Here is a 55,441-nt window from a genome sequence, read left to right on the forward strand (position 1 = left end):
TCTCGTGCTCCACGTCGAAGTCCGCGGGCGGCCACTGCAGGTCCAACGACGTCAGTGCTCCCGTCAGCAGCTCCGTGACGGCGAGCCGGCTGTACCACTTGTGATCGGACGGCACCACGTACCAGGGCGCCCACTGCGTGTCGGTGCGATCCAGGACCGCCTGGTACGCCTCCTGGTAGGCGACCCACTTCTCGCGCGCCTCGATGTCGCTCGGGTCGTACTTCCAGTACTTGTCCGGCCGGCGCAGTCGACGAGCGAGACGCTTGCCCTGCTGCTCCCACGACAGCGCCATGGCCACCTTGACGATGGTGGTGCCGCTCTCGACCACGCGGCGCTCGAAGTCGTTGATCTCGTCGTAGCGCGTGCGCCACACGCTGGGAGGAGCGAGTTCGTTCACACGGACGATGAGGACGTCCTCGTAGTGGGATCGATCGAAGACCCCGATCTGGCCCGGTCGCGGCAGCTTCTTCTCCACGCGCCACAGGAACGGGTGCGCCCGCTCCTCCTCCGTCGGGGTGCCGAAGGTCGCGTGATCGACACCCTGGGGCTCGACCATGCCGAGCACGTGCCGGACCATGCCGCCCTTGCCCGAGGTGTCCATCCCCTGCAGCACGAGCAGGACCGACCGGTGGTCGCCGCTCTTGCCGCAGGCGTACAGACGCTCCTGAAGTTCCGACAGGATCTTGCCGCGCGCCGACATCAACTCCTTGCCGGCGTCCTTGTCGCGATCGAAACCGGGCGTCGACGCGGCGTCCACCGTCGACCACGACGTGCCCGACGCGGCCAGGGCCGCGGGCAGATTCGTGGTGAAGCCGGGCGACGGTGAGCTGCTCATCCCGCGAGCGTAGGCGTACGCCCCGCTTCTCTAGTGCAGTTCCTCGCGGAGTTGGGCGAGTGTCCGGGCGAGGAGACGCGAGACGTGCATCTGCGAGATCCCCATCTTCTCGGCGATCTGCGTCTGCGTCATGTTTCCGAAGAAGCGCAGCAGCAGCACGTTGCGCTCACGCTCGGGGAGCTTCTCGAGCAGGGGACGGAGAGCCTCGTGGTTCTCGACGTTCTCCATCTCCTTGTCGTAGTCGCCGAGGGTGTCCGCCAACGACAGGCCCTCGGAATCGCTTCCGCTGGAAGCACTGTCGACCGAGAGTGTCTGGTAGGCGTTGCCGGCGGTGAGCCCCATCGCGACCTCGTCGCGATCCAGGTCGAGATACTCGGCCAACTCGGAGACGGTCGGTGACCGCCCCTGCGTCTGCGACAGATCCGCGATGGCACGGGAGAGCTGCAGGTGCAGTTCCTTCATGCGCCGAGGGACGCGGACGGCCCATCCCGCGTCACGGAAGTGCCGGCGTACCTCGCCCATGATCGTGGGTACCGCGAAGGACACGAAATCGGATCCGCGTTCGACGTCGAAGCGATCGACCGCGTTGACCAGCCCGACGCGGGCGACCTGCACCAGATCGTCGTGCGCCTCACCGCGGCCGTCGAATCGGCGGGCGATGTGTTCGGCGAGTGGCAGGCACCGCGTCACCAGCTCGTCGCGCAGCTTGCCTCGCAGGGGATCGCCCTCGGGCAGCGTGCGGATGCGGGTGAAGCGCTCGGCGACGTCGGCGTACTCGTCCGCCGAGCGCCGTGACTTCGGCTTGCGTTCGCTTGTCGTCACTCGTCCCAGCCGTGCTTGCTCTTGGTGAACTCGATGGTGGTCGAGACGACACCGTGCTCGTCCTCGGACTGCGACGTCGACACGGAGTCGGTCAGGGCGTTGAGAACGTGCCAGCCGAAACCGCTGGCGTCCAGATCGGCGCCGGCCTCGGTCGTCGTCGTCACCGACACGTGGAGGGCGTCGTCCGCGGTGAGGAAACGGCACACCATGCGGGCACCCGGGGTGGCACGCACGATGAGGCGGCTGCAGGACTCGTCGATGGCGAGCCGGATGTCGGCGATGCTGTCCAGATCGAAGTCGTCCTGGGCGGCGAGTGTCGCGGCCACGGCGCGAGTGACCGACAGCTGGCTCGCGTCGGCGTGGACACCGAGCTCGATGGTGGCGTCGGCCCCCTCCGTGTTCGGCTCCGTCGTGATGGCCCGTGTCATGAGGTCTCCCACTTCTTCGTGTCGCGTGTCGGTTCAGACGAACCTCGTACGTGTTCGACCGGTCGAGATTACCCGGGGGCCGTCGTCGCAAAACGTGCACCGTACCGGCGGCGTCTCCCGCGGTGTCGCTCGATGTTCACCAGGATCCTCACCGAAGTGGTTGGCAGACCGCTCCGGGTAGCGTAGGTTCAGAGACAGGTTGAGTCAGCAGCCGACGTACGAAGCACCGTCGATGGTCGCTCGGACTCCTTTCCACCAACCGCCACTCATTCTGCAGTCGCGGACGGGTTCTTTCACCTGCAGCACCATTGCTCTGCTTCTCCAGCTAGATCGGCATTTGGAGAATCATGACTGTTTCGACTTCACACGCATCCACCACCACCACTCTCGGCGACGACGTCGTCATGCTCGGCGGACTCATCTCCGTCGTGCGTACCGACTCGGAGACCACGTACCGCGTCACCGGCAGTGTGGACCTGTCCAACTCGTCCACCTTCTCGGACGTCGTGAGCAACGACGTCGAGGCGGGACGAAGCATCGTGCTCGATTTGTCCGGAGTCGACTTCTTCGGCACCGCAGCACTTTCCGTCGTGGCGGGTCTCGACGACCGCAGCGCGGCGAACGGTTCCCACCTGACCCTCGTGGTCGGCGACGCGGTCACCCGCGTCATGGGTGCCGCTCGGTGGGAGCCCACCGCACGCGTGGTCCGCTGACCACGCTGCACCGAAACTCGGCGTGATCCGGTTCGTCCGGGTCGTCGCTCCCCCCTGCCCCTGTCGCCGGTTCCCGGTGGCAGGGGCAGTGTCATGTCCGGGGCCGTAGGCTCTGACGGCATGGAACCTGTTGCCGCACTGCGAGAGGTGGCGTTCTGGCTCGAGCGGTCGCGGGCCGAGACGCGCCGGGTCAAGGCCTACCGCATCGCCGCCGACGTCCTGGCCGCACTGGACGCAGACAGGGTGGCCGAGCTCGCTCGCACCGACGGCTGGACCACCCTGCGCGGCATCGGTCCGAAGACCTCCGCGGTCGCCGCGGCGGCCGCGGCCGGCGAGGTTCCCGAGTACCTCCTGCAACTGCGCGCCGAGGCACAGCCCATCGGTGTCGGCGGCGAGGAACTGCGAACAGCTCTGCGCGGGGATCTGCACACGCACTCCGACTGGTCGGACGGGGGAAGTCCGATCGAGGAGATGGCGGAGACCGCGCGCAGGATCGGGCACGAGTACTGGGTGCTCACCGACCATTCACCGCGTCTTACCGTCGCCCACGGGCTCTCCGCCGACCGACTGCGCGCCCAGCTCGAGGTCATGGACGAGGTGCAGCGACGGTTCGAGACCGACGGCGGGCGGCCGATGCGGGTGCTGACCGGCATCGAGGTCGACATCCTCGACGACGGGTCGCTGGACCAGGAGCCGGAGCTGCTCGACGACCTCGACATCGTCGTCGCGAGCGTCCACTCCCACCTGCGCGCGGACAGCGCCACGATGACGGCGCGCATGATCGCCGCGGTGACGAACCCGCAGGTCGACGTTCTCGGCCACTGCACCGGCCGTCTCGTCGAGGGCGGACGCGGCACCCGCCCCGAGTCGACGTTCGACGCCCGTGCCGTGTTCGAGGCGTGCCGTGACCACGGGACCGCGGTGGAGATCAACGCGCGTCCCGAGCGCCAGGACCCGCCGGAGCGGTTGATGGAGCTCGCTCTGGAGATCGGCTGCCTGTTCAGCATCGACACCGACGCGCACGCCCCCGGCCAACTGGACTGGCTCGGCCACGGTTGTGCACGTGCCACCGCGGTGGGCGTTCCGCCGGACCGTATCGTCACCACCTGGCCGGTCGACCGGTTGCTGGACTGGGCGTCGTCGGACGGAGCGTGACGCGGGCAGGTACCGGTCCCCGAGAGGAAAAGCGGGCAAAGAACGGGCAGAGTGCGTCGAAGGTGGAACAATCGCGAGGTGTTGCTGGGGGCGGAAACGGGTCTGGGGGCGGAGACGTGGTGACGGGAAGCCTGAACTCGGGTGGCCTGAACTCTGGTGGTTCGGACTCGGGCGACGCCGGCGACAGGCGCACCGTTCTGGCAGCGCTGACGGCGATCTCCGAGTCGTCCCAGGACGGTGTCGTGGTCTTCGATCGCAACACCTCCGTGCGGTACGCCAATGCCGCCGCCCGCACCATCCTCGAGTTCCCGGCCCACGAGAACCCGTCCGCGCGAGACCTCGTCGCGGACACGGCCGCCTCGACACTCGACCTCATTCTCGCCGAGCTGAACGCCACGGGAGCCTGGACCGGTCGGATCGCGGTGGGAACTCCGGCCCGACCGATCCTGGTGTCCGCCTGGGTACTCGGGCCCACCGACGGCCACGAGGTCGTGGTCGCGACACTCGTGGACGGCTCCGAGCGGCAGGAGCGCGAGGAGGAGCTCGTCGACGCCCTCACCGCCGTCCGCCGCCGAGCGCGCGAGCAGCGCATCGTCGCCGGGCTCAACCGTGCGGCGCTCACCGGATCCTTCGACGACCTCGTGGCCACCGCTCTGCAGTCCATCGTGGACCTCGTCGGTGCCACGCACGCCGTGGTGTTCCGCCGACGCGGTGCGGACCGCCTGGCCGTCCACGCGGCCACCTTCGAGCCGCCGGACGAGGAGACCCTGCCCTCGGGCACCGCGACGCTGGCCGGCTACGCGCTCGAGCGCGAGGAGGTGATCGTGTGCGCGGACACCCGCGACGAGACCCGCTTCGACGTCACCCTGCTCGAGGACCACGACCTCCGCAGCGGTATCGCGGCTCCCGTCCGCGGGGGCGACGGCACGTGGGGTGTCCTCGTCGTCTATCGCACCGAGCCGCACACGCCGTCGGCCGACACGCTGTCCTTCGTCGTCACGGTAACCGCGGTGCTGGCGTCCGCCGTGCGCCGGTCCGACCTCGAACGCGAGCTGCGATACCGCAGCCTGCACGACCCGCTGACGCAGTTGGCGAATCGCACGCTCGCGTACCAACGCATCGATTCCGCGCTCGGAGTCTCGCGCGAGGACGGCACGCTCACCGCGGTGATCCTGGTGGACCTCCACGACTTCCGCACCATCAACGACAGCTTCGGCCACGGCGCGGGGGACGCGGTGCTCGCGGCGGTGGCGCCGATGCTCACGCGCACCGTCAGGCCCTCCGACACCGTCGCCCGCTTCGGCGGCGACGAGTTCCTGCTCGTGTGCCCGGGCCTGCGCAGCACCTTCGACGCCATCGGCGTCGCCCAGGGTGTGCTGGCCATGTTCCGCCGTCCGCTCACCATCGGGAACCGGACGACGACCGTCACCGCCTGCATGGGCATCTCGGTCGGGTACGGCGAGCACACCGCCGCGGAGATGGTCCGCCAGGCGGACGTCGCCATGGGCGGCGCGAAGAAGGAGGGGCCGGGGAGCTACGAGCTGTACGACAAGGTGCAGGGCGGAGAAGCGTTGCGGCGCTTGACCATCGCCTCGGAGGTCCGGTCTGCGATCGAGAACGACGACCTCGACGTGGCGTACCAACCCGTGTTCGACATCCGATCCGGACGCATGACCGGGGTCGAGGCGCTCGCGCGGTGGACCACGTCGAGTCTCGGCGTCGTCGGGCCCGACGAGTTCGTTCCCGCCGCCGAACGCGCGGGCCTGATCGGGCCGCTCGGCAGCTGGGTGCTGCGCCGGGCGTGCACCGAGGCCGCGCGCTGGCAGACCGGTGATCCGGTGGAACTTCGCGTCAACGTCAGTCCGCTGCAGCTTCGTCAGCGCACGTTCGCGTCGTCCCTCGCCGACACGCTCGAGCGCACCGGTCTCGCCCCGGATCTGCTGGGCATCGAGATCACCGAGACCCTGTGGCTCGAGGACACGTCCGCCGTGAAGAACAACCTCGACGAGCTGCACCGGATGGGCATCAAGATCCTGCTGGACGACTTCGGTGTCGGCCACAGCTCGCTGGACTACCTGACGCGCTTCCCGATCCTCGACGCCATCAAGATCGATCGGTCGTTCGTCGCCGACCTGCCGACCGAGCAGTCGGAGGCGGTCATCCGCGCCGTCGTGTCGGTGGCCGACGCGTTCGGTCTCGACGTGGTGGGCGAGGGCGTGGAGACCACGGCCCAACTCGACAGCCTCGTCCGGTGCGGATGCGGGTACGCCCAGGGCTACCTGATGGCGCGACCACTACCGCCGGGCGACGTGACCGCCCTGGTGGCGTCCGGGGGTCGGATGAATGTCGATGCCGGACCTGCTCGGTGACCGACGCTTCGACACGTACATGTTCTCGTCCGCGAGCGACCACGACGCGGTGATGCTGCCGGCCTCGGTGACCGTGCTCCAGCCGACCGACATCGGCACATCCGCCGCGTGGGCGGAGGACTCCAGGGCCGTGAGCATGCCGTCGACGTCGGTGGCGTCGCGGTCGAACACCAGGACTCCGAACTCGTCGCCGCCGAGACGGGCCACGACGTCCGACTCGTGAGCCCACGCCCGCAGCAGTTCGGCGGCGCGTCGGATCACCCGGTCTCCCGCGGCATGGCCGTGCCGGTCGTTCACCTGCTTCATCCCGTCGAGGTCGACGACCACCACGGCGCCGGGGTCGGCGAAGCGAGTCCAGCGCGCGTCCTCGGGCTCGAGCACCCGGTTCCATCCCCGCCTGTTGAAGAGTCCGGTGAGGGGGTCGGTCTCCGCCTCGCGCCGAGCCAGTTCGGCGGACCGCTCCGCGACCGCGCGGGCGTGGTCGGTCTCGAACACCGTGGTGAGCAGCCCGGACAGGAGATCGAGCAGCGCGGTCATGCCGGCGGGCAGCGGCCCGCTGATCGGCCGCGAGCCGAAACCGCACATCGTGCCGAACAGCGAGCCGTCCGCCCGCCGGATGGGCACACCGATGTACGACCGGACCGGGTCGTGCCCGGGTACGCCGATGCGCGGGATGCCCGCGTCGTCGAGGTCCTCCACGACGGACGGGATCTCGCCCTCGGTCATCGAATGGCACAGCGACTCGTTCCACCCCACGACGAGGCCGGTGTCGATCCCCAGGCCGTTGGTGTTGGTGCGCAGGAAGATCTGCTTGTCGTCGACGACGCGCGAGACGGCCCAGGCCGTCGCGGGAAGGATGCTGTCGAGATACGCGACGACGGCCGCGCCCGCGGCGTCGAAGGTGGAGAGCGCGGAGGGCGGCGGTGCGATCGAGGGGGGACGAGGTGGAACGGTCACGGTCTGTCCTGAGGGCGGAAGGTCGACCGCGGCACCCCCGGAACCGCGTGGCCGGTGAGTCCGGACCGAGTGTCGTCTGTCGGCACCGATTCTAGCCCCCGGCGGGCGAGCACCTACCCTCGAATCATGGCACCGACGTACGCAACAGCCGACCGAGTCGATCTCGATGCCCTGCATCGCTTCGTCGCCGAGCGGCATCACGCCACCCTGGTCACCACGAAGCAGTCCGGTGGACTGCAGATCTCACCCGTGACCTGCGGGCTCGACGCGCAGGGGCGCATCGTCGTCTCGACGTACCCGCAGCGCGCGAAGACCGTGAACATCCGTCGGTCCTCGGCCGTCACGCTCTGCATCCACTCCGACGACTGGAACGGCCCCTACGTGCAGATCGACGGCACCGCGGAGGTCATCGACCTGCCCGACTCCGTCGAGCCGCTCGTGGACTACTACCGGGCGATCGCGGGCGAGCACCCCGACTGGGACGAGTACCGGCAGGCGATGGTGACGCAGGGCAAGTCGATCATCCGGATCGCCATCGACACGTGGGGACCGATCGCGACCGGCGGATTCCCGCCGCCCGCGCAGGATCAGCCGGCCGACGAGTCGAACGGCTGACCCCGGCTCACTCGGCCGCGTCGAGAGCGGTGACGGCCTGGACCACGGCCTCGCAGAACGCGGGGATGTCGTCCGGGTTGCGGCTGGAGATCAGGTTGCCGTCCACGACGACCTCCTCGTCCACCACCGTGCCGCCGGCGTTCCTGATGTCGGTACGCACGCTCGGGTACGAGGTCAGCGTGCGACCGCGTACGACGTCCGCCTCGACGAGCGTCCACGGGCCGTGGCAGATCACCCCCACCGGCTTGCCGGAGTTCATGAAGTCGCGGACGAACGACACCGCGTCGGTGTCGAGGCGCAGCGTGTCGGGGTTGGTCGTTCCACCCGGCAGGACCAGCGCGTCGAAGTCGTCGACAGAGGCCTCGGCGACCAACTGGTCGACGGCGAAGGTGTCGGCAGGTTCGGTGTCGTTCTCGAAGGCCTGGATCTCACCGTGGGTCAGCGAGAGCAGCACCGTGGTCGCTCCGGCCTGATCGAGTGCCTCGCGGGGAGCGGTGAGCTCGATCTGCTCTACACCGTCCGTCGCGAGGAACGCCACGGTGCGGCGGGCCGACCCGGAGTCGGTGTTCGGGGTGTCAGTCATCGTGAACCTCTCTCGTTCTCGCCGTGTCGCGGGACGCGATGCGGCTGTCCCGATCTACCCGGCACCCGGTGGTGGGAAACGGCACACCCTCGGCGGGTTGGATCGGCCCGGGCGCGGGTATCTGCCCTTCGACCGGATGGTGAGCACGTCCGATCGAGGCGCCGCTGCGTTCACCGAGAGGTGACGCGGGAGAGGGGAACACCAGTGAGCACACCGACAGTGGACGCGGCCGGAGCGGTCGTGCCCGACACCGCCGGCGATGCCGCCGAGGCACCCGTGATGACCTGCCTCTTCGAGCACACCACGGCGGGAATCGTCCTGATGGTCGCCCTGTGCGCCGGGATGGCGGCCTTCGTGGCGGCCGCGGTGAACTCCTTCGCCCTGGGAGCTCTGGTCGGTGTCCTCATGATCGGGATGGCCGGTATGGCCGTGGTGTTGGTTCCGGTCGAGCGCCGGTAACCTCGGAACGGCCCACGCAGACTCACCGAGGGAGGGAACGACAGATGCCCGATTTCACGAGCCCGGAACTTCCCGTCGAGGACGCTCTCGAGCAGGAGCAGGACACGGTGCAGGACGACGACACCGACGCGGTCACGCCCACGGTCGCCGTGACGTACGACGCCTCCGACGCGGACCTGCTCGAGCAGAGTCGCGACGTCCCGCTCGACGACGAGCACGACCGCTAGGCGCCTCTATTCGTCGACGAGTGGGTGGTCGACCGCGTTGAAGCGTGAGGGCGAACCGCCCGCTTCCGCGACACCGTGGATGCCGCCCCACACCATCATGGTGAGGTAGTCGATGAGGTCCGCTGCCGACATCGACCGGTTCGAGATCCACCAGTGCGTGGCCAACTGGACGCCGCCCACGATCCCGTACGACCAGGGCAGCGAGCCGCCCGAGTCCATCTCCATCCGGCGCAGGCGCTCACCGAGCACCGTCGCCAGCAGTTCGGCGATCATGCGCTCCGACTCGGCGACCACGTCGCGGTTCGGCCCCGAGCTGTTCGACATCGCGTACAGGTAGACCTCGGGGTCGTCCGCGACGGTCTCCACGTACGCGGCGACCACCTGGCGGGTGAGGTTGTACTCGTCGAGCTCGACGCTGATCGCGTCGTAGATCCGCGGTGCGAGAGTCGTCTCCACATACCGCTCGAGCGTCGCGTTGGTCAGATCGTTCTTGTCGTGGAAGTAGCGGTACAGGACGGTCTTCGAGATACCGATCTCGGTGGCGATCTCGTCCATGCCGATGTTGCGGCCTCGCAGCCGGATAGCGGCGAGAGTGCCGTCCACCAGTTCCTCGCGACGGGCGATCTTGTGCTCGCGCCAGCGTCGCTTGCGGCCGTCCGGCTTGTCCGTGCGGGCGTCGGTCGCGGTGTCGTCGGAATCCGGCTTCACCGTCTCGGCCCTGGCGGAACGGGTTCGCCCGGTCTTCCGGGCCCCGGTCTCGTCGGCGTCCTGGTCGGCGGTGTCCCCGTCGCTCTTCCTCGCTGCCGATCTGCTCGCCACGCGCGTGTACTCCGTCCCGATGTCCGACTGCGCTTCTGGCGCACTCGTGTGCGGCGGCGTATGTCACGTCGCCCACTCCAACAGTAGTGCCCGGCGCCGTCGGACCCGCGTCCGGGCGAGACGTCGTCGCCGGTCGGGGCACGAGTCGCGCGCCGACCCTGCACAATGGAGTCGGTGCAGCTCATGACATTCGACGAGGACGTCAAACGACGCGACCTCCGCAAGATGAAGATCGTCGCCACCGGCTTCCTGGTGTTCGCCTCCATCGTCTATCTCTTCTGCCGGTGGCAGGAGTCCCGCGGCGCCGGCGGCTGGGTCGGTTTCGTCCGGGCGGCGTCGGAGGCGGGCATGGTCGGCGCGCTCGCCGACTGGTTCGCCGTCACCGCTCTCTTCAAGCACCCCATGGGTCTGAAGATCCCGCACACCGCGATCATCAAGCGGAAGAAGGACCAGCTCGGCACCAGCCTCGGATCGTTCGTCGGGCAGAACTTCCTCGCCGTCGACGTCGTGTCGCAGAAGGTCGAGTCCGCGCGCATCCCGCTGCGCCTCGGCACCTGGCTCGCCGACCCGGCCCACGCCGACCGTGTCGCGGAGGAGACGGCGACCGTGCTGCGCGGCTTCCTCGACGTGCTCGACGACGAGGACATCCAGCAGGTCATCGACAACACCATCGTCAAGCGCCTCGGTGATCCGCAGTGGGGGCCGCCGATCGGACGCGTCCTGGGCTCGCTGCTCGAGGACAACCGGCAGAAACCACTGATCGACCTGCTCGCCGAGCGCGCACACGAATGGGCCCAGAACAGCCTGCCGACCATCGACCGGATCGTGTCGAGGGACTCTCCGTCCTGGTCGCCGAAGTTTGTCGATGTGCTTCTCGGAGAACGCATCCACCGCGAACTCGTGGAGTTCACGTGGAAGGTCCGGTCGAACCCGCAGCACGAGTTGCGGCTCGCGGCCGACAAGTTCCTCACCGACTTCGCCGACGACCTGCAGAACGACCCCGACACCATCGCCAAGGCCGAGTCGATCAAGTCGGAGATCATGGGCCGCGACGAGGTCACCGGCCTCGCGGCGGCATCGTGGAAGGTGGCCAAGCGGCTCATCGTCGACTCGGTGGACGACCCGAAGAGCACCCTGCGCGCCAAGATCAGCGAGAACGTGCAGAAGTTCGGGCTCCGCCTGCGCGACGACGACGCGATGCGCGGCAAGGCGGACGGCTGGCTGATGGCCGGCGTGCGCTACATCGTCGAGAACTACACCGACGAGATCACCACCGTCATCACCGACACCGTCGCCCGATGGGACGCCGACGAGGCCAGCCGCAAGATCGAGCTGCAGGTGGGACGGGACCTGCAGTTCATCCGCATCAACGGCACGGTGGTCGGCTCGCTCGCGGGTCTGGCGATCTACTCGATCTCGCACCTGTTGTTCGGGTAGCCGCCGCGGCCGTGCACGGGGTGCGTGAGGTGCCCACCCCTTTCCGCCGACTGGTCGGGGTGCGCAGCGCCGAGCAGGGTGTGTGGCTGGTCGACACCACCACCGCGTGCCCTCGGGTGTGGGTGCTAGCACAGTGCTTGCAATTGCTAGCACCCTTGGTTATCGTCGTTGGCGAGGCGCATTCGACATGAGTCAGGAGTGTTCGAGATGGCATCCGAGGAGAAGGAAGGCGACGACACCACAGTGGTGTCGGCAGCCGGAGATCTCGCCGCCCGCGTCGTCAGCACGGCGACACAGGACATCGGGAGTTTCATTCGGGCACAGCGAGAGTCGGCCCAGGTGTCCCTGCGGCAACTCGCACTCTCCGCCGGCGTCAGCAATCCCTACCTCAGCCAGATCGAGCGGGGCCTGCGCAAGCCGTCGGCAGAGGTTCTGAGTCAGATCGCCAAGGGTCTTCGTGTGTCCTCGGAGGTCCTGTACGTGCAAGCCGGTCTGCTCGAGGAACGGCCGCACAGTCCCATCATCGACGCGGTGCACGGTGACGACTCCATCACGGAGCGTCAGAAGCAGGTGCTCCTCGAGATCTACTACTCGTTCCGCCGCGAGAACGAGACCGGCACCCCCACGCTGCGATCAGAGATCAACCACGAAACGACATCAGGAGATCACACATGACCGACCCGAAGTTCGACACCGTCAAGACCCCGCTGTTCGCCGCCGTCGGCGCCGGTGACGCCGTGGTCCAGGCCGTGGCCGACGTCGTCGCCCAGGTCCGCCACCGCGCCGAGAGCACGCAGGCCGACGTCAACGACCGCGTCGACACCGCCCGCGCCCGCCTCGCCGACCTGCAGGAAGACGTCACCGAGAGCGTCGAGACGCTCCGCGGACGCCTGAACGCGCTGCCGCAGGAGCTGCCGGACGAGATCGCCGATCTCCGCGAGCGTTTCACCCCCGAGGAGCTCCGCAAGGTCGCCGAGGCCTACCTCAAGGTGGCGTCGGACCTCTACACCGCACTCGCCGAGCGCGGCGAGGAGACGGTCGAGCGCATCCGCAAGAACCCGGCGGTCGAGGACGGTCTCGAGCGCGCCAACGCCGTCGCCAACGACGCTGTCGACCTCACCGAGCAGACCCTCGGCACCGTCGCCTCGCAGACCCGCGCCGTCGGTGAGCGCGCCGCAGCCCTCGCGGGCCGCGCGTCCGATCGTGTGCAGGAAGGTGCCGACGAGGCCACCGACGCGATCAAGGAAGGCGCCGAGGACGCCGTCGACAATGTCGACGAGGCTGCCGACGAGCTGAGCGAGAAGATCGACGAGCTCGGCCAGAAGGCGAAGACCGCAGGCCAGAAGGCGTCGGATCGCGCCTCGGGTGCAGCCGGCACGGTCGAGGGCAAGACGCGCAACAACGCGGGCTCGCCCATCAAGAAGACCCCGGCCACGAAGTCGGCTCCCGCCAAGGCCACCCCGGCCAAGGCCTCGACTCCCGCCCCCGCCAAGAAGGCCACCCCGGCCAAGAAGGCTCCGGCCAAGAAGTCGACCAGCTAGTCGATCGCGACAATTCCGACCCCCGCGCTGACGAAGCGCGGGGGTCGGTGTCGTTTAGGATGACCGCATGCCCATGGCGTACAGCGCGACCAGCGCGATCATGAACATCCTGCAACTCATCGCTCTGGTGGGTGTGGCGTTCGCGCTCTTCCACGCCATCCGCCAGCGCCCCGACGCCTTCACCGCCGCGGACAAGCTGAACAAGCCGGGGTGGGTGGCCATTCTCGCGGTCGCGCTGCTGATCCTGCTCGTCTTCCCGGTGGTGGGCTTCGTCGGCATCATCGCCGTCGTCGCCATCGGTGTGTACCTCGTGGACGTGCGGCCCAAGGTCGACGACATCCAGCGCGGACCGCGCTGGTAGCTAACCCTGGCCGGTGACCGTGAGCCAGAGCAGTGCCGCGTTGAGCGCCACGATCAGGCCGGTGGTGACGACGGCGAGGACCACGGTGGTCCGTGAGTTGATGCGGGCGCCCATCACCGCGCTGCTGGAGGTCATGCGCACCAGCGGGATCAGCGCGAACGGAATGCACAGGCTCAGCACCACCTGACTCAGCACCAGCGCCAGCGTCGGATCGACGCCGATACCCAGGACCACCAGCGCGGGAATCAACGTGACGACGCGGCGCACCTGGATCGGGATCCGCTTCTGCAGCAGTCCCTTCATGATCTCGGCACCGGCGGCGCAGCCCACCGAGGTCGACGCGAGACCCGAGGCGAGCAGGCCGACGGCGAAGATCGCGGCGACCGCGGGCCCGAGATTGTTCTCGATGGCCGCGTGCGCGCCGTCGATGGTGTCGGTGCCCTCCTCGCCGCGGAACGCCGATGCGGCGAGCAGCAGCATGCCGATGTTGACGCTGCCGGCGATGATGAGCGCGAACGTGACGTCCCACTTGGTCGCGCGCAGCAGGCGGTCGAGCTTGCCGGAGTCCTTCTCGACGCCGTGACGGTCGCGGGCGAGCGCGGAGTGCAGGTAGATGGCGTGCGGCATGACCGTCGCGCCCAGCATGCTGGCCGCGAGCAGGACCGATCCGGAGCCGTCGAACCCCGGTACGAGACCGCCGGCGACACCGCCCGCGTCGATGTCGGTGAACAGCAGGCCGGTGAGGAAGCCGATCGTGATGATGGCGAGCATGCCGATGACGACGAACTCGAAGGTGCGCTGACCCCGCCGTGACTGGACGGCCAGGATCACCATCGACACGACGCCGGTGATGAGACCGCCGACGAAGAGCGGAACGCCGAACAGGAGGTTGAGCGCGATGGCGCCGCCGATCACCTCGGCGAGGTCCGTCGCGATCGCCACGGCCTCGGCCTGCACCCAGAACGCCCGGCGGGGCCAGGGACGCATGCGGTCGCCGAGCATCTCCGGCAGTGATCGTCCGGAGACCAGGCCCAGCTTGGCCGAGAGGTACTGGATCAGTACCGCCATCGCATTGGCGGCCACGAGTACCCACACGAGGAGGTAGCCGTAGCGCGCGCCCGCGGTGAGATTCGCGGCGACGTTGCCCGGGTCGACGTAGGCGATGGCGGCGACGAACGCGGGGCCGAGCAGCGTGAACAGCCGGACGGGAGTGATGCCGCCGGATGTGGGTGGACGAGTTCCGATGCGGTCGACCATGACGGAAGTGTAGGGCACCCGGCGCGATCGTGTTCGCCGGGCCGTACCGATAAGTTAGGGCACCCGCATCATGTCTCGTCGTCCACCCATTCGAGCAGGTCACCCGGCTGGCACTCCAGCACCCGGCACATGGTCTCCAGGGTGCTGAACCGCACCGCGCGGGCCCGCCCGTTCTTGAGTACGGCGACGTTGGCGGGGGTCAGTCCGACGCGCTCGGCGAACTCGCCGACGCTCATCTTGCGCTTGGCCAGCTCCACGTCGATGCGGACGACGATGGGCATCAGATGACGCCCTCGAGGTCGGCGCGCAGGTCGGTCGCCTTCCGCAGCAGGGCACGCATGACCATCATCAGCAGTGCGGCGACGCCGACGATCATGCAGAGCAGGAACAGCAGGAGCACGGGCCCCGGATCGTCCGCGCGGAACCCGACGACGAGGAACACGACACCGAGCGACACCCCGGCGGCCACGATCGCGCGGACGATCGCGTCGACCCACACGAACGCGGCACCGGAGAAGATGCGATCCCGGCGGACGAGAGTGAGCAGCTTCCAGGTGGCGATGACGACGATCTGCACGCACACCACCCAGAAGATGGTGAGCGCGGTGAGGGGCCATCGGAGGTACGCGGATTCCGGGTTCTCGCGGGCCATGTGCGCGAACTGTCCCGGCAGCGACATGACCTGGAACAGGACGAGCAGGGCGAACAGGCCGGCGAGGAACATCCTGAGTGTCGCGAGGACGCGTCTTTCCGTGATCATGCATCGAGTATCGGTCAGGATCTATCGAAAATCAATAGGTACTGGTGCGGGAGGGCGGCAGGGTTAAGGTCTGAGGGTGCCGGACTCCCCACTCGACGATGCTCGCTCGCGTGATCCCCGGGATCTCCGCCGAGTCGGCCTGACCGAGTACCGGATCGACGACCTCGCCAGGGAAGCCGGCGTGAGCGTCCGCAACGTGCGCGTCTATCAGGACCGCGGTCTGCTGCCGCCCCCGCGCAAGGTGGGTCGGACGGGCTGGTACGACGAGTCGCACCTCGCTCGGCTGCAGATGATCTCGCGCATGCTCGACCGTGGCTACACCTTCGTCACCATCAGCGAACTCCTCACCGCGGCGCAGTACGGACTCCGCGTCGAGGACGTCCTGGGCACCGAGGATCCCGACGGCGCCGCCAACGTCGACCACCCGGCGCGGCTGACCCGCGACGAGATCGACACCATGTTCGACGGACGGATCAGCGACGACGATCTGACGCGTGCGGAAGCGCTCGACGTCTTCTCCCGCGACGGGGACGGCTACCGCATCGAGAACCCCGCCCTGGTCCGCGCGGCCAAGGTGCTGTTCGACGCGGGTCTCGCGCTGCCGGACATCCTGTCCCGCACCGAGCGCGTCCACCAGGACCTGACGAGCGTGTCCCAGCAGTTCGTGCGTCTGGTCGTCGACAGGTTCGTTCCGGGCGGCGCCGATCCGTTCACGCTCGACCCCAGCGAGCTCTCGGCCATGGCGGACCTCATCACCACCCTGCGTCCGCTGGCCAGCCGTGCCGTGCAGGCGCTCTTCTCCGAGACCATGGACGCCGAGATCGTGCACGCGATGGAGAAGGCGCTCAGCGGCGACGCCGCCACGGAGGACAGCGGCGACGCCGCCACGGCGGACACCGACGACAGTGACGGCAACGGCGCGAGCACCAGCTCGAGCAGCAGGACAGGAGACCGATGAACACTCGTGGTGCAGTGGTGACCGCTGCCGTGGCCGCGGTCGCGGTGGCCGGTGCAGCCTCGATCCGGGCGACTCGACGGGCGTCACCGCCCTCGGCGCGGATGGCGGACACCGATGTACTGCTGGCGCGTCCGGAGCTCACCCCACGGGTGCGCACGGTCGTCGCCGAGGACGGTGCCGCGCTGCACGTGCGCGAGTACGGCGACCCGGACGCCGCCCCGATCGTCCTCAGTCACGGATGGACCTGCTCCGCCGACTTCTGGGCGCCGCAGATCAACGACCTCGCCGGACGGTACCGCGTCGTCGTGTACGACCAGCGCGGGCACGGAGCCAGTGAGGTGGGGACCCGGCCGCTCGGTGCCGACGTCCTGGGGGACGACCTCGCCGCGGTGCTCGACGCGACGGTCGACTCGGACACCAAGGCCGTCGTCGCCGGACACAGCATGGGCGGCATGTCCGTGATGAGTTGGGCGGCACAGTATCCCGCGCAGGTGCGCCACTACGTGAAGGCGATATTGCTGGCCAACACGGCCACCGACAGTCTGGTCCGCGAGACCACTGTCATCCCGTTGCCACCCGGTGTCGCTCAGGTGCCGGCGCGGGTGGCGTCGAGCGTGCTCGGATCGGCACTGCCCATCCCGTCGAGTCCGTTCTCCGCTCGTGCTCTGAAGTACGTGACGATGGGCGCCGAGTCCACTCCGGCGCAGGTGGCGTTCTGCGAACGCATCGTGCGCGAGTGCTCCCCTCGAACGCGGGGCATGTGGGGATCGGCGCTGTCCGCGTTGGACATTCACGACGCGCTGGAGAACATCGACGTCCCGACGTCGGTGATCGTCGGTACTCGCGACCGCCTGACGCCGCCGGTGCACGCCCGCAAGCTCGCCGATCGACTCTCCCGCGCCGGAGTGCTGGGCCGGTTCCTCGAACTCGACGGTGTCGGACACATGAGCTCGGTGGAATCGATCGCGGAGTTCGACGCCGAGCTGGTCCGGCTGGCGGAGCTGCCGGCATGAGCGACGACACCAGGGGGGACGCCTACACCGAGCGGCTGCGCGAGCTGCAGGGTGCGCGGTGGAAACGCGTTCTGCGCGTGCAGGCTCCATACCAGTGGAACATCCGACGCCATCTCGCTGGGCGGCGCGTTCTCGACGTCGGCTGCGGGATCGGCCGGAATCTGCGCAACCTTCCCGCGGGCAGCGTCGGTGTCGATCACAACGTCGCGTCCGTCGAGTTCTGCCGCTCGCAGGGCATGACCGCGTACACACCCGAGGAGTTCCACGCCCTCGGCGACACGGGCTTCGACGGCATGCTCATGGCCCACCTGCTCGAGCACCTGCCGCCGGGCGCGGAGGGTGAGGTGCTGACGGAGTACCTGCCGTGTCTGCAGCCGGACTCCGTCGTCATGATCGTGTGCCCACAGGAAGTCGGGTTCGCCAGCGACCCGACGCACACGAGCTGGTTGGACGCCGCCGACCTGCTCGCCCTCTGCGCTGCCGCCGGCATCGAGCGCACGACGTCCGCCTCGTTCCCGTTCCTGCGTCCGGTGGGAAAGCTGTTCGTCTACAACGAGACCGTCGTGGTAGGTCGAACCCCAGCTGCCTGATACGACCAGCTGTCTAGTCGAACACCACGGTCTTGCGGCCGTGCACCAGCACACGGTCCTCGAGGTGCCAGCGCAGTCCGCGCGCGAGCACCATCTTCTCGATGTCGCGGCCCTGACGGACCATGTCGGCGACCGCGTCCGCATGGTCGATGCGGATGACGTCCTGCTCGATGATGGGTCCGGCATCGAGCTCGGCGGTGACGAAGTGGCACGTCGCGCCGATGAGCTTGACCCCTCGTGCGAACGCCTGGTGATACGGCCGGGCGCCGACGAACGACGGCAGGAAGCTGTGGTGGATGTTGATCGCGCGCCCGGACCAGTGCTCGCACAACGACTCCGGCAGCACCTGCATGAAGCGCGCCAGCACCACCGCGTCGGGGGAGTAGCCGTCGACGAGGTCGCGGAGCGCGTCGAAGGAGGTCCCGCGCTCGCTGGGGTGCTTGGGGAACGGAACATGGTGGAACTGCACACCGTGTGCGCGCGTGACGGATTCGAGATCGGGGTGGTTTCCGATGACCGCTTCGATGGTCGCCGGCAGTTCTCCGCCGGCGGCGCGCCCGAGCAGATCGTGGAGGCAGTGTCCCTCCTTGCTCACCAGGAGCACGACCTTCTTGCGCTCTCCGGAATCGTGCAGCGACCACTCGGATTCCGGGCCGATCTCCGCGGCGACCGCCGCGAACCGTGCGCGCAGCTCGTCGACTCCGATGTCGATCGACGAGGCCGCGACGGCCTGACGGGTGAAGAACCAGCCACTGTCCGCGTCGGCGTGATAGGCGGCCTCGACGATCGAGCCCCCGAGATCGGCCAGGAAGGTCGCGATGCGCGCGACGATGCCCGTGCGGTCGGGGCAGCCCAGGGTGAGGACGTAGCGGCGAGAGTCGGAGCGTGGAGATTCGGGCGGCATGGGCGCCATTGTCTCACTGACACCCGTCCCTTCCTGACCGATCCCGACCGGCCTCCGTCTGGAAAGGTGGAGCGCATGACAACCCTCACGCGCACCGACGTCGCCCGCATGGTCGATCACACTCTGCTCAAGCCCGAGGCGACGGTCGCCGACGTCCGGGCGCTCGTCGCGGAGGCGAAGGATCTGGGCGTCCTCGCGGTCTGCGTGTCGCCGTCGATGCTCCCGGTTCGTGACACGGGTGACCTGGTGGTCGCCGCGGTGGCGGGGTTCCCGTCCGGAAAGCACCACTCGTTGATCAAGGGTTCGGAGGCGCGTCTGGCGGTGCAGCACGGGGCGCGCGAGGTCGACATGGTGATCGACGTCGGCGCCGCGGTGGAGGGTGACTTCAACGCCGTCCTGGCGGACATCATCACCGTCCGGGAGGCGATGGGCGAGAACGCCGTCCTGAAGGTGATCATCGAGTCGGCGGCGCTGCTCGCGTCGGCGGACGGGGAGCGCGCGGTGATCGAGTGCTGCCGGGCGGCGGAGCGGGCCGGCGCGAACTTCGTCAAGACGTCCACGGGGTTCCATCCCGCGGGTGGAGCGTCGACGGAGGCCGTGAGTCTGATGGCCCGCACCGTCGGTGGCCGCCTGGGTGTCAAGGCGTCGGGCGGGATCCGCGATGCGGACACCGCCCGAGCGATGATCGAGGCCGGCGCCACCCGACTGGGCCTGTCCGGGACCCGCAGCGTGTTGGACGGCTTCGCCGACTAGCAGGTGACCTGCTGCTGACCGCCCTGCGCGGCGGGGATCGTGTACTGGCCGCCGCTGAGGGTCATGTGGATCCCGGTGTCGGTCACCTCGAGGGCGTCCGGCGTCATGCCGAGCGGGTACGCCTGCAGGCTGTCCGTGAGCACCGAGACGACGCTGTCCGCGAGGTCGGTGGGAATGCCGATGCCGAGGATCGACGCGTCCGTGGTCTGGACCTCGATCGTGTCGCCCTGCACCACGGGCTTCACGGTGAGTTCCGCGAGTCCACCGACGATGGCGAACTTCAGCGTTCCGGCGGCGGGATCGCTGGTCACACCGGACACGACGCTGCCGACGCCCTGCTCCTGCAGGGTCGCGAGGATGCCGCCGGTCGACCACGTGACGTCGGCCGAACTGCTGCCGATCTGACCGGACATGGTGTCCGTGGAGGTGAGGTCGACGTCGTTCACGGTCGCCTGGACCTGCATGTCCTGTGCGGGCCCGAACTTCGTGTCGTCGCTCGAGATGTCGACGGACGAGAACTTCTCGGTCGCGAGGGAGAACAGGACGGGCTGCAGGCCGAGGCCGACGTCGATCTGTGAGCCGAGTTCGCTCTCGAACTGGGTCGTGAGGCAGTTCTCGACGCGGTTGCGGGCATAGAACTCGCCGCCGACGAGTGCCGCGATGACGACGATGACCAGCACTCCGGCGATGAGAGGCACCCGGGAGCGTCGTCTGGGTGCGGTGTCGTGAGTCATGAGAGACAGTGTGGACGACATCTCTGAGGTTCCTCTGTGGACCGGCCGATCGGGTGCACGGCGACAGCGCCATTTCTCTGTGACGCGTGACACAACCACGTAGGCTCTTCGAGCATGGCGGGCGACGATGTGGCGGAACGTCTGGACGGCGTGGTCGCCGAACAGGACGGGTACTTCACCGCAGCTCACGCGCTCGATGCCGGGTATCTGCCGTCCGAGATCGAGGCGCACGTCGCCGACGGATCCTGGACGCGGGTCGAGACCGATCTGCTCCGGTTGTCGGACTGGCCGAACCACGATCTCGAGGAGTACTCGAAGTGGTGCGTGTGGCTGGGCGCCACCGCGGTGATCTCCCACCAGAGTGCGGCCGAGTTGCACGGCATGGGCAGCCTGCACCCGCAGTTCGTCCACGTCCGGGTCAGCGGGACGGCGCGAGCGCACGACCAGCGCCTCGCGATCCATCGGGGACGCCTGACGGGCGCGGACATCGAGCTCTCCGGTGCCTTCCGCATGACGACGCCGGTGCGCACCGTGCTGGATCTCGCGGCGGGCGGCATCTCGCAGTTCACCCTCGACGAAGTGGTCGCCGACGGTCTGGTGCTCGGACGACTGGTCGTCGACGACCTCTTCGAGCAGGCTGTGGAGTGCGGTGACCGGGTGGCCGAGCGGGTGGAGACGGCGCTGCGCTGAGAGGATGTTCCTCTCATGCGCACGCTGCTGATCGACAACTGCGACTCGTTCACCCACAACCTGGCCCAGTACCTGGAGCAGGTGTCCGGCACCGCCCCCATCGTCGTGCACAACGACGTCCCGTGGTCCTCCCTCCCGCTGGACCGGGTGGACGCCGTCGTCGTCTCGCCAGGCCCGGGCCGCCCGAGTCGCCCGGCCGACATGGGCGTCAGCAGCAGGGTGATCCGGGACGGTGGTCTGCCGCTTCTCGGGGTGTGTCTGGGGCATCAGGGCATCGCGGACAGCTGTGGTGGCGTCGTCGATCTGGCACCCGAGCCCATGCACGGCCGGATGTCCGACGTGCGGCACGACGGCACCGATCTCTTCGCCGGCCTGCCGTCGCCCCTGCGCGTGGTGCGGTACCACTCCCTCACCGTCACGGCCCTGCCCGACGAGCTCGAGGCGACGGCGTGGACCGACGACGGGGTGATGATGGCGCTGCGTCATCGGTCACGGCCGCTGTGGGGAGTGCAGTTCCATCCCGAGTCGATCGGCACGGAACGTGGACTGCAGGTGATCGCCAACTTTCTCGACCTCGCGCGGGACGCCCGCCCGAGCACCCACACCTCCGCGCCGACCGTGGCGCCGCGTGACCCGGTCGTGCGCGACCCCCGCTACCGGGTGCTCGTGCGCCGTCTCGACGTTCTACCGGACCCCGAGGAGGTGGCGCGCCCACTCCGCGGACGGTCCACGTTCTGGCTCGACTCGAGCGCCGAGCTCGACGGCAGTGCCCGGTTCTCCTACCTCGGACCCGGTGACGGCCCACTGGCGGAGGACGTGTCGTACGACGTCGCCACCTCGTGCGTGACGACGACGACCGCCGACGGCACGACCGAGGAGACGGTCACGTCGTTCCTCGACCACCTCGGGGAACAGATCGCGGCGCGGGCCGTCGACCGGGTGCCCGCGGTGCCGTTCGACTTCGCCCTCGGGTACGTCGGTCACCTCGGCTACGAGCTCAAGGCCGAGACGGGCGGAGCGGCGGCGCATGCCTCGCCGACGGCCGATGCGCGAATGATGTTCGCGGACAGGCTCATCACGCTCGACCACCGCGATCGGTGCACCTATCTGCTCACCCTCACACTCGTCGGTGGCGACGACACCGCGGCGCTCGGATGGTTGGACGAGACCGCCGCGGCCGTGACCGCGCTGCCCCGTTCGGAGCGCGGTCGCCCGGCCGTGTCCGACACCCCCCTCGGCGCGCTGCCGTCGGTGATCGACACCCGGCACGACGACGGCGCGTATCGCGCGGCGATCGCGGACTGCCTGGAGCAGATCACGATGGGGGAGAGCTACGAGATCTGTCTTACCAACGAGATGAGCGTGCCGTTCGACGGCGACGCCGCCGACCTCTACCTCGCGGTGCGGCGCGCCAGTCCCGCCCCGTACGCGGCGTTCCTGCGATTCCCCGGGCTGGCGATACTCAGCGCGTCACCGGAGCGCTTCCTGCGGATCACGGCGTCGGGCGTCGTGGACTCCAAGCCCATCAAGGGAACTCGGGCTCGCGGGCGCACGCCGGCGGAGGACGCGGCCGCGCGCCTCGACCTGGCGACGAGCGAGAAGGACCGCGCCGAGAACATCATGATCGTCGATCTGGTCCGCAACGACCTGAATCAGGTGTGCGTGCCCGGGTCGGTGCACGTGCCGGTGCTCTTCGACGTGGAGAGCCACACCCATGTGCACCAACTGGTCTCGACGGTCGAGGGGCGGGTGCGCCCGGGGCTCTCGGCCGTCGACTGTGTGCGCGCGGCGTTCCCGGGCGGATCGATGACCGGCGCCCCGAAGCGCCGCACGATGGAGATCATCGACCGCCTCGAGGGCGGGCCGCGCGGCGTGTACTCCGGTGCGCTGGGCTGGTTCTCGCTCACCGGCGCGGCGGACCTGTCCATCGTCATCCGGACCGTGGTGCTCGCGGACGGCCGGGCGTCGGTGGGAACGGGCGGCGCCGTCGTCTCGCTGTCCGACCCGCAGGACGAGGTGGACGAGATGCACCTCAAGGCCGACGCGCTACTGCGTGTCCTCGGCGGGAGCGACGGCCGACCACGGTAACGCGAGCACGTTGTCCCGCAGTCGTCGGCGCGGCACGGTGACCGGAAGTCCCTGCGCCGCCAGGGCTGTCAGCGCCGCACGCCACCGCACGCGGGGTCCGAACGGTGCCAGCGGCGCCGCCACGTCCCACGCCCGATCGGCCGCCCGCAGCACCTCGTGCACGCGCTCGCCCGCGACATTGCGGTGGATCAGGACCTTCGGCAGCCGCTCCGCGATGTCCGACGGCCGCTCCACCGTGAACGGATCCCAGGCGATGGTCAGACTGCGCGGTCCCGACGCGTCCACGGTGACCCACGTGGCCCGACGCCCCAGTTCGTCGCACGTGCCGTCGACGAGGAGGCCGCCGTCCGCGAGAGCGGAGGTGATGCGTGCCCACGCACCCGGTACCGCGTCCTCGGGATACTGACGCAGCACGTTGAACGCGCGCACCAGGTGTGGCCGCAGTCCCGCGAGTTCGAAGCCGCCGCGGCGGAAGGAGACACCGTCCCGATCGGGGACGACGCGGGACGGCTCGATCTCCAGCCCGACGACGGCGACGTCCGCACGGACGGTGCGCAGTCGCGCGGCCAACTCCAGAGTGGTGACCGGACTGGCGCCGTAGCCCAGGTCGACGACCAGGGGACGCGCCGCGCCGCGGAGCAACGCTCGGACGTCGGGATCGTGCACCAGTCGGCGATCACTGCGCCGCAGCCGGTTGATGTTGGTCGTCCCGCGAGTGACCACACCCTCCGGACCGATCCGGGAGATCACAGTGCCCAGCAGTTCGTTCCGCTCATCCCGACCGGCCTCCGGCCTACCCGCCGGTCAGGCGTTCTTCGTGAGCCAGTCGTGCGTGACCTCGCCCTCGCCCCGCCACAGATCGACGAGGTTGACGAGCATCAACTGTTCGAGCTTTCCGCCGATGAAGGGGATGTACACCTTGGCCTCGGACGTGGTGCGCAACGTGGAGCCGGCCTCGGTGGCGAAGAGGGACGTCGTGCCGGTGAGGCTGCCCGGGCCGGCGGGAATCGACGCGTCGTACTTCCCGGCGGTGGTCTCCGAGTACGCGTCGTGATGGATGTTGCGGGTGATGACCATGTCCTTCTTCATCACCGCCTGCGCGACGTCGGGCAGCGTGTCGCGCGGAATGATGTGCCGCATGACCACGTCGACACCGTCCGCCGTGACCTCGAAGCGCGTGAGCTCGTTCTCCGAGTACTTGCGCAGCTCCTCGATCACCGCGTCCCAGTAGTCACGCGTCGTCAGCGCCCCGTACACCTGCTCTGTGGTGAACGGGAGACGAGCCGAGTAGTTCATGCGACGTGCCATGGTCGATGAGGTTACCGGTGAGTCAGAGGTGCTCCGGCGCCCAGGTGTCGGTGAACTCCTGCTCGGCGTCGATCAGCGCGAGAACCTGCTCGATGACCGCCTGCTCGATCTTGCCGCCGAAGATCGGCACCTTGACCTCGGCCTGACCCGTCGCCGTCAGGCTCGATGCGGAGCCCTTCGAGCGCAGTGCCAGGGTGCCCGTGATGGACGCCGGGGCGCCCTCGACCTTGGCCTCGAAGGTGCCCGAGGCGCCCTGCGCGTCGAGGGAACCCCACGACTCGGTCCGGTGGATGATCAGATCGCCCGGGCGGATGCTGGTGATGGCGCCGGGCAGGAACTCCTCCGCGATGGCCTGGGTCATCGACACCGACACCGTGCGGCTGTCCGCGTCGTCGCCTGCGACGGTCACGTCGTTCAGCTGTGCCTTGGGGCCGCCGACGGCCTCGAGCCGATCGGTCCAGTACTGCTCGGTGGTGAGGGCGGCGTGGACGTCGGACGCGGCGAGCGTGGACGGGACCGTGTGATCGAACCTGCGTGGCATGAGCTGAGATTAACTCTGTGCGGCGCGCTCGGACCGCAGCGGGTGGCCCTTCGACGTGAGGCACTTGCCCGTCTCGAGGTTCCAGTCCCAGCCGTGCAGATTGCACGTGAGCGTGGTGCCCTCGATGACACCGAACTTCGACAGATCCGCCTTGAGATGCGGGCAGCGCCGCTGGATCTCCCAGCCGTCCTTGACGATGGTGGCCGTGTCGTCGTGTGCCTCGGCGAACCAGCCGTCCGCGTAGGCGATGCGCTCGTCGGTGAGGCACTTGAAGAACGTGTACAGGAACTCGTTGTAGCCACCGACCCGCTTCGCCCGGAACCGCGTCGACAGGAAGATCGAGTTGACCCAGTCGGACTCCCCGTCCCGCAGCACCGTGCGGACCAGCTCGGCCGGAATCTCGAACGTGTAGCGGAACTTCTCGTCCTGGATCGGTTCGCGGACGATCCGCTTCGGAAAATCGAGCACCACTCTGTCGGCAGCCACCGGAGGTCGACCGGCCTCCGGCCTGCCCGTCAGATTCAGCTCCACCGGGTATCCGATGCCGTCGGAGATCTGGTCGGTCTGCGCCATGATCGGCTCGAACAGTGCGCGCAGCGGTCCCAGCAGCGGCTCGCCGGCTGCGGTCGCCCACGACGCCTTCTCGGCCGCGATGACGTCGGCCTGACGCTGCGCGTACGCCTCGATGTAGTCGGCCTTGCCGGTGGTGAAGATGGCCTCCACCTCGTCGGTGGGCAGCGGGTGCGCCAGCTCGTTCAGGTCGGAACCCGCGAAGTCCGCCGTGGTTCCGGGCATCATCAGCAGGCCCTTGTCGTGGCCGTGGCGGCGCATCTGGTCGAGGAACACCATCTGGTCGGGGAAGATGTTCGCCGGATCGCCGTAGACGTCGTTGAGCGAGCGCAACTCCTCGTCGAGGAAGCACGGGGGACCTGCGGACGGAATGACCCACGTGGCGCCGACCTGCTCGATGTACTGCCGACACCGGTCCATCTGACGCTGCCGCTTCTGCGTCCCGAACGCGTCCTTGGCGCGCTGCGGCATGTCGTAGACCATCGGGTACCAGATGGCGCCGGAGTACTGCAGCATGTGGACGTCGATGTGTCCGAAGGCCTCGGTCATCATGTCCAGGTCGACCGGCCGGGCGTCGTTCATGTTGAACGCGGTGGTCTCACCGTCGCTCACCACCAGACCCGAGTCGCCGATGGGTCCGTCGGCAGGAGCGCGCAGCGCCACGATCATCACGTCGAGGTCGCCCTTGGGGCCGGACACCGTGTGCTTGACCGAGTCGGTCGTCTCGAAGAACCTGGTGAAACCGAGCTTCTCCAGCTCCGTGCGCAGGTCCGGCACCGGGTAGTCGGGGAGCAGCACGACCGCGTCCTTGCTGACGTGCTTCGCCAGGTGCTTCGGATCGAAGTGGTCCTTGTGCAGATGCGAGACGTACAGGTAGTCGCAGTTGCCGAGCTCGTCCCAGTCGAGCTGGGAGTTGTCGGGGAACGGGAACCACGACGCGAAGTACGCGGGGTTGACCCACGGATCGCACAGGATGGACCCCGCAGACGTCTGGATGTGAAATCCCGCGTGTCCGACACTGGTGACCTGCACGTGAATCCTCCCGAAATATGGAACCTGGTTCGGTGACCATGGTAGGCGTGCACACCCGGTGCTCACGACGAGGCGGGGGCAGCGCCGGGTAGCGTTCACCCCCGTGACGAGCAGTCCCCTCCAGTCCGCGACGGCCCCGGAGACCGGCGATCCCGGCTCCGCGACGGCCGCGCACCGCCCCGTGTCCTTCGCCGACCTCACCACGATCCACGTCGGTGGCCCCGTCGGACGTCTCGTCGAGGCGACCACCTCGCAGGAGCTCGTCGACGCCGTACGCAGCGCCGACGCGGCCGGAACTCCGGTGCTCGTCATCGGCGGCGGCTCGAACCTGCTGGTCGGAGACGACGGTTTCGACGGCACCGTCGTCCGCGTCGCGACGTCCGGGCTCCGGGTCGAGGGCACCAGGATGCACGTGGACGCCGGAGTCGAGTGGGATCTGGTCGTCCGCACCGCGCTCGATCACGGGCTCGCCGGCATCGAGGCACTCTCCGGCATCCCGGGCAGCACCGGCGGAACGCCCGTGCAGAACGTCGGCGCGTACGGCGCCTCCACCTCGGACTGGCTCGAGTCGGTGACGGTGCTCGACCGGGAGAGCGGGGAGGTCGAGGTGTGGGACAACGCACGCTGCGGCTTCGGCTCGCACCGGTCGTCGGCGTTCAAGTACACCGATCGCTACGTCGTGGTGGATGTCACGTTCGCGCTCCGACGCAGCGCCGAGTCGGCGCCGGTGCGGTACGCGGCGCTCGCCGAGCGGCTCGGCGTGCGCATCGGAGAGAGCGTCTCGGCGCGCGAGGTGCGCGATGCCGTGATCGCTCTGCGGACCGATCGCGGCATGGTGTGGGACGAGGCGGAGCACGACTCGTGGAGTGTCGGGTCCTTCTTCCTGAACCCGATCGTGTCGTCCGTACCGCCCGAGGCGCTCGGATCGCCGCAGTTCACGGACCCGAAGGGCATCAAGCTCAGTGCTGCCTGGCTCATCGAGCACGCCGGGTTCTCCCGCGGGTACGGCGAGCGCGTCGGCACCGGACGGGCCACCCTCTCCACCCGCCACGTCCTGGCCGTCACCAACCGGGGCGGCGCGAGTGCAGCGGACGTCACCGCCCTCGCGTCACACGTGCGCGCGGGTGTGCAGGAGAAGTACGGCATCACGCTGACCCCCGAGTGTCGCCTGGTGAACTGCACGCTCGACTGATCGGTCTGTTGCCACAGGTAACGTCGTCCCCGTGAAGATGCAGGGGAGAACACCGTACGCAGCCGTCCTGGCCGTGCTGGCACTCGTGATCGCGCTGGTCGCGGGGTGCTCCGGCACACCCGGGTCCTCGGAGAGCGCCGCGCCGACCACCGAGGCCGCGCCCGTGGCGGCGGTGACCTACGCACCGGCGGCCGGTGCGACCGACGTCTCACCCACCGCTCCGATCTCCGTCTCGGTCGCGAACGGCACCTTCGAGGCCGTGTCGCTCACCACCGCCGACGGCCGCGCCGTCGCGGGAACGCTGGACCCGGCGAAGACGACGTTCACCGTCACCGAGCCCCTCGGGTACGACGCGGTCTACACGTGGGCAGGGACGGCAGTCGGCAGCGACGGCAAGCCGGTGCCGGTCGAGGGCACTCTCGGCACGGTGGCGCCGCAGTCGATCACGTCGGTCTCCACCAACATCGGTGACGGCCAGGAGGTCGGTGTCGCGGCGCCGATCATCCTGAAGTTCGACGACGCGATCGTCGACAAGAAAGCGGTCGAGAAGGCGCTGACGGTGACCACGAATCCGCCGACGGCCGGCTCGTGGGCCTGGCTACCCGACGACGGCGGGTCCCGCGTGCACTGGCGTCCGCAGAACTACTGGGCCCCCGGCACCACCGTCGACGTGTCGGCGAAGCTCTACGGCGTGAACTACGGCGGCGGCGCCTACGGCGACTCGGACGTCACGGTGAACTTCACCATCGGTCGGAGCCAGGTCGTCGTCGCCGATGCGACCAGCCACCGCATGCAGGTGGTGCGCGACGGCCAGACCGTCATGGACATCCCGGTGAGTTACGGCGAGGGCAACGAGGATCGCAACGTCACGCGCAGCGGCATCCACGTCGTCACCGAGAAGTACGAGGACTTCCTGATGTCCAACCCGCCGTACTACGAGAACGTGCGGGAACGGTGGGCCACCCGCATCTCGAACAACGGCGAGTTCATCCACGCCAATCCGCTGACCACGGGAGTACAGGGCTCGTCCAACGTGACCAACGGCTGCATCAACCTCTCCACCGAGGATGCGCAGACGTACTTCCAGATGGCCGTCTACGGTGACCCCGTCGAGGTCACCGGCACGCGCATCGATCTCTCGGCGGCGGACGGCGACATCTACGACTGGGCGATCGACTGGCCCACATGGCAGAGCATGAGCGCCCTGACTGCCGCGTGAGAGTCGGACTGCCGCGTGAGAATCAGGTCCGGCGGCTGAAACGGCCGTTCGGGGCCTGATCGCGCGGGCGCACGACGATGGTGTCGAGGTTCACGTGCGAGGGGCGGGACGCCACGAAGCCGATGACCTCGGCGATGTCGGCGGCCACCAACGGGTCGATGCCCTCGTAGACCTTCGCGGCCTTCTCCTCGTCACCGTCGAAGCGGACGAGGGAGAACTCCGTCTCCACCGCGCCCGGAGCGATCTCGGTCAGACGCACGGGCGTGCCCAGCAATTCGCCGCGGAGCGTCCGGTGCAGCACGCCCTGTGCGTGCTTGGCCGTGGTGTACCCGGCGCCGTTGTCGTACGTCTCGAACGCGGCGATGGACGTGATGGTCACGACGAGACCGTTACCGGACTCGATCAGCTTGGGCAGCAGCGCCTTGGTCATGCGCAGCGTGCCGACGACGTTGGTCTCCCACATCCACTGCCAGTCGTCGAGGTCCGCCTCGAGGATCGGGGCGAGGCCCTTCGCGCCGCCCGCGTTGTTCACCAGGACGTCCACACGCGGCAGCACCGAGGTGAAGGCCGCGACGGAGTCCTCGTCGGTCACGTCGAGGGCGAGGGCGGTGCCGTCGATCTCCTCGGCCAGTGCCTCGAGGCGGTCGACGCGGCGGGCGCCCACGACCACGTGATAGCCGCCGGCGGCGAGTGTCCGCGCGGTGGCGGCGCCGATCCCGGAGCTGGCTCCGGTGACGACGGCGGTGGGGCGGTCGGTCTGGGTCGACGGTGTCGTCGGAACGCTGGTCATGGGAACCAGGCTAGATCGCGTCAGCTCGCGATCGCGCTGTAGCCCGACGCGTCGCCGGCGACGACGCGCGAGTACTCGCCCTGCACGCTGACGGGAACGTCGCCCGCGAGGGTGATGCGCTCGAGGCGGCGGTACTGGTCGTCGTAGTCGGAGACGGCGTAGTGCTGGGTCGACCGGTTGTCCCAGATGGCGATGTCGCCGAGCTCCCACGACCACCGGATGGTGTTCTCCAGGCGGGTCACCCGGTCCTGCAGCAGCTCGAAGAGTGCGCGGAACTCCTTGGAGGAGAGGCCCGGGAACGACTTGGCGAAGTGGCCCAGCAGGATCGCGCGCTTCCCCGTCTCGGGATGCACGCGCACCACGGGATGCTCGACCTCGAAGTACTCGCTGCGGAACTCCGCGCGGTAGCGCTCGGCCGTCGACGTGACGGACTTCTCGGCAGCGGTCGCCGCGTAGTCGTAGATGTTGGTGTGCACGGCCCACAGCGACTCCGCGAGGGCCTTCATCGCGGGCGGCAGCTGCTCGTAGCCGGCGGTCGCCGACGCCCACGTGGTGGTGCCGCCGTACGGGGGCAGGTGCACGGCCCGCAGGATCGACGCCTTCGGCACGCGGTCGACGAACGTCACGTCCGTGTGCCAGCTGTCCGCCTTGTCGTACGTGGAATCGATGGCGAGAGTGCGGGTTCCGCGCGACCGGACCGTGGGGTGCGGGGTGGTGGGGATCCCGAGCCGCTCGGCGAACGCGTACTGCACCTTCTCGTCCACGTGATGCTGGCCGCGGAAGAACACGACCTCGTGCTCGAGCAGCGCCTCGTTGATCTCGTGCACGATCTCGTCCGGGAGATCGCCGCCGATCTGCACGTCGTCGATGCGTGCGCCGATGTTCGCGCCCAGTTTCACGGTCTTCATGGGCTCACTGTGATGCCGAAGTCGCAGGTTGTCCACCCTTCGAATCACCTCGAGCGAAACAGGCGATTCTGCAGCGCGGCGACATCGGTGCTACTTTTCGGTCATGGCACCAGCGAGGAAGTCCGCACCGCGGGTCACGTATGTGACCGCCGCGCTCGGTTCCCGTCTGCCTCTCGCTCGCGAACTCTGTTGTCGACGCGGTCTCTCACGAGTCTGATCGCGCGTCGACGGACGACCTCCATGTGAGGTCCGACGATCGGGTGTGACCGGCCTCGTTCCCAGGCTCCCGGCCCATCCGTCTCGCTTTCGAGGGATTCCCATGTCTGCCCCCACCGTTCTCGCCCAGAATTCTGCTCCTCGTACGCCGGGTTCCGCCACGCGGTCCCCGTACGGACGTCCCCACCGGCCGAGGCCGGCGCGCGTCGTCGCGCCCGAACTGCGCGTCAGCGACACTCCGGCCGCCGTCGTCCTGCGCGCCGTGGTGCAGCGCGGCCCCGTGTCGCGCGACGTCATCGTCTCGGCCACCGGCATCAGCACCGCCACCGTCAACCGCCACGTCAGTGCGCTCATCGCCGCAGGGCTGCTGCGTGAGCGTGCCGATCTGTCCACGTCCGGCGCCGTCGGGCGTCCCCGCGTTCCGGTGGAGGTGGACCACGAGGGGCAGTGCACCCTCGGGGTGCACATCGGCGCGACCACCACGCGCATCGTCGCCGTCGACCTGCGCGGCACCGTGCTCGGCGGCGTCGAGATCGCCACACCCTCCGGCCCGCACGCCGGCGCACTGCGCTCCATCGCGGAGAGTGCCGCGTCCTTCGCCGCACGGTGGCACCGGCGCCGCATCCTGTTCGTGGGTGTCGCCATCGGTGGCCGCGTGAACGTGCAGAAGGGCACCGTCGATCACCCTCGCCTCGCCTGGTCCGACGCCCCGGTGGGCGCGGTCCTGGGCGAGCGGCTCGGTGCCGTGGTGGCCGTGGCCCCCCACGTCGAGGCGATGGCGGCGTCGGAGTTGCTGCTCGCGACGGAGTCGGCCCCGGAGGATGCGGGAAGGCCGGAGGCCGGTGGTTCTGTCGGCGGCCGGCCGGGTACGTCGCTGTACTTCTATGCGCGGGAGATGACGGGGTTGGCGCTGACCATCGACGGTCGGGTGCACACCCCCGCGGGCGGCCCGGGGTCGATCGCTCATCTACCGACCGGCTCGGACGCCGTGTGCGACTGCGGGCGTACGGGATGCCTCGAGGCGACCGTGAGCGATCGGGCCGTCGTGGCCGCGGCGCAGCGCGCCGGACTGCTGGAGGAGTCGGAGCGTTCCATCGCTGCGGTGTACCTGGCGGCGCGCACGGGTTCCACTGTGGCACAGGGACTTCTGAACGACCGCGCCGATGCGCTGGGTCGCGCACTGGCGTTGGTGCACGATGTCGTCAACCCCGACAGCGTGCAGGTGGGCGGTCAGGCGTTCACCGCGTATCCGGCGGCGATGGAGCGCGTCGAGGCCGCGTTCGAGTCCTCCAGTTCGGTCGCGACGTCGCGGCGAGTGCGGGTCACCAGCTTCGGCAAGCGCGTGCAGGACCACGCTGCGGCGGCGGTGTCCCTCGGCTCGCTCTACGCCGATCCCGTGGTGACGATGCGGAAGATCGACGCTCAGCGCTGATCGCACGGGGAATACTGCGGACATGACAGCACCCGATCTCCGGTTCTACTTCGACCCGGTGTGCCCGTTCGCCTGGATGACCAGCAGGTGGGTCCGCCTCGTCCAGGCGCAACGGGACTACACCGTCGACTGGAGTTTCATCTCCCTGCGACAACTCAACGCGCACATCGACTACGCGACGCACTTCCCGCCGGAGTACGAGGCGGGACACACTGCGGGACTCCGGCTGCTCCGGGCTGCCGCGAGCGTGCGGGCCGAGCACGGCCGGGAGGCGATGGGCCCGCTGTACGCCGCGCTCGGCGCGCGGATCTTCGATGCGGAACCGGTGCCCGACGAGGCCGGTGCTCACGCGCACCGCGGAACGGCCGAGTTCCTCGCACCGATCCTCGCCGGCCTCGGGCTGCCCGAGCATCACGTCCGGGCACTGGACGACACGTCGTTCGACGAGGAGATCCAGGCGTCGACCGACGAGGCGCTGTCGCTCACGGGCAAGGACGTCGGAACACCGATCATCCACGTCGAGCCGCCCGAGGGCGTTGCATTCTTCGGCCCGGTCATCAGCCGGCTCCCGTCGGACGACGACGCGGTCGAGTTGTGGGACCACGTCGTGGGACTGGCACGGTTCCCGGGATTCGCGGAACTGAAGCGCAGTCTGCGGGAGCTACCCCAGCTGCGGGCTCTCGGTGTGAGCGAGGACGAGGCGGGCGTGCAGCAGGACTGGCACGGCGGTAGTCGGCGCCGGAAGAAGTAGCTACCGCGTCGGCGCGGGGTACTTCGCGAGGTACTTCTCCCGCTTCGCGGGCTGGATGTTGGAGCGCCGGAGGTCGCCGTCGTAGTGCGCGACCACGCGCTTGTCCATCAGCGCCCGCCACAGGAACGGGAAGTACGACACAAGGATCAGGGGCGCGTAACCCGCTGGGAGCTGCGGAGATTCGGGCATGCTCCGCAGCACCTGGTACCGGCGCGTGGGGTTGGCGTGATGGTCGCTGTGTCGTTGCAGGTGGTAGAGGAAGATGTCGGAGACGGCGTAGTCGCTGTTCCAGCTGTGTTCCGGAGTGCAGCGCTCGTAGCGTCCGTTCTCCTTGGTGCGCCGCAGCAGCCCGTAGTGCTCGAGGTAGTTGACGGCCTCGAGCAGCGAGATCCCGTACACCGCCTGCAGAACCAGGAACGGCAGCAGTTCGACACCGAACACGCCGACCAGCGCACCCCACAGGGTGAGGCTCATGAGCCAGGCGGTGAGATTCGCGTTCGAGAAGGAGAAGGTGCGCTTCCCGGTGCGGTGCAGACGATCTCGCTCGAGTGCCCACCCGGAACGGAATCCGCCGAGAACGCTGCGGGGGTAGAACTGCCACAGGGTCTCACCGAGACGCGAGCTCGCCGGATCCTCCGGAGTGGCGACCCGGACGTGATGCCCGCGATTGTGTTCGACGTAGAAGTGCCCGTAGAAGCTCTGCGCGAGCACGATGCGCGAGAGCCACTGTTCGTACTCGACCTTCTTGTGACCGAGCTCGTGCGCCGTGTTGATGCCGATGCCGCCGACGAGTCCGATGGTCAGCGCCACGCCGATCTTCGAGGCGAGTGACAGGCCGTTCTCGAGCCCGAGCCACGAGAGGTCGTCGGCCGTCAGTAGATGGGACGACAGCCCGATGCCGAAGAACTGCATGGGGATGTAGGCGTAGACGCAGCCGCGATACCAGAAGTCGGCCTCGAGAGATTCGACCAGATCCTCGGGCGGATTCTCGTCGAACGGGACGACGATGCGATCCGCGATGGGGACCACGACGTAGAGGAACAGGGGACCCGACCACCACGCGACCTGTGACACTCCCGGTGCCCACCACTGCAGTCCGAAGACGATGCCCACGGAGATGAGCGGAAGCATCGGAGCGATGAGAGCCCACGGCCAGTAGTACCGGTTGAGGTCACGCCATTCGCCCGTCTTCGGCGAGATGGAGCGCTGGTGTGTTTCGGTCACGACGGAACTTTACCGACGAGTCGACGCTGCTCAGGCCGCTGCACGAGCCCTTCTGACATCCCACAACGTGCGCCCAATATGTTGGTGGCATGGCAATACGAGAGGCGCTCGGGCGCGACGGAACATCCCTGGTCTACCGCGTCACGGGAGACGTCTCGGCTCGACCGTTGGTGCTGCTGCACGGCTGGGCCCAGACCGGAGCCTGCTGGGGCGACGACCTCCTCGCCGACCTGTCCGAGCGGTACCGCGTCATCGCGGTGGACCTGCGCGGGCACGGCATGTCCGGTGCCCCCGACGTCGGTTACGACCGGTCCGCGCTGTGGGCCGGGGACGTGCACGCCGTTCTCGAGCAGGAGGGCATCCGCTCGGGTGCGGTCCTGCTGGGCTGGTCCTACGGCGGTCTGGTGCTGTGCGACTACCTGTCGGTGTACGGCACCGGTGCGGTGGCGGGTGTCGTCTTCGTCGCGGCGATCACCGCGATCGGTCCGGACCGACCCGGCGGCGCCGTCGGCACGGCGATGCGTGCGGCGATCCCCGGCGCGATGAGCGAGGACTCGCGCGTGGCCATCAGGGCGCTCGCGAGTTTCGGCAACGCCCTCACCGGACCCGGCGAAGGACACGGCGCCGCAGCTCAGGCACTGTTCGGCGCCAGCCTGGCGACGCGTCCACGCGTGCGGTCCGCGGTGTTCCGGCGCGACGTGGGACACGACGAGACGCTGGCGGCGCTGGACGTCCCCACCCTGGTGATGCACGGCACGGCGGACACGGTGGTGGACGTCGGCGCGGGTCGGCACACCGCCTCCGTCGTGCCCGGTGCGTCGACCTCGTGGTGGGAGGGCGTCGATCACGGCCCGTTCGTCGCCGATCCGCCGCGGTTCCTGGGGGAGGTCACGGACTTCGTCGACGCGCTGGGCCGCCGGACCTGACCGGGTGGGCGCGCACCTGCGACGCAATCGGACAGGGCACACTGGAACGGTGGTCCGCCGTCACAGCCCGCATCGGGTAGCCGTGTTGTCGCTGCACACGTCTCCGCTGGCGCAGCCCGGCACGGGGGACGCGGGCGGCATGAACGTGTACGTCCTGCAGACCGCCGTGCAGATGGCGGCGCGCGGAGTCGAGGTGGAGATCTTCACCCGGGCCACGTCTTCCCGTGACGAACCCGTGGTCGAGGCCGCGCCCGGCGTACTGGTGCGCAGCATCGCGGCCGGCCCGTTCGAGGGTCTCGACAAGCACGACCTGCCCACCCAGCTCTGCGCCTTCGCCGCGGGCGTCCTGCGCGAGGAGGCACGGCACGAGCCGGGCCACTACGACATGATCCACTCGCACTACTGGTTGTCGGGGCAGGTCGGCTGGCTCGCCCGCGACCGGTGGAAGGTCCCCTTGGTGCACACCGCTCACACGCTCGCCGCGGTGAAGAATCTGTCGGTGGCGGCGGGGGACAAGCCGGAACCGGCGGCCCGCCGCATCGGTGAGAAGCAGGTCGTCGAGGAAGCCGATCGGCTCACGGCCAACACTCTCGACGAGGCCCGGGCTCTCGTCGATCTGTACGACGCGGCCGAGGACAAGATCGACGTCGTCGCGCCGGGAGCGGACCTGAGCATGTTCCGGCCGGGCGATCGCGCCGCCGCTCGACGCTCCCTGGGGCTGGACGCCGACGACCCTCTCGTGACGTTCGTGGGACGGATCCAACCTCTCAAGGCGCCGGACGTCCTCGTCGCGGCCGTCGCCGAGATCCACCGGCGGGACCCGTCGTCGCGCGTGCGCGTGCTGGTGGTCGGTGGCCCGTCGGGCACCGGTCTGGAACGGCCCGACTCCCTCATCGAGCTGAGTCGCCGGCTGGGCATCGAGGATCGGGTGACGTTCCTCCCGCCGCAACCCCCGGACAGGCTTGCGGACGTCTACCGCGCGTCGGATCTCGTTGCGGTGCCCAGTTATTCGGAGTCCTTCGGTCTCGTGGCCATCGAAGCCCAGGCGTGCGGTGTCCCGGTGGTCGCCGCGGACGTCGGGGGCCTCGGTGTGGCGGTGCGGGACGGGGAGACCGGCGTGCTGGTGCAGGGCCACGATCCGGCCGACTGGGCCACCGCGGTGCAGTCGTTGCTCGCCGACGACCGTCTGCGCACCGTGATGGCGTCGAATGCCTCACGACATGCGGAGAACTTCTCGTGGGAACACACCTCGGACGCGTTGCTGGACACCTACGCCCGCGCGGCGTGGAGATTCGGCAGTACCGCGGGTGTCGAGAGACCGACGGGTGAGTTCTCGCCTCGCAGACCCCGTGGTTTGTGGCGACTACGACGGACAGGACCGGTGAGAGCGCTGTGACGACGACCGACCAGGTGACGGAACTGATCGACTCGGTGTTGGCCGACCGGGAGTTGGACTACTCCCGGGCCACCGACACGCAGTTCGTCGTGGACCTTCCCGGTGAGAAGAAGCTCAAGACCTCGACGATGCTGACGGTCGGCAACCACGGCGTGCGCATCGAGGCCTTCGTGTGCCGCAAGCCCGACGAGAACTTCGAGGGTGTGTACCGATACCTGTTGCGGCGCAACCGCCGTCTGTACGGAGTGCACTACACGATCGACAAGATCGGCGACATCTACCTCGTCGGCAAGATGTCGACGCACGCGGTCACGGGAGACGAGATCGACCGCATCCTCGGGCAGGTGCTCGAGGCGGCCGACGGCGATTTCAACGTGCTGCTCGAACTGGGCTTCGCCGAGTCCATCCGCCGCGAGTGGGCGTGGCGCGTCTCGCGCGGCGAGTCGCTGAACAACCTGAAGGCGTTCGAGCATCTGGTGAACGGCAGGCCGGACGACGGGCCCACGTCCTGGGTGCAGCCGGCGGACCGAGCGGACGACGACGACCGGGGCTGATTCGGACACCGTGCAGGTAGGCTCCTTCGTGTGATGGCTGTCACCCGGAATGTCCGAAGGATGTTTATGTGACCGCCCGACACATTAAGGTTGCCTTTCTGTCGTCCCTGCTGTGCCGATGAGGAGTTCCATGAGTTTCCGCAGCCCGTACCCCGACGTCGAGATTCCCGAGCAGAGCGTCTACGAGTTCCTCTTCGGTGACCTCACCGAGGACGACCTCGCGCGCCCCGCCCTGATCGACGGCCCCAGCGGCGCCGTCACCGACTACCGCACTCTCGTCGGTCAGATCAACGGTGTCGCAGGCGCACTCGCCTCGCGCGGAGTGAAGGTCGGCGACGTGGTCGCGGTGCACTCGCCCAACGTGCCGGCGTTCGCGTCGGTGTTCCACGGCATCCTGCGCGCCGGTGCGATCGCCACGACGATCAATGCTCTGTACAACGCCGAGGACATCGCGAAGCAGCTCACGGACTCGTCCGCGACCATGATCTTCACGGTCTCGCCGCTGCTCCCGCAGGCGAAGGCCGCTGCGGAGCAGGTCGGTCTGTCGGCCGATCGCATCGTCGTGCTCGACGGCGCGGAGGGCCACGAGTCGCTGCGTGACCTCCTCACCGAGGGTGCACAGGCGCCCGACGTCAACTTCGACCCGTCGACCCACCTCGCGGTGCTGCCCTACTCCTCGGGCACCACGGGACGGCCGAAGGGCGTCATGCTCACGCACCGCAACCTGGTGGCCAACGTGTCGCAGATCGAGCCGCGCATGGGCGCGAACCGGGACGACGTCCTGCTCGCCGTGCTGCCGTTCTTCCACATCTACGGCATGACCGTGCTGCTCAACCTCGGCCTCAAGGTGCGCGCGTCGCTGGTCACGATGCCGCGCTTCGATCTCGAACAGTTCCTGAGCCTCACCACCGAGAAGAAGATCACCTACCTCTTCATCGCGCCGCCCGTCGCCGTCGCACTGGCCAAGCACCCGATGGTGGACCAGTACGACATCTCCAGCGTGCGGATGGTGTTCTCCGGTGCTGCCGCCCTCGACGAGAACCTGGGCAACGCCGTCGCGAAGCGACTGAAGACCAAGGTGCGTCAGGGTTACGGCATGAGCGAGCTGAGCCCCGTCTCGCACGCCATCCCGTTCGACGGTGACGACATGCCGCTGAGCAGCTGCGGCACCGCCGTCGCCAACTCGGAGAACAAGCTCGTCGATCCGGCCACCGGCGAGGAGGTGGCCTACCCGGAGCCCGGCTCGGACAAGGTCAGCGAGCCCGGTGAGCTGTGGATCAAGGGCCCGAACGTCATGGCCGGATACCTGAACAACGACGCTGCGACGGCCGAGACGCTCGACGCGGACGGGTATCTGCACACCGGCGACATCGCCGTCGTCGACGGTCGTGGGTGCGTCAGCATCGTGGACCGGCTCAAGGAGCTGATCAAGTACAAGGGCTACCAGGTGCCGCCCGCCGAGCTCGAGTCGCTGCTGCTCACGCACCCGCAGATCGCCGACGCGGCCGTCATCGGCGTGCTCGACGACGAGGGCGAAGAGGTACCGAAGGCGTTCGTCGTGCTGCAGCAGGGCGCCGAGCTCACCGAGGACGACGTCATGACGTTCGTGTCCGAGAAGGTGTCGCCGCACAAGAAGGTTCGCCGCGTGCAGTTCATCGACACGGTGCCGAAGTCGGCGTCCGGCAAGATCCTGCGCAAGGATCTGCGCGCGGCCGAGCCTGCCGCCGGCTGACACTCCCTGTACCACCCGAACACCCTCTCCAGCGTGCTGGAGAGGGTGTTCGCGTCATGTGAGGGGTGTGGGGGCACTCGGGGTGGTACTCATGAGCCATGGACACGATCACCGTCGACACAGCCCAGGGCCAGGTGCGCGGTCGCACCGACAACGGCATCGCCTCGTTCCTCGGCGTTCCCTATGCCGAGGCGCCGTTCGGACCGCACCGATTCCAGGCGCCGACCGCGCCGCCGCGGTGGTCCGGCACGCGCGACGCCCTCGAGCACGGCGCCACCGTCCCGAAGGTCGGGTACCGGCCGCCCACCAGCGAGATCCTCAGCGAGCCCGTGGTGCCCGGCGAGGAGTGCCTGAACGTCGCCGTGTACTCGCCGGACGTCGCCGGCTCCGCGCCCGTGTTCGTGTGGATCCACGGCGGCGCCTTCGTGAACGGCAGCAACGCAGTACCCGCCTACGACGGCACCGCCTTCGCGCGGGACGGCGTCGTCGCCGTGGTGATCAACTACCGGCTCGGCGTGGACGGCTTCGCGCAGATCGAGGGCGCTCCCGCCAATCGTGGTCTGCTGGACCAGGTCGCGGCGCTCGAATGGGTCCGGGACCACATCGCGTCGTACGGCGGCGACCCGGCGCGGGTGACCGTCGCGGGAGAGTCCGCGGGTGCCATGAGCGTCGGCACGCTGCTGTCGATGCCCCGCGCCGAGGGGCTGTTCCACCGCGCGGTCCTGCAGAGCGGCGCCGGCCATCACGTCATCTCGGCGGAGACCGCGGGCACCGTCTCGGCCGCGCTGGCGTCGGCCCTCGGCGTTCCGGCGACGGTGGAGGGGCTCGGCTCGGTACCCGTCGACGCCCTCGTCGACGCCCAGCGCACCCTGTCCGATCGCATCGCCACGGAGGCGTCGAGCGGCGCGTGGGGTGAGGTGGCACTGAACATGATGGCGTTCGAGCCGTGCATCGACGGTGATGTCGTTCCTGCGCTGCCGTATTCGCGCATCGCCGACGGTGCGGGCGCCGACGTCGAACTCCTGCTCGGCACCACCAGTGAGGAGCACGCGTTCTTCCTCGTGCCCGCCGGCATCGTTCCGCACATCACCGAGGACTACCTGCGGACGGTGCTCGCCGGGTATCGACTGGACCCGTCGGTGCTCGACACGTACCGCGATCGGTATCCGGACGCCTCGCCCGGTGAACTCATGATCGCGGTCATGACCGACTGGTTCTTCCGCATCCCCGCCGTGCGCGTCGCCGAGGCGCACCCGGCCCACGTCTACGAGTTCACCTGGCGCTCGCCGCTGTTCGACGGGAACCTCGGCGCGTGCCATGCGCTCGAGATCCCGTTCGTCTTCGACGTGCTGGGCAAGCCCGAGACCGCTCGCATCACGGGGCCGAACCCGCCGCAGGCGGTCGCCGACGAGATGCACCGTGCCTGGGTCGACTTCGTGCGCGACGGCGATCCCGGCTGGGCGCAGTACGGGTCCGAGCGCACGGTGAAGATGTTCGGGACGGAGTCGGCCGTGGTGAACGACCCGCGGCCCGACACCCGCACGGTGTGGGACGGTACGCGCTAGCCGGTGAAGGGCGGGACGAACTCGCAGGGCACGGGTCGCGGGTGCGCGGGGTCGAGAGCGTTCAGCACGAACGCCGCGGCCCTCGGCGACCCGACGATGCCGGCATGCTCGGAGAAGTCGACGTCGCACGTGTCCTGTACGACGATGTTGGTCGCGTTCGGAGCCTCGACGTAGCCGTCCGTGTACGGGACCACCACCTCGTCGTACCGGGTCATGATGTTCGTGTACGTGATGCCCGGCGCGTAGCGGTACGACGCGTCGGGCCACGCGAGCTGCGACGGGCCCGACCCCTTCCACAGCGGGGCCAGCGAGACGTACCTGTCGATGTCGTCCGCTCCGCCGAGCACCTGCGCGTAGTAGTTGGGCAGCACCGTGCCCTGCGAGTGTCCGACGATGTCGACCTTCTCGGCGCCCGTCGCGGACAGCACCTCGTCGACGAACGCCGCGAACTGTGCTCCCTTCTCGGGAACCGGCCCGAGGCCACCGATCGCGCTGATCGGCCACGCACCCGGCAGCGCACCGTACGTCGGAGCGAAGACGCAGTACCCCTCGTTCTTCAGCAGCGGCGCGTACACGCCCCACCCGGTCTGCTGCCCGGTCCCCGTCCCGTGCACCAGGATCACCGGATTCGGGTGCTCCGCCGTCGGCACGCACGAGAAGTCGTTGGTTCCGGGCAGCGATCCGCCCGGGTTCGCGATCTCCGCCGGGAAGCCACTGAAGAAGTTGTAGTCGACGGGGAGGGGATCGGCCGTTGCGGTCGGGGCGCACGCGAGCCACGCGCACGCCGCGAGCGCCACTGTCCAGCGGGTTCTCATCTGCAGAGGCTAGCGGTCACGCCAGCTCGGCCCGGCGGAAGCGCAGTTCCCGCTGCGCACCCCGCGCGACCTGCGGCGCGCCCGACCGGTCGTCCCGCCGACGGCATCGTGAGAAACTGGGCGGCATGAGCATCGGAACCCTGATCCTTCTCCGCCACGGCGAGAGCGAGTGGAACGCGTCCAATCAGTTCACCGGATGGCAGGACGTGCGCCTGACCGCCAAGGGTGAGGCGGAGGGGAAGCGTGCCGGCGAGCTGATCAAGGAGGCCGGTGTGCTTCCCGACGTGCTGTACACATCGCTTCTGCGTCGCGCCATCAGCACTGCGAACCTCGCGCTCGACGCGGCCGATCGGCACTGGATCCCGGTCGTCCGCGACTGGCGTCTGAACGAGCGGCACTACGGCGCACTGCAGGGTCTCGACAAGGCGGCGACCAAGGAGAAGTACGGCGACGAGCAGTTCATGCTGTGGCGTCGTAGCTACGACACCCCGCCGCCCCCCATCGAGGTCGGCTCCGAGTACAGCCAGGACGCCGATCCGCGCTACGCCGATCTCGACAGCGTGCCGCTGACCGAGTGCCTGAAGGACGTCGTCGAGCGGTTCGTTCCGTACTACGAGAGCGTGATCGTCCCCGAGCTGCGGGCCGGGAAGACGGTTATGGTCGCCGCCCACGGCAACTCGCTGCGCGCCCTCGTCAAGTACCTCGACGGCATCTCCGACGCGGACATCGCGGGGCTCAACATCCCCACCGGCATCCCGCTGCAGTACGACCTCACGGAGTCGGGCGACAAGCTCGTTCCCACCGTGCCGGGCGGCACCTACCTCGACCCGGAGGCCGCTGCGGCCGGAGCCGCGGCAGTGGCGAACCAGGGCAAGAAGTAACGACTCGATGAACGCGGTGCGAACGTGCGCCGGACGTGCGGTGACGGCCGGAAAACCCGGCCCACCGTGCGTCGGTGCACGGTCGTGTGACCGTACGATCGGCCCGTGACCACTCCGACCGTCGTACTGATCGCCGCCGTCGCGGCGTTCGGTGGGTACCTCGTCGGTGGAGTGCTGATCCCGTATCTGAACTCCCGCCACGTCCTGCGTCAGACCCGCGACAACGGGCTGACGATGTCCCAGGTCCTCGACCTCATCGTGCTGGCCGCGCACAGCGGTATCGCCGTCGTCGACCAGTTCCACGACGTCGTGCTGTTCAATCCGCGCGCCGAGGAGCTCGGTCTCGTCCGCGGTCGGTCGCTCGACGATCGGGCATGGAAGGCCGCCACCAGGGTCCTCGAGACCGGTGACCACGTCGAGGTCGACCTCACGGTTCTCGACGCCCGCGGGCGCGCCGGCATCGCCGTGAAGGGGCACGCGCAGCTGCTCTCCCAGGAGGATCGCCGGTTCGTCGTCCTGTTCGCCGACGACGACTCCGAGCAGGTCCGCATGGAGGCCACGCGGCGGGACTTCGTCGCGAACGTCAGCCACGAACTCAAGACCCCCGTCGGCGCCATCAGCCTGCTGGCCGAGGCGCTGCTGCAGTCGCGCGACGATCCCGAGTCGGTCCAGCGCTTCGGTGAGCGGATGCTCGACGAGTCCACGCGCCTGGGCAACATGGTCAGCGAACTCATCTCGCTGTCCCGTCTGCAGGGTGCCGAGAAGCTCCCCGATCTCGACGTCGTCGACGTCGACACCGTGGTCAAGAGCGCGCTCTCGCGTTCGGCTCTCAAGGCCGAGGCCACGGGCATCGTCGTCACGACGGACCGACCGAGCGGACTCGAGGTGCTCGGCGATCAGACCCTGCTGGTCACCGCACTGTCCAACCTAGTCGAGAACGCCATCGCATACTCCCCGAAGGGGTCTCCCGTGTCGGTGACGCGGTCCCTGCGTGACGACGATGCGACGGGCCCACAGAGCATGGTGGCCTTCTCGGTCACCGACCGCGGCATCGGCATCGCCAAGGAGGACCAGGAGCGCGTGTTCGAGCGCTTCTTCCGCGTCGACAAGGCGCGGTCGCGGGCCACCGGCGGCACCGGTCTGGGACTGGCCATCGCCAAGCACGTCGCCGCCAACCACAACGGCCGCATCGAGCTGTGGAGCAAGCCCGGGACGGGCTCGACCTTCACGCTCCTCATTCCTGCTCACATCGAAGACGACGGCGAGCCGTCATGACCGAGAAGGACACCCCATGACGAGCGTGCTCATCGTCGAAGACGAAGAATCGTTGGCCGACCCGCTGGCGTTCCTGCTCCGCAAGGAAGGGTTCGACGCGACCGTCGTCGGCGACGGCCCCTCCGCCCTCGCCGAGTTCGATCGCGTGGGAGCGGACATCGTCCTGCTCGACCTCATGCTGCCGGGCATGAGCGGCACCGACGTGTGCAAGCACCTGCGCAGCCGCTCCGGTGTGCCGGTCATCATGGTCACCGCGCGCGACAGCGAGATCGACAAGGTCGTCGGCCTCGAGCTCGGTGCCGACGACTACGTCACCAAGCCGTACTCGTCCCGTGAACTCATCGCGCGCATCCGTGCGGTCCTGCGCCGTGGATCCGACACCGAGGAGATCGACGACAACAGCATCCTCGAGGCCGGACCGGTACGCATGGACGTGGAGCGCCACGTCGTCATGGTCGGCGGGCAGCAGATCACGTTGCCGCTCAAGGAGTTCGACCTGCTGGAGTACCTGCTCCGCAACTCCGGTCGAGTGCTCACCCGCGGACAGTTGATCGACCGTGTGTGGGGCGCCGACTACGTGGGCGACACGAAGACGCTGGACGTGCACGTCAAGCGTCTGCGCTCGAAGATCGAGGCCGACCCGGCCAAGCCGGTGCACCTCGTGACCGTGCGCGGGCTGGGGTACAAGCTCGAGGAGTGAGGCCGTTCGGTTTCGGCGAGTACGTCGAAAGTGTCGCTGCGGATCCGTTGATCACGACACTTTCGGCGTATTCGCGGACATCAGGCGGCAAGTAGCCGGCGGACACGACCGACCAGGACATCAGGTTCGCGCCGCACATCGTCCGACGTGATCTGCAGAACGCGCCAGCCTTCATCAGCGAGCAGCGCAAGACGGGCCTTGTCGCGTCGGACGCTATCGGGCGTTCCGTGGAATTCGTCGCCGTCGTATTCCATCGCGAATCGTCGTGCTGGCCAAGCGAGGTCGAGATAGAAGATGCCGAGTCCGTGCATCACGGGCCACTGCAACTCGGGTGCCGGAAGGTGGCCGTCGTGCAGCACCAGGCGGGTCTCCGACTCCATCGGTGAGCCGGATCTTCGGTCGACGAGCGGTGCCAGACGGCGGACCTCGACGATGCCCCGCCGCCCCCGTTGCGCATCGACTGCTCGTTCCAGCGATCCGGGTTCGCAGCCCACCCGGGCCGCGGCGTCGAGAACGGCGAGCGCGCGACCAGGGGCACGTTGCCGTGCGACCTCGACAGCAGTCCAGGCCGGCTCCACGACCAATCGGGTGCCGACCTCCACCAATGGTGCACCCCGTCGCTGGTGCACCACTACCCCTGGTCTGCTCTCGATGCGCCGATCGTCGGGCTCCACCACATGTAATTGCTGCGTCTGGTCGACGTCGAAACCGTGCATCGCCGCCGCCGTGTCCATGGATGCGGCAACCCGCGTTCCGAGCTCGATGCTCAGAGCGTCGAGTCGCGCCGAGACAGGGAGCGTTCCGACCGCGTACAGCCCGTGCCGTACGCGAGTCAGCTGACGAGTGTGCACCAGCCACCGCACGCGGCTCGGGGACATGCGTCGGAGGAGATCGGTCGTGTGCAGGAAGCCGCCGTTGGCTCTCATTGCGTCGACGAGTGTGGGGTCCATGGCGCAGACCGTCACGAGCTGCACCGACAGGCGCCGCGTCGATCGAGCAACTCGCCAGTGCCGTGGGGATGACGGGGTGCCTGTGGATGAAGCTTGACCAAGCCCCGGCGAGTACGTCGAAAGTGCTGCGGCGAGCGCCGAGATCACGGCACTTTCGACGTACTCGCAGGGCATTGACGGGACTACGTGCGCTGAGCCTCGCGGGTCGCGGGGTGCACGGCGATCAACCCCAAGCCCTGCCGACGCCGACACAGCGCGGCGAGTTCGGTGTAGACGTCCTTGCCGAGCAGCTCCGTCAGCTCTGGCGCGTACGACTGCCAGACCGCCTTCGAGCCGACGTGTGCGTCGGGGGAGGCGGTGCAGTACCAACTGAGGTCGGCGCCGCCCTCACCCCAGCCGCGTCGGTCGTACTCGCCGACGACGGTCTGCAGGATCTCGACACCGTCGGGGCGCGTCACCCAGTCCTGGGTGCGGCGGATGGGCAGCTGCCAGCAGACGTCGGGCTTCACCTCGAGGGGTTCGACGCCGGTGCGCAGCGCCATCCGGTGCAGTGCGCACCCGATGCCGCCCTCGAAGCCCGGTCGGTTGAGGAAGATGCACGCACCCTTGTACTTGCGGGTGCGCAGCGCCTGCTCGCCTTCGAGATCGTCGACCTCGACGAACCCCTTCTTGCCGTGTCCCTTGTCGAAGAACTGCCAGTCGTCCGGCGTGAGCATCTCGACGGAGGCGACGAGCTTGGCGTGGTCGTCGTCGTCCGACAGGAACGCTCCGTGCGAGCAGCACCCGTCGTCGGGCCGATCCGGCACCGTGCCCTGGCACGCGGGAGTTCCGAAGACGCACGTCCAACTCGACAGCAACCACGTCAGATCTGCGCGGACGACGTGCTCGGGGTTGGTCGGATCGACGAACTCGACCCACTCGCGCGGGAAGTCCGGCGCCACCTCGGGTGCGGGATCGAGTTTGTGGGTCGCCGCGGGTTCCAGCACGTCCGCGGGCCGTCCGGTGGCCTCGCCCGACCGCCGTCCGGCCTCGTCGCCCACGCTCGTCGTCTGCTTTGCGGCCCGGCCGGCCTCCGGCCTACCCGCCTTCTCAGCACGTGTCACAAGCCACGACGCTAGACCCAGTACGGTGTTCCCTGTGCGGTTAGGGGTGCTCGACGTCGGAAGCAACACGGTTCATCTGCTCGTGGTCGACGCTCACCGCGGCGGTCACCCGACACCGATGAGCTCTACCAAGGCTGCCCTGCGCCTGGCGGAGAACACCGACGACGCCGGTGACATCACCCAGTCCGGCTCCGATCGACTGGTGCGGACGGTCGCCGACTTCTCGTCGATCGCCACATCGTCGGGCTGCGGCGAGCTCATGGCCTTCGCCACGTCGGCCGTCCGCGACGCACGCAACTCGACCGCCGTGCTGAACCGAGTGCGTGACGAGACCGGCGTGAGCCTGCAGGTTCTCTCCGGCGAGGACGAGTCGCGACTGACGTTCCTGGCCGTGCGTCGGTGGTACGGCTGGAGTGCCGGGCGCATCCTCGACCTCGACATCGGCGGCGGATCCCTCGAGCTCAGCACCGGGATCGACGAGAACCCGGACGTGGCGATGTCGCTTCCCCTCGGGGCCGGCCGACTGACGCGCGACTGGCTGGCCGAGGATCCTCCCGGCAAGCGGCGGGTCGCCGTGCTGCGTGACTGGCTCGACGCGGAACTCGTCGAACCGGCGAAGAAGCTGCTCGAGCCGGGGCTGCCCGACCGGGCGGTGGGAACGTCGAAGACGTTCCGCTCGTTGGCTCGATTGACCGGCGCCGCTCCGTCGGCTGCCGGCCCCCGTGTCGTCAGGACCCTGACGGCCGACGGTCTGCGTCAGGTCATCTCGTTCATCTCGAGGATGACCTCGGCGGACCGTGCAGAATTGGAAGGCGTGAGCGCGGATCGATCACGACAGATGGTGGCCGGAGCACTGGTCGCCGAGGCGAGCATGCGCGCGCTGTCGATCGATTCGTTGGAGATCTGTCCGTGGGCGCTGCGTGAGGGATTGATCCTGCGCAAGCTGGACACGGAGACGTTCGGCGATGTGGTGGAGACTCGAGAGACATGAGTGACGACAACAACGGAAGTGGCGCGGCCGACACAGGACAGGTATCGGTGGCGGAACTGCTCGCGCGCAACGGCGCCAAGGTGGACACGCAGTCCGGTGGCGGTCGACGTCGACGCGGCATGGCCGGCGGTATCTCCGTCGCCGAGCTGACCGGCGAGATCCCGATCGTCCGCGACGAGACCCCGGCCGAGGCGCCCGACGACGAGTCCGACGTGTCGCCCGAGACCGAGTCGCCGCAGGACCAGCCGCGGCAGGCCGAGGCCGACGAGTCGACCCGCGACGCCGAGCCCGAGCGGCCCGCCCCGGCACCCGAGCCCACACGGTCCACGCCCCGGATCGACGACCGCCGCCGTGAGCAGCAGGCCCGCCCGACCCCTGCGTTCGGCGCCGCCCGTTCCGCTCGGCCCGAACCCGCGCTGTTCTCCGGCGCTCCGTCCGTGGCGGTCGACCGCCTGCGCGCCTCCACCGAGGAGCGTGCGCTCGCACCCGAGCGGCCGGCGCAGGAGCGTCCCGCTTCCGATCGACCCGGCGCTCCTGAGCAGCAGCGGTCGACGCCGGCCGAGCCGGAGGTCGACGCCGACGAGGTCACGGCCGAGAACGACGCGGTGACCACGATCGTCCCGGCAGTGACCGAGGATTCCGAGACCCCGGACACGATCGCCACCGACACGGCCGACGAGGCCGATCTCGCGACCCCCACCGATGCGGAACCCGTCGAGGACGCACCGGTGGCGCCGTCGAAGTCCCGCAGCCCGGTCAAGCAGTGGTTGTCGCTGATCGGCCAGGGCATCGTGGCGATCGTGCTCGGCGCGCTCCTGTTCAAGGGGTTCGAGCGACTGTGGGAGATGCTGCCCTGGGTCGCCCTGGTCCTCGCGTTCTTCGTCATCGTCGGACTCGTGGCCGTGGTGCGTGTGCTGCGCCGCACCGACGACATCGTGTCGATCCTGCTGGCGGTGGTCGTGGGCGGATTCGTCACTCTGGGCCCGCTGGCCTTCATGCTCAGCACCACGTGACGACGCCCGGTCGCCGGCCCGTTCCGGTGGGGTTGTCCACGGCCTCGGTCTATCCGCAGAACACCGAGTCCGCATTCCGCTTCGCCGCGGAACTCGGCTTCGACGGGATCGAGCTCATGGTGTGGGCCGAGCCGATCAGCCAGGACGTCGGTGCGATCAAGCAGCTCAGCCGCGCGTACGGCGTTCCGGTTCTGGCGCTGCACGCACCGTGCCTGCTGATCACCCAGCGGGTGTGGGGTTCGGATCCGGTCTCGAAGCTGGTGCGCTCGGTCCACGCTGCCGAGGCGCTCGGCGCGTCCACCGTGGTGGTGCACCCGCCGTTTCGCTGGCAACGCATCTACGCCGACGGTTTTCCCGACCAGGTCGCCGAGCTCGAGTCCGACAACGAGGGCATGGTCGTCGCCGTCGAGAACATGTTCCCGATGCGTGCGGACCGGCTCTTCGGTGCGGGCACCGGCTCGGTGAAGCGGCTCGAGAAGCGCGGCGGGAAGCCGGGCATCGGGTTCACCGCGTTCGCGCCGTCCTACGACCCGACCGACGTGGGCCACCAGCACTACACGCTGGACTTCTCGCACACCGCGACGTCCGGGCTCGATGCCGTGGCGCTGTCCGAGCGCATGGGCGCCGGGCTCAAGCATCTGCATCTCGCGGACGGCCGCGGCGCCTCCGTCGACGAGCACCTCGTGCCCGGCGACGGCACGCAGCCGGTCGCGGAGGTCTGCCAGGCGCTGGTCGCGCGAGGCTTCGACGGTCAGGCCGTGCTCGAGATCAACACCCAGAACGCGCGGACCGCCACCGAGCGGTCGGCCGCACTCGAACGATCGTTGGCGTTCGCCCGGCAGCACCTCTGACGTCCCTCACCTCCGAAGTTCGCACCCTCGGAAGTTCGCACCCGGATAGTCCCACTATCCACTGTGGTCTAGAGTTCGACCGGTGCGCATGTCCGAGCTGGTCGAACGATCCGGGGTCCCGCGACCCACGATCAAGTTCTACCTCCGCGAAGGGCTCCTCATGCCCGGGGTCGGCGCGACGACGGTGTCCGAGTACACCGACGAACACCTCGACCGCCTCCGGTTGATCAAGGCCCTGACCGGCGCCTCCCTTCCTCTCGGACGGATCAGGACGGTGCTCGCGGCCCTCGACGAGGCGACCGGCGACGTCCATCCCGCGATGAGCCGGGCACTCGGTGCGCTCCCGCCCTACCTCGACGACGCGGGGCAGGACGGAGTCGACCCGGGTCCGGCGCCGCGTACCTCGCGGATCCTGGAACGGCTCGGCCACGCCGCCGCCGATCTCCCGACCGACAGTTCGGCAGCTCGTCAGCTCGACCACTCCCTCGCCGCCGCCGACGCTGCGGGCGTCCCGCTATCCGACGACGACGTCGTCGCGTACGCCCGTGCCGTGCGCGTGATCGCGGAGGGGGAGTGGGCGCGGGTGCTCGACCACACCGAGCCACGCGACGCCGTGCGCTTCGCCGTCCTCGGGACGGTGCTCTACGAACCGGTGGTCACCGCCCTGCGCCGCCTCGCGCACCACGATCTCGCCCAGCAGCACTTCGCCCCGACCGGCCTTCCCGACCAACTCACCCGGCCGGCCTCCGGCCTTCCCGACCGGCCCCACCCGACGACAGATTCGAGCGACCAGTGACCGACGCCCCGTTCCGCACCCTCACCACACTCGATCGCACCGACACGGATCTGTTCGAGGGCAGCATCGACCCGACGTGGACCATCGGCCCCAAGGTGCACGGCGGCGCCATGATGAGTGTCTGTGCCGCGGCCGCCACTCAGCGTCTCGCGCTGGACGACGACCCGATCGAGCTCACTCCGCTCGCAGTCAGCGCCAGCTACCTCGCGGCGCCCGATCCCGGCCCGGTGACGGTCGAGACGACGGTGCTCAAGCGTGGTCGGCGCGTGGTGCACGTCGACGCGGTGTTGCTGCAGAACGGTCGTCCCGCGGTGCGGAGCGTGGTCACGCTCGGCACGCCGGACAGCGGAGCGCCCGTGCACCAGGAGCACGAGTCGTCGCTGGCGTCGGTCCTCGACATGGCCGTCGAGCCGCCGGACTCGGCCGCTCGAGTGGCGCCCGGTCACCCGATGGCGGACGTCGTCCACGTCGCCACGGGCTGCGACATGCGTCTCGATCCCACCGCCGCGCACTTCCTGACCGGCGCGCAGGGGTCGGCGGAGATCCGCATGTGGGTCCGGCCGCGGCCCGACGACGAGAACGATCCCGTCACCGCGGCGCTGTTCGCCATCATGGCCGGCGACATCTGCCCGCCCGTGACGATGAATCGCGGCCTCTTCGGCTGGGCTCCGACGGTCCAGCTCACGACGTACCTGCGCCACACCCCGGCACCCGGCTGGCTGCGCGTGAAGTCGTCGAGCACCGTGCTCGGCGGTTCCTGGTTCGAGGAGGACCACACCATCGTCGACTCCACCGGTGCCGTGGTGGTGCAGAGCCGACAGCTGGCCATGGTGCCGCTCGCGACCTGAGCCCGACCGAGGGACCGCGACACCCTGCCGATCGCCACCCGCGGCATGGCACGCTGAGCGCATGACGAGAATTGCGGTGATCGGCGGCGGCCGGATCGGTGAGGCGTTGATCGCAGGACTGATCGAGGGCGGGTTGCCCACCGGCAACGTGGTGCTGGCGGAGAAGTACCCGGCCCGCGCGGACGCGGTGGCCACCCAGTTCGGCATTCGGACCACCAGCGTGATCGACGCGATCGAGGGCGCCGACGTCATCGTCGTCGCGGTGAAGCCCGACGACGTCGACTCGGTGATCACCCAGATGTCCAAGGCCGAGCTCAACGGGGAGCGCGAGCAGATCATCGTGACGATGGCCGCCGGCGTCACCGCGTCGCGCTATGAGCCGAAGCTGCCCGCGGGCATCCCGATCGTCCGTGTCATGCCCAACACCCCGATGTTGGTGGGCGAGGCGATGAGCGTGCTGGCCCCCGGCCGCCATGCCCGCTCGGAGCACATCGAGACGGTGCGCAAGCTGCTCGGCACCGTCGGGAAGACGGCCGTCGTGTCCGAGGACAAGATCGACGCGGTCACCGCCGTCTCCGGATCCGGACCCGCCTACTTCTTCCTCATGGCCGAGGCCATGATCGACGCCGCCGTGGGTCTCGGACTGCCTCGCGACACCGCCACGACACTGGTCGTCCAGACGATGGTGGGCTCCGCGGCGATGCTCGATCGCTCGGACGAGTCACCGCAGGAGCTCCGCGCCGGTGTGACGTCTCCCGGCGGCACCACGGCCGCGGCCATCGCCCAGTTGGAGCGAAAGGGCTTCCGAGCTGCGCTTCTCGACGCGATCGACGCCGCCAAGGCGCGGGGAACGGCTCTCGGTTCACCGGTCGAATAAATATTGGTCCCCCCACCCGTCGCTTTTGTCACTCGAGTCCCGCTAAGCTCGCTGCAGCACGTGCGTGTCTGTTCTGCCGGAGGGGAAGCCGGCAGCGCGGGCGTGCCGGAGGTATGTGGATTTATGGAATCCGTCAACAAGCCGTCCGGGTCGAGCAAGAGCTCGTCCCACGACGGCCAACCGGCTGTGGCCGGAACCCAGTTCCTCACGGTGGCAGAAGTTGCCTCACTGATGAGGGTGTCCAAGATGACCGTGTACCGCCTGGTGCACGGTGGCGAACTGCCCGCCGTTCGTGTGGGCCGTTCGTTCCGAGTGCATGCGAAGGCGGTGCACGACTACCTGGAGACGTCCTACTTCGACGCAGGCTGACGCACGCCTCGTCCCGTCTGTTCCACGTGGAACGGTGCATGCCCGGGGAAGGGCATCGGCACGGTTCACCGGAATCGGACGGTTCGGGTGTGCGCCGCTGCTGCGGAGGCCGGTCGAGGGTGGTCGTGTGAGCTGGGTATGATGGGGCTGAGTCGCGTGAGCGCGCAGTCCCGTCACTGCCGTGTCCGCCGACGACCGAACAGCACCAGCAGCGGTATCAGCAGTGCAGCTGTACAGAGACGAAAGAACGCGAGGACACCCGCATGGGTTCAGTGATCAAGAAGCGTCGCAAGCGCATGTCGAAGAAGAAGCACCGCAAGCTGCTTCGCCGCACCCGCGTTCAGCGCAGGAAATTGGGTAAGTGATCCGGTAGGGATCGCGACGACTTCCGCCCGTGAGGATCGAGTTTCGACCGTCCTCGCGGGCGTTGTCGTATCCGGTCCCGCGGGTGTCGCGTGCCGGTTCTTCTCGTGCCGGAGCGCGCACGCGGGGTTCGTGACACCATGGCGTGTGCGGCGCCGCGCGAGCGGTGGCCACGGGAGAAACCTAGGGGGTCTGGTGAGCTCTGACGACACCGGGCGCGACGCTCCACGCGTCGTGCTCGTCACGGGAGCGAGCCGATTCCTGGGTGGATACCTCACCATGCGACTGGCGCAGAACCCGTCGATCGAGCGGGTCGTCGCCGTCGATGCCGTGGCACCCACCAAGGACATGATCCGGCGGATGGGTCGCGCCGAATTCGTGCGGGCGGACATCCGTAACCCGTTGATCGGCAAGGTCATCCGCAGCGCGGGCGTCGACACCGTCGTGCACGCGTCGCTGCTGTCCCGGCCGCCCAGCGGCGGTGGCCGCACGGTGATGAAGGACCTCAACGTGCTCGGGGCGATGCAGCTGTTCGCCGTCTGCCAGAAGTCGCCGACGGTGCGGCACGTGGTGCTGCGCTCGTCGACGGCGGTGTACGGCTGCAGTGCGAAGGATCCGGCGCAGTTCACCGAGGAGATGGGCGCGCGGTCACGTCCGCAGGGCGGCTTCGCCCGCGACGCCATCGAGACCGAGGGCTACGCCCGTGGGCTGGGCCGTCGTCGTCCGGACATCGACGTCAGCATCCTGCGCAACGCCCCCATGATCGGACCCCGGTTGAACGGATCCGTCTCGCGCTACCTCACCTCGCCGGTCACACCGTCGATCCTCGGTCGCGATGCGCGCATGCAGTTGCTGCACGAGGAGGACGCGCTCTCCGCACTCGAACGCGCCACGTTGGCCGGCCCCGCGGGCACCTTCAACATCGCGGCCGACGGCATCATCATGCTGTCGCAGGCCATCCGCCGAGCCGGCCGCGTGGAGCTGCCGGTGCCCATGGCCCTGTTCCGCACCACCGGCAAGGCGGTGATGGGATCGCTGATGCGCGACTTCTCGGCGGAGCAGCTCGACTACTTCAACTTCGGATGCGGGGTGGACACCACCCGGATGAAGAACGTCCTCGGATTCACCCCACGGTGGACCACCGTGCAGGCGTTCGACGACTTCGTGCGCGGAGTCGCGCTGACGCCGGTGATCCGGCGTGAATGGGTCGACGCGATCGAGAATCGCGTCATCGGACTGTTGGGCGGTGCAACCTCCGGGGCGCACCCGTCGCCCGTGTCGTTGCCGGCCGGAGCGGGAAGGTGAACGACGTGGCCAAAGTGATTCCGCTGCACGGTAAGTCGTTCGATCGCCTCCGGCAGTCCACGCCCGACGGTGGGCCACGCGCCGGCAGCGACCCGGCGGACGTCCGCGGTCGGCACCCCTCGTCCTACGCGTCCCCGTCGCCCTCGCCCTCGATGGTGCCGAGTGTCGAGGCGCCGACGCCTCTGGTCGTGCCCGAGACGGCAGCACCGCATGCGACGCCGGACGTCGGCGAGTTCCCGTCGGCCGTCGAGTCGGTACGGCGTGCGCTCGTCGACCGTGTCGCCGGGGGAGCGGACTTCCTGCGGACGCGCCTGTCGGGCGACTACGAGGTCGACGAGTTCGGTTACGATCCCCACTTCGCCGATTCCGTCTGGCTTCCGGCGTTGCGACCGCTGTTCGAGAAGTGGTTCCGCGTAGAGGTGCGCGGGATCGAGAACGTGCCCGCCGAGGGCGGCGCCCTGGTGGTCTCGAACCACGCGGGTGTCATCCCGATCGACGGACTCATGGCCTCGGTCGCCATGCGGGATCACCACCCGCAGCACCGCGCGCTGCGCATGCTCGCCGCGGACCTCGCGTTCGAGACCCCGCTGGTCGGCAGCATCGCGCGCCGCGCCGGCCACACCCTGGCCTGCCAACCCGACGCCGAGCGACTACTGCGTGGCGGCGAGGTCGTGGCGGTGTTCCCGGAAGGGTTCAAGGGCATCGGCAAGCCGTTCAGTGAGCGCTACAAGCTGCAGCGCTTCGGCCGCGGTGGCTTCGTCTCCGCCGCGCTGCGCACCCAGACGCCCATCATCCCGTGCTCGATCGTCGGGTCCGAGGAGATCTACCCGAAGATCGGTGACCTGACGACGCTCGCACGCGTCCTCGGCATGCCGTACTTCCCGGTCACGCCGCTGTTCCCGCACTTCGGTCCGCTGGGTCTCGTCCCGCTGCCGTCGAAGTGGTACATCGAGTTCGGCGAGCCCATCGAGACCACGTCCTACGCGCCGTCCGCCGCCGACGACCCGATGGAACTGTTCGAGGTCACCGACCGCGTGCGCGAGACGATCCAGCAGACGCTCTACCGGCTGCTGACCCGTCGCCGGAACGTCTTCCTCGGCTGACCGCTCCGTCAGCGTCCGAGGTCGTCTTGCGTTCGCGTGCTGTCATGCCGGCGTTGTTTGACCAGGTACATCGCCCTGTCCGCTTCGCGCACGAGTTCGGTGGCGTCGTCCGTCCGCTCGTGCGCGAGACCGATGCTGGCCGAGATCTCGAGAGTCAGGTCGCAGCTCAGGGTGAACGGTGTGTCGAACACCGCCGACACCGTGTCGACCACAGCACCGACCTCGTCGTGTGCAGCAGGGTGAGCTACCGCGAACTCGTCACCGCCGTATCGCGCGATCCATCCACGTTCCCCCACCGCCTCGGAGAGACGGTCGGCAATGGAGCGCAGTGCTGCGTCACCGATGTGGTGTCCCCACGTGTCGTTGATGGCCTTGAAGTGGTCGACATCGACGAAGATCATGGCCACGTGTGAGTCGTCATCCACACTCGCGTGGATGGCATCGTCCACCGATACCAGGAAGGTGTCCCGATTCAGTAGTCCCGTCACGGCGTCCCGAGTCGCACGTCGTCGAAGTTCGGCCACCGCGGACTTCTCCGCTGTGATGTCGGTGATCTGCTCGAGTACAGCGCTCAGGGTGCCGTCGCCGTCACGAATCGGAACTGTCACCGATTCGATCCAGATGGTGGCAGTCTGTGCCCGGAGGCTCCACATCGCCTGATACCTCATCGATTGATGTCCGTCTGCAGCGATGGCCGCGCGCTCGGAGAGGACGTGATCGCGCGAGTCGGGGTGAACCAGCTCGAGTATGTCCATGTCGGTCATCCGGGAATCCTCC

60 protein-coding genes (1 of these 60 cut by a window edge) are annotated in these 55,441 nt (G+C 68.8%); 38 read left to right on the forward strand and 22 right to left on the reverse strand.

All coding sequences use genetic code 11. The annotated features are described in order from the left end of the window. The 3 genes from ASG69_RS07025 to ASG69_RS07035 form a co-directional block, all read right to left on the reverse strand. On the reverse strand, nt 1-835 hold an 835-nt coding region (locus tag ASG69_RS07025; RefSeq protein ID WP_056695729.1), incomplete at its 3' end, for a PPK2 family polyphosphate kinase. Nucleotides 836-865: 30 nt separating this feature from the next. Then, a complete protein-coding gene (locus tag ASG69_RS07030; protein ID WP_027506315.1) occupies nt 866-1,657 on the reverse strand; it encodes a SigB/SigF/SigG family RNA polymerase sigma factor in 792 nt (263 codons plus the stop codon). Further along, nucleotides 1,654-2,085: an ATP-binding protein gene (locus tag ASG69_RS07035; protein WP_056442299.1), complete on the reverse strand. Its 432-nt coding sequence runs from the start codon at nt 2,083-2,085 to the stop codon at nt 1,654-1,656. The genes ASG69_RS07030 and ASG69_RS07035 overlap by 4 nt, the downstream gene beginning before the upstream one ends. Before the next feature lie 347 nt (nt 2,086-2,432). Between ASG69_RS07035 and ASG69_RS07040 the strand changes: the two genes are divergently transcribed. The 3 genes from ASG69_RS07040 (at nt 2,433) to ASG69_RS07050 (ending at nt 6,322) form a co-directional block, all read left to right on the forward strand. Further along, on the forward strand, nt 2,433-2,798 hold the full coding sequence (locus ASG69_RS07040) for an STAS domain-containing protein (RefSeq protein WP_037186133.1): 366 nt from the start codon (nt 2,433-2,435) through the stop codon (nt 2,796-2,798). Between the two features lie 120 nt (nt 2,799-2,918). After that, complete coding sequence (locus ASG69_RS07045) at nt 2,919-3,953, forward strand: PHP domain-containing protein (RefSeq protein WP_056441544.1); 1,035 nt, start codon at nt 2,919-2,921, stop codon at nt 3,951-3,953. Between the two features lie 119 nt (nt 3,954-4,072). After that, complete coding sequence (locus ASG69_RS07050; protein WP_156380448.1) at nt 4,073-6,322, forward strand: EAL domain-containing protein; 2,250 nt, start codon at nt 4,073-4,075, stop codon at nt 6,320-6,322. Here the strand turns inward: ASG69_RS07050 and ASG69_RS07055 are convergent. After that, nucleotides 6,248-7,279, reverse strand: coding sequence for a sensor domain-containing diguanylate cyclase (locus ASG69_RS07055; RefSeq protein WP_051613466.1), 1,032 nt, complete (start codon nt 7,277-7,279; stop codon nt 6,248-6,250). The two genes, ASG69_RS07050 and ASG69_RS07055, sit on opposite strands and share 75 nt — an antisense overlap. A 126-nt stretch (nt 7,280-7,405) precedes the next feature. Here ASG69_RS07055 and ASG69_RS07060 point away from each other — a divergent pair, with 126 nt between their 5' ends. Further along, a complete protein-coding gene (locus ASG69_RS07060; protein WP_037186134.1) occupies nt 7,406-7,894 on the forward strand; it encodes a PPOX class F420-dependent oxidoreductase in 489 nt (162 codons plus the stop codon). Nucleotides 7,895-7,901: 7 nt separating this feature from the next. On the opposite strand, the gene ASG69_RS07065 is transcribed toward ASG69_RS07060, so the two are convergent. Next, the gene (locus ASG69_RS07065; protein ID WP_156380449.1) at nt 7,902-8,477 is read right to left on the reverse strand and encodes a type 1 glutamine amidotransferase domain-containing protein; all 576 of its coding nucleotides are present in this window, start codon (nt 8,475-8,477) and stop codon (nt 7,902-7,904) included. A gap of 204 nt (nt 8,478-8,681) precedes the next feature. On the opposite strand from ASG69_RS07065, the gene ASG69_RS07075 reads away from it, so the two are divergent. Next, entirely contained in the window at nt 8,682-8,936 is a 255-nt protein-coding gene (locus ASG69_RS07075) for a hypothetical protein (protein WP_155957058.1), read from the forward strand. Between the two features lie 44 nt (nt 8,937-8,980). Continuing rightward, nucleotides 8,981-9,163, forward strand: coding sequence for a hypothetical protein (locus ASG69_RS07080; protein WP_056441560.1), 183 nt, complete (start codon nt 8,981-8,983; stop codon nt 9,161-9,163). A 6-nt stretch (nt 9,164-9,169) separates the two neighbouring features. Here ASG69_RS07080 and ASG69_RS07085 read toward each other — a convergent pair whose 3' ends face one another. Next, entirely contained in the window at nt 9,170-9,871 is a 702-nt protein-coding gene (locus ASG69_RS07085) for a TetR/AcrR family transcriptional regulator (RefSeq protein ID WP_027506322.1), read from the reverse strand. 276 nt (nt 9,872-10,147) lie between these two features. Between ASG69_RS07085 and ASG69_RS07090 the strand changes: the two genes are divergently transcribed. From ASG69_RS07090 to ASG69_RS07105, 4 genes are all read left to right on the forward strand, one after another. Continuing rightward, nucleotides 10,148-11,419: a DUF445 domain-containing protein gene (locus ASG69_RS07090; protein WP_027506323.1), complete on the forward strand. Its 1,272-nt coding sequence runs from the start codon at nt 10,148-10,150 to the stop codon at nt 11,417-11,419. Between the two features lie 207 nt (nt 11,420-11,626). Beyond that, the gene (locus ASG69_RS07095; RefSeq protein WP_037186255.1) at nt 11,627-12,094 is read left to right on the forward strand and encodes a helix-turn-helix domain-containing protein; all 468 of its coding nucleotides are present in this window, start codon (nt 11,627-11,629) and stop codon (nt 12,092-12,094) included. Further along, the gene (locus ASG69_RS07100) at nt 12,091-12,960 is read left to right on the forward strand and encodes a heparin-binding hemagglutinin (protein WP_056441562.1); all 870 of its coding nucleotides are present in this window, start codon (nt 12,091-12,093) and stop codon (nt 12,958-12,960) included. The genes ASG69_RS07095 and ASG69_RS07100 overlap by 4 nt, the downstream gene beginning before the upstream one ends. A 67-nt stretch (nt 12,961-13,027) precedes the next feature. Continuing rightward, the gene (locus ASG69_RS07105; RefSeq protein WP_027506325.1) at nt 13,028-13,321 is read left to right on the forward strand and encodes a DUF2516 family protein; all 294 of its coding nucleotides are present in this window, start codon (nt 13,028-13,030) and stop codon (nt 13,319-13,321) included. On the opposite strand, the gene ASG69_RS07110 is transcribed toward ASG69_RS07105, so the two are convergent. From ASG69_RS07110 to ASG69_RS07120, 3 genes are all read right to left on the reverse strand, one after another. After that, nucleotides 13,322-14,578 (reverse strand): Nramp family divalent metal transporter, encoded by a 1,257-nt coding sequence (locus ASG69_RS07110; RefSeq protein ID WP_051613478.1) that lies wholly within the window; start codon nt 14,576-14,578, stop codon nt 13,322-13,324. A gap of 68 nt (nt 14,579-14,646) precedes the next feature. Beyond that, nucleotides 14,647-14,859, reverse strand: a complete 213-nt coding sequence (locus ASG69_RS07115) for a helix-turn-helix domain-containing protein (protein WP_027506327.1) — start codon at nt 14,857-14,859, stop codon at nt 14,647-14,649. After that, on the reverse strand, nt 14,859-15,338 hold the full coding sequence (locus tag ASG69_RS07120; protein WP_056441565.1) for a DUF2975 domain-containing protein: 480 nt from the start codon (nt 15,336-15,338) through the stop codon (nt 14,859-14,861). The genes ASG69_RS07115 and ASG69_RS07120 overlap by 1 nt, the downstream gene beginning before the upstream one ends. 76 nt (nt 15,339-15,414) lie before the next feature. Between ASG69_RS07120 and ASG69_RS07125 the strand changes: the two genes are divergently transcribed. The 3 genes from ASG69_RS07125 to ASG69_RS07135 are packed head-to-tail and all read left to right on the forward strand — an operon-like array spanning nt 15,415 to nt 17,899. Next, on the forward strand, nt 15,415-16,296 hold the full coding sequence (locus tag ASG69_RS07125) for a MerR family transcriptional regulator (RefSeq protein WP_231476397.1): 882 nt from the start codon (nt 15,415-15,417) through the stop codon (nt 16,294-16,296). Next, a complete protein-coding gene (locus tag ASG69_RS07130; protein WP_027506329.1) occupies nt 16,293-17,309 on the forward strand; it encodes an alpha/beta fold hydrolase in 1,017 nt (338 codons plus the stop codon). The genes ASG69_RS07125 and ASG69_RS07130 overlap by 4 nt, the downstream gene beginning before the upstream one ends. Next, the gene (locus ASG69_RS07135; protein WP_056441568.1) at nt 17,306-17,899 is read left to right on the forward strand and encodes a class I SAM-dependent methyltransferase; all 594 of its coding nucleotides are present in this window, start codon (nt 17,306-17,308) and stop codon (nt 17,897-17,899) included. The genes ASG69_RS07130 and ASG69_RS07135 overlap by 4 nt, the downstream gene beginning before the upstream one ends. Nucleotides 17,900-17,912: 13 nt before the next feature. On the opposite strand, the gene purU is transcribed toward ASG69_RS07135, so the two are convergent. Continuing rightward, nucleotides 17,913-18,803 carry a formyltetrahydrofolate deformylase gene (gene purU, locus ASG69_RS07140; RefSeq protein ID WP_056442301.1) on the reverse strand — a complete coding sequence of 297 codons (891 nt, stop codon included), beginning with the start codon at nt 18,801-18,803 and terminating at the stop codon, nt 17,913-17,915. Nucleotides 18,804-18,878: 75 nt separating this feature from the next. Between purU and deoC the strand changes: the two genes are divergently transcribed. Continuing rightward, nucleotides 18,879-19,556: a deoxyribose-phosphate aldolase gene (deoC, locus tag ASG69_RS07145; protein ID WP_037186135.1), complete on the forward strand. Its 678-nt coding sequence runs from the start codon at nt 18,879-18,881 to the stop codon at nt 19,554-19,556. Here deoC and ASG69_RS07150 read toward each other — a convergent pair. After that, nucleotides 19,553-20,290, reverse strand: coding sequence for an LmeA family phospholipid-binding protein (locus tag ASG69_RS07150; protein WP_056442304.1), 738 nt, complete (start codon nt 20,288-20,290; stop codon nt 19,553-19,555). The genes deoC and ASG69_RS07150 overlap by 4 nt on opposite strands. A gap of 114 nt (nt 20,291-20,404) precedes the next feature. On the opposite strand from ASG69_RS07150, the gene ASG69_RS07155 reads away from it, so the two are divergent. Beyond that, nucleotides 20,405-20,980 carry a type IV toxin-antitoxin system AbiEi family antitoxin domain-containing protein gene (locus tag ASG69_RS07155; protein WP_051613467.1) on the forward strand — a complete coding sequence of 192 codons (576 nt, stop codon included), beginning with the start codon at nt 20,405-20,407 and terminating at the stop codon, nt 20,978-20,980. Between the two features lie 15 nt (nt 20,981-20,995). After that, nucleotides 20,996-23,068 carry an aminodeoxychorismate synthase component I gene (gene pabB / locus ASG69_RS07160; RefSeq protein ID WP_056441571.1) on the forward strand — a complete coding sequence of 691 codons (2,073 nt, stop codon included), beginning with the start codon at nt 20,996-20,998 and terminating at the stop codon, nt 23,066-23,068. On the opposite strand, the gene ASG69_RS07165 is transcribed toward pabB, so the two are convergent. Genes ASG69_RS07165 through ASG69_RS07180 form a run of 4 tightly spaced genes read right to left on the reverse strand, consistent with a single transcriptional unit; the run spans nt 23,027 to nt 26,519 of the window. Then, nucleotides 23,027-23,818, reverse strand: coding sequence for a class I SAM-dependent methyltransferase (locus tag ASG69_RS07165; protein ID WP_414891209.1), 792 nt, complete (start codon nt 23,816-23,818; stop codon nt 23,027-23,029). The genes pabB and ASG69_RS07165 overlap by 42 nt on opposite strands. A 54-nt stretch (nt 23,819-23,872) precedes the next feature. Beyond that, complete coding sequence (locus tag ASG69_RS07170; RefSeq protein ID WP_027506337.1) at nt 23,873-24,376, reverse strand: DUF2505 domain-containing protein; 504 nt, start codon at nt 24,374-24,376, stop codon at nt 23,873-23,875. 22 nt (nt 24,377-24,398) lie between these two features. Next, complete coding sequence (locus ASG69_RS07175; RefSeq protein WP_056441577.1) at nt 24,399-24,917, reverse strand: DUF2505 domain-containing protein; 519 nt, start codon at nt 24,915-24,917, stop codon at nt 24,399-24,401. Nucleotides 24,918-24,926: 9 nt separating this feature from the next. Next, nucleotides 24,927-26,519 carry a Rieske 2Fe-2S domain-containing protein gene (locus ASG69_RS07180; RefSeq protein ID WP_056441582.1) on the reverse strand — a complete coding sequence of 531 codons (1,593 nt, stop codon included), beginning with the start codon at nt 26,517-26,519 and terminating at the stop codon, nt 24,927-24,929. A gap of 103 nt (nt 26,520-26,622) precedes the next feature. Here ASG69_RS07180 and ASG69_RS07185 point away from each other — a divergent pair, with 103 nt between their 5' ends. Together ASG69_RS07185 and ASG69_RS07190 are read left to right on the forward strand one after the other, a co-directional pair. Continuing rightward, entirely contained in the window at nt 26,623-27,711 is a 1,089-nt protein-coding gene (locus ASG69_RS07185) for a UDP-N-acetylmuramate dehydrogenase (RefSeq protein ID WP_082544305.1), read from the forward strand. A gap of 37 nt (nt 27,712-27,748) precedes the next feature. Beyond that, nucleotides 27,749-28,930 carry a L,D-transpeptidase gene (locus ASG69_RS07190; RefSeq protein ID WP_037186261.1) on the forward strand — a complete coding sequence of 394 codons (1,182 nt, stop codon included), beginning with the start codon at nt 27,749-27,751 and terminating at the stop codon, nt 28,928-28,930. 22 nt (nt 28,931-28,952) lie between these two features. Here the strand turns inward: ASG69_RS07190 and ASG69_RS07195 are convergent, their stop codons facing one another. Continuing rightward, nucleotides 28,953-29,720, reverse strand: a complete 768-nt coding sequence (locus ASG69_RS07195; protein WP_027506342.1) for an SDR family NAD(P)-dependent oxidoreductase — start codon at nt 29,718-29,720, stop codon at nt 28,953-28,955. Nucleotides 29,721-29,740: 20 nt separating this feature from the next. Next, on the reverse strand, nt 29,741-30,628 hold the full coding sequence (locus ASG69_RS07200; protein WP_056442310.1) for a TauD/TfdA dioxygenase family protein: 888 nt from the start codon (nt 30,626-30,628) through the stop codon (nt 29,741-29,743). 319 nt (nt 30,629-30,947) lie between these two features. Between ASG69_RS07200 and ASG69_RS07205 the strand changes: the two genes are divergently transcribed. Continuing rightward, a complete protein-coding gene (locus ASG69_RS07205; RefSeq protein WP_056441585.1) occupies nt 30,948-32,276 on the forward strand; it encodes an ROK family transcriptional regulator in 1,329 nt (442 codons plus the stop codon). Between the two features lie 22 nt (nt 32,277-32,298). Further along, nucleotides 32,299-33,027: a mycothiol-dependent nitroreductase Rv2466c family protein gene (locus tag ASG69_RS07210; RefSeq protein WP_056441587.1), complete on the forward strand. Its 729-nt coding sequence runs from the start codon at nt 32,299-32,301 to the stop codon at nt 33,025-33,027. Here ASG69_RS07210 and ASG69_RS07215 read toward each other — a convergent pair whose 3' ends face one another. Next, nucleotides 33,028-34,251, reverse strand: a complete 1,224-nt coding sequence (locus tag ASG69_RS07215) for an alkane 1-monooxygenase (protein ID WP_056441590.1) — start codon at nt 34,249-34,251, stop codon at nt 33,028-33,030. It lies immediately after the preceding gene. Nucleotides 34,252-34,340: 89 nt separating this feature from the next. Here ASG69_RS07215 and ASG69_RS07220 point away from each other — a divergent pair, with 89 nt between their 5' ends. The 5 genes from ASG69_RS07220 (at nt 34,341) to ASG69_RS07240 (ending at nt 40,424) form a co-directional block, all read left to right on the forward strand. Next, nucleotides 34,341-35,177, forward strand: a complete 837-nt coding sequence (locus ASG69_RS07220) for an alpha/beta fold hydrolase (RefSeq protein WP_056441593.1) — start codon at nt 34,341-34,343, stop codon at nt 35,175-35,177. Nucleotides 35,178-35,193: 16 nt separating this feature from the next. Next, nucleotides 35,194-36,573 carry a D-inositol-3-phosphate glycosyltransferase gene (gene mshA / locus ASG69_RS07225; protein ID WP_414891293.1) on the forward strand — a complete coding sequence of 460 codons (1,380 nt, stop codon included), beginning with the start codon at nt 35,194-35,196 and terminating at the stop codon, nt 36,571-36,573. Then, nucleotides 36,570-37,127, forward strand: a complete 558-nt coding sequence (locus tag ASG69_RS07230; protein ID WP_056441596.1) for a YbjN domain-containing protein — start codon at nt 36,570-36,572, stop codon at nt 37,125-37,127. Before mshA ends, ASG69_RS07230 begins: the two co-directional genes overlap by 4 nt. A gap of 130 nt (nt 37,128-37,257) precedes the next feature. Next, nucleotides 37,258-38,859 (forward strand): AMP-binding protein, encoded by a 1,602-nt coding sequence (locus ASG69_RS07235; RefSeq protein ID WP_056441599.1) that lies wholly within the window; start codon nt 37,258-37,260, stop codon nt 38,857-38,859. Nucleotides 38,860-38,957: 98 nt separating this feature from the next. Continuing rightward, nucleotides 38,958-40,424: a carboxylesterase/lipase family protein gene (locus ASG69_RS07240; RefSeq protein WP_056441602.1), complete on the forward strand. Its 1,467-nt coding sequence runs from the start codon at nt 38,958-38,960 to the stop codon at nt 40,422-40,424. Here the strand turns inward: ASG69_RS07240 and ASG69_RS07245 are convergent. Further along, nucleotides 40,421-41,239 carry an esterase/lipase family protein gene (locus tag ASG69_RS07245; protein ID WP_056441603.1) on the reverse strand — a complete coding sequence of 273 codons (819 nt, stop codon included), beginning with the start codon at nt 41,237-41,239 and terminating at the stop codon, nt 40,421-40,423. The genes ASG69_RS07240 and ASG69_RS07245 overlap by 4 nt on opposite strands. A gap of 125 nt (nt 41,240-41,364) precedes the next feature. On the opposite strand from ASG69_RS07245, the gene ASG69_RS07250 reads away from it, so the two are divergent. From ASG69_RS07250 to ASG69_RS07260, 3 genes are all read left to right on the forward strand, one after another. Continuing rightward, nucleotides 41,365-42,120, forward strand: coding sequence for a phosphoglyceromutase (locus ASG69_RS07250; RefSeq protein ID WP_056441606.1), 756 nt, complete (start codon nt 41,365-41,367; stop codon nt 42,118-42,120). 105 nt (nt 42,121-42,225) lie between these two features. Then, nucleotides 42,226-43,395, forward strand: a complete 1,170-nt coding sequence (locus ASG69_RS07255) for a sensor histidine kinase (protein ID WP_027504493.1) — start codon at nt 42,226-42,228, stop codon at nt 43,393-43,395. A gap of 16 nt (nt 43,396-43,411) precedes the next feature. Continuing rightward, nucleotides 43,412-44,095, forward strand: coding sequence for a response regulator transcription factor (locus tag ASG69_RS07260; protein ID WP_042576719.1), 684 nt, complete (start codon nt 43,412-43,414; stop codon nt 44,093-44,095). Nucleotides 44,096-44,175: 80 nt separating this feature from the next. Here ASG69_RS07260 and ASG69_RS07265 read toward each other — a convergent pair whose 3' ends face one another. Next, a complete protein-coding gene (locus ASG69_RS07265) occupies nt 44,176-45,045 on the reverse strand; it encodes a hypothetical protein (RefSeq protein ID WP_056442318.1) in 870 nt (289 codons plus the stop codon). A 182-nt stretch (nt 45,046-45,227) separates the two neighbouring features. Beyond that, nucleotides 45,228-46,028, reverse strand: coding sequence for a hypothetical protein (locus ASG69_RS07270; RefSeq protein ID WP_027504496.1), 801 nt, complete (start codon nt 46,026-46,028; stop codon nt 45,228-45,230). A 154-nt stretch (nt 46,029-46,182) separates the two neighbouring features. Here ASG69_RS07270 and ASG69_RS07275 point away from each other — a divergent pair, with 154 nt between their 5' ends. The 10 genes from ASG69_RS07275 to ASG69_RS07315 all read left to right on the forward strand — a co-directional run bounded on the left by ASG69_RS07275 (nt 46,183) and on the right by ASG69_RS07315 (nt 54,664). Continuing rightward, nucleotides 46,183-47,139 carry a Ppx/GppA phosphatase family protein gene (locus ASG69_RS07275; protein ID WP_027504497.1) on the forward strand — a complete coding sequence of 319 codons (957 nt, stop codon included), beginning with the start codon at nt 46,183-46,185 and terminating at the stop codon, nt 47,137-47,139. After that, on the forward strand, nt 47,136-48,152 hold the full coding sequence (locus tag ASG69_RS07280) for a Yip1 family protein (protein ID WP_056441609.1): 1,017 nt from the start codon (nt 47,136-47,138) through the stop codon (nt 48,150-48,152). The genes ASG69_RS07275 and ASG69_RS07280 overlap by 4 nt, the downstream gene beginning before the upstream one ends. Next, nucleotides 48,149-49,003: a sugar phosphate isomerase/epimerase family protein gene (locus ASG69_RS07285; protein WP_056695733.1), complete on the forward strand. Its 855-nt coding sequence runs from the start codon at nt 48,149-48,151 to the stop codon at nt 49,001-49,003. The genes ASG69_RS07280 and ASG69_RS07285 overlap by 4 nt, the downstream gene beginning before the upstream one ends. A gap of 88 nt (nt 49,004-49,091) precedes the next feature. Beyond that, complete coding sequence (locus ASG69_RS07290; RefSeq protein ID WP_235578904.1) at nt 49,092-49,799, forward strand: MerR family transcriptional regulator; 708 nt, start codon at nt 49,092-49,094, stop codon at nt 49,797-49,799. Next, complete coding sequence (locus tag ASG69_RS07295; RefSeq protein ID WP_027504500.1) at nt 49,796-50,647, forward strand: thioesterase family protein; 852 nt, start codon at nt 49,796-49,798, stop codon at nt 50,645-50,647. Before ASG69_RS07290 ends, ASG69_RS07295 begins: the two co-directional genes overlap by 4 nt. A gap of 61 nt (nt 50,648-50,708) precedes the next feature. After that, nucleotides 50,709-51,524 carry a pyrroline-5-carboxylate reductase gene (gene proC / locus ASG69_RS07300; protein ID WP_056441616.1) on the forward strand — a complete coding sequence of 272 codons (816 nt, stop codon included), beginning with the start codon at nt 50,709-50,711 and terminating at the stop codon, nt 51,522-51,524. Nucleotides 51,525-51,647: 123 nt separating this feature from the next. Then, the gene (locus ASG69_RS07305; RefSeq protein ID WP_027504502.1) at nt 51,648-51,893 is read left to right on the forward strand and encodes a helix-turn-helix domain-containing protein; all 246 of its coding nucleotides are present in this window, start codon (nt 51,648-51,650) and stop codon (nt 51,891-51,893) included. A 263-nt stretch (nt 51,894-52,156) separates the two neighbouring features. Further along, on the forward strand, nt 52,157-52,258 hold the full coding sequence (locus ASG69_RS22085) for a 30S ribosomal protein bS22 (protein ID WP_003402602.1): 102 nt from the start codon (nt 52,157-52,159) through the stop codon (nt 52,256-52,258). Nucleotides 52,259-52,451: 193 nt separating this feature from the next. Next, on the forward strand, nt 52,452-53,561 hold the full coding sequence (locus ASG69_RS07310; protein WP_155956935.1) for an NAD-dependent epimerase/dehydratase family protein: 1,110 nt from the start codon (nt 52,452-52,454) through the stop codon (nt 53,559-53,561). Beyond that, entirely contained in the window at nt 53,558-54,664 is a 1,107-nt protein-coding gene (locus ASG69_RS07315; RefSeq protein WP_056441618.1) for a lysophospholipid acyltransferase family protein, read from the forward strand. The genes ASG69_RS07310 and ASG69_RS07315 overlap by 4 nt, the downstream gene beginning before the upstream one ends. An 8-nt stretch (nt 54,665-54,672) precedes the next feature. On the opposite strand, the gene ASG69_RS07320 is transcribed toward ASG69_RS07315, so the two are convergent. Beyond that, nucleotides 54,673-55,441 carry the 3' portion of a sensor domain-containing diguanylate cyclase gene (locus ASG69_RS07320; protein ID WP_235578875.1) on the reverse strand. The gene runs 788 nt beyond the window's last position, so the window shows 769 of its 1,557 coding nt (coding positions 789-1,557); its start codon lies beyond the right edge, outside the window; the stop codon is at nt 54,673-54,675.

Origin of the sequence: Rhodococcus sp. Leaf225 (assembly GCF_001426145.1) — a bacterium.
GTDB lineage: Bacteria > Actinomycetota > Actinomycetes > Mycobacteriales > Mycobacteriaceae > Rhodococcoides.

Excerpts from the sequence above, each read along its gene's own strand:
- ASG69_RS07035 (WP_056442299.1), bottom strand. The coding sequence starts at position 2,085 with ATGACACGGGCCATCACGACGGAGCCGAACACGGAGGGGGCCGACGCC.
- ASG69_RS07040 (WP_037186133.1), top strand. The coding sequence starts at position 2,433 with ATGACTGTTTCGACTTCACACGCATCCACCACCACCACTCTCGGCGAC.
- ASG69_RS07045 (WP_056441544.1), top strand. The coding sequence starts at position 2,919 with ATGGAACCTGTTGCCGCACTGCGAGAGGTGGCGTTCTGGCTCGAGCGG.
- ASG69_RS07060 (WP_037186134.1), top strand. The coding sequence starts at position 7,406 with ATGGCACCGACGTACGCAACAGCCGACCGAGTCGATCTCGATGCCCTG.
- ASG69_RS07065 (WP_156380449.1), bottom strand. The coding sequence starts at position 8,477 with ATGACTGACACCCCGAACACCGACTCCGGGTCGGCCCGCCGCACCGTG.
- ASG69_RS07080 (WP_056441560.1), top strand. The coding sequence starts at position 8,981 with ATGCCCGATTTCACGAGCCCGGAACTTCCCGTCGAGGACGCTCTCGAG.
- ASG69_RS07090 (WP_027506323.1), top strand. The coding sequence starts at position 10,148 with ATGGAGTCGGTGCAGCTCATGACATTCGACGAGGACGTCAAACGACGC.
- ASG69_RS07095 (WP_037186255.1), top strand. The coding sequence starts at position 11,627 with ATGGCATCCGAGGAGAAGGAAGGCGACGACACCACAGTGGTGTCGGCA.
- ASG69_RS07100 (WP_056441562.1), top strand. The coding sequence starts at position 12,091 with ATGACCGACCCGAAGTTCGACACCGTCAAGACCCCGCTGTTCGCCGCC.
- ASG69_RS07105 (WP_027506325.1), top strand. The coding sequence starts at position 13,028 with ATGCCCATGGCGTACAGCGCGACCAGCGCGATCATGAACATCCTGCAA.
- ASG69_RS07110 (WP_051613478.1), bottom strand. The coding sequence starts at position 14,578 with ATGGTCGACCGCATCGGAACTCGTCCACCCACATCCGGCGGCATCACT.
- ASG69_RS07115 (WP_027506327.1), bottom strand. The coding sequence starts at position 14,859 with ATGCCCATCGTCGTCCGCATCGACGTGGAGCTGGCCAAGCGCAAGATG.
- ASG69_RS07120 (WP_056441565.1), bottom strand. The coding sequence starts at position 15,338 with ATGATCACGGAAAGACGCGTCCTCGCGACACTCAGGATGTTCCTCGCC.
- ASG69_RS07130 (WP_027506329.1), top strand. The coding sequence starts at position 16,293 with ATGAACACTCGTGGTGCAGTGGTGACCGCTGCCGTGGCCGCGGTCGCG.
- ASG69_RS07135 (WP_056441568.1), top strand. The coding sequence starts at position 17,306 with ATGAGCGACGACACCAGGGGGGACGCCTACACCGAGCGGCTGCGCGAG.
- purU (WP_056442301.1), bottom strand. The coding sequence starts at position 18,803 with ATGCCGCCCGAATCTCCACGCTCCGACTCTCGCCGCTACGTCCTCACC.
- deoC (WP_037186135.1), top strand. The coding sequence starts at position 18,879 with ATGACAACCCTCACGCGCACCGACGTCGCCCGCATGGTCGATCACACT.
- ASG69_RS07150 (WP_056442304.1), bottom strand. The coding sequence starts at position 20,290 with ATGACTCACGACACCGCACCCAGACGACGCTCCCGGGTGCCTCTCATC.
- ASG69_RS07155 (WP_051613467.1), top strand. The coding sequence starts at position 20,405 with ATGGCGGGCGACGATGTGGCGGAACGTCTGGACGGCGTGGTCGCCGAA.
- pabB (WP_056441571.1), top strand. The coding sequence starts at position 20,996 with ATGCGCACGCTGCTGATCGACAACTGCGACTCGTTCACCCACAACCTG.
- ASG69_RS07170 (WP_027506337.1), bottom strand. The coding sequence starts at position 24,376 with ATGGCACGTCGCATGAACTACTCGGCTCGTCTCCCGTTCACCACAGAG.
- ASG69_RS07175 (WP_056441577.1), bottom strand. The coding sequence starts at position 24,917 with ATGCCACGCAGGTTCGATCACACGGTCCCGTCCACGCTCGCCGCGTCC.
- ASG69_RS07190 (WP_037186261.1), top strand. The coding sequence starts at position 27,749 with ATGCAGGGGAGAACACCGTACGCAGCCGTCCTGGCCGTGCTGGCACTC.
- ASG69_RS07195 (WP_027506342.1), bottom strand. The coding sequence starts at position 29,720 with ATGACCAGCGTTCCGACGACACCGTCGACCCAGACCGACCGCCCCACC.
- ASG69_RS07200 (WP_056442310.1), bottom strand. The coding sequence starts at position 30,628 with ATGAAGACCGTGAAACTGGGCGCGAACATCGGCGCACGCATCGACGAC.
- ASG69_RS07205 (WP_056441585.1), top strand. The coding sequence starts at position 30,948 with ATGTCTGCCCCCACCGTTCTCGCCCAGAATTCTGCTCCTCGTACGCCG.
- ASG69_RS07210 (WP_056441587.1), top strand. The coding sequence starts at position 32,299 with ATGACAGCACCCGATCTCCGGTTCTACTTCGACCCGGTGTGCCCGTTC.
- ASG69_RS07220 (WP_056441593.1), top strand. The coding sequence starts at position 34,341 with ATGGCAATACGAGAGGCGCTCGGGCGCGACGGAACATCCCTGGTCTAC.
- ASG69_RS07235 (WP_056441599.1), top strand. The coding sequence starts at position 37,258 with ATGAGTTTCCGCAGCCCGTACCCCGACGTCGAGATTCCCGAGCAGAGC.
- ASG69_RS07240 (WP_056441602.1), top strand. The coding sequence starts at position 38,958 with ATGGACACGATCACCGTCGACACAGCCCAGGGCCAGGTGCGCGGTCGC.
- ASG69_RS07245 (WP_056441603.1), bottom strand. The coding sequence starts at position 41,239 with ATGAGAACCCGCTGGACAGTGGCGCTCGCGGCGTGCGCGTGGCTCGCG.
- ASG69_RS07250 (WP_056441606.1), top strand. The coding sequence starts at position 41,365 with ATGAGCATCGGAACCCTGATCCTTCTCCGCCACGGCGAGAGCGAGTGG.
- ASG69_RS07260 (WP_042576719.1), top strand. The coding sequence starts at position 43,412 with ATGACGAGCGTGCTCATCGTCGAAGACGAAGAATCGTTGGCCGACCCG.
- ASG69_RS07265 (WP_056442318.1), bottom strand. The coding sequence starts at position 45,045 with ATGGACCCCACACTCGTCGACGCAATGAGAGCCAACGGCGGCTTCCTG.
- ASG69_RS07280 (WP_056441609.1), top strand. The coding sequence starts at position 47,136 with ATGAGTGACGACAACAACGGAAGTGGCGCGGCCGACACAGGACAGGTA.
- ASG69_RS07290 (WP_235578904.1), top strand. The coding sequence starts at position 49,092 with ATGTCCGAGCTGGTCGAACGATCCGGGGTCCCGCGACCCACGATCAAG.
- proC (WP_056441616.1), top strand. The coding sequence starts at position 50,709 with ATGACGAGAATTGCGGTGATCGGCGGCGGCCGGATCGGTGAGGCGTTG.
- ASG69_RS07305 (WP_027504502.1), top strand. The coding sequence starts at position 51,648 with ATGGAATCCGTCAACAAGCCGTCCGGGTCGAGCAAGAGCTCGTCCCAC.
- ASG69_RS22085 (WP_003402602.1), top strand. The coding sequence starts at position 52,157 with ATGGGTTCAGTGATCAAGAAGCGTCGCAAGCGCATGTCGAAGAAGAAG.